This is a genomic window from Streptomyces sp. NBC_01077 (assembly GCF_045162855.1).
Classification (GTDB): Bacteria; Actinomycetota; Actinomycetes; order Streptomycetales; family Streptomycetaceae; genus Streptomyces.
The window spans coordinates 2,809,552-2,865,397 of record NZ_CP108669.1; the positions used below are offsets into that span (position 1 = coordinate 2,809,552).

Annotated in this window: 52 protein-coding genes (2 of these 52 running past the window's edge); 14 read left to right on the forward strand and 38 right to left on the reverse strand. The window is 71.0% G+C overall.

All coding sequences use genetic code 11. The features are described 5' to 3' along the window. The 4 genes from OG462_RS12525 to OG462_RS12540 form a co-directional block, all read right to left on the reverse strand. A protein-coding gene (locus tag OG462_RS12525; protein WP_406057345.1) for a 1-aminocyclopropane-1-carboxylate deaminase crosses the window boundary here: on the reverse strand, positions 1 to 411 show its start. It extends 609 nt beyond the left edge of the window; the window shows 411 of its 1,020 coding nt (coding positions 1-411); its start codon is at positions 409 to 411; its stop codon lies off the left edge, out of view. A gap of 95 nt (positions 412 to 506) precedes the next feature. Beyond that, entirely contained in the window at positions 507 to 1,214 is a 708-nt protein-coding gene (locus tag OG462_RS12530) for a GntR family transcriptional regulator (RefSeq protein ID WP_406057347.1), read from the reverse strand. A gap of 97 nt (positions 1,215 to 1,311) precedes the next feature. Further along, positions 1,312 to 2,766 carry an alkaline phosphatase PhoX gene (locus OG462_RS12535; protein ID WP_406057349.1) on the reverse strand — a complete coding sequence of 485 codons (1,455 nt, stop codon included), beginning with the start codon at positions 2,764 to 2,766 and terminating at the stop codon, positions 1,312 to 1,314. Positions 2,767 to 2,913: 147 nt separating this feature from the next. Continuing rightward, entirely contained in the window at positions 2,914 to 4,368 is a 1,455-nt protein-coding gene (locus OG462_RS12540) for a hypothetical protein (protein ID WP_406057351.1), read from the reverse strand. A 267-nt stretch (positions 4,369 to 4,635) separates the two neighbouring features. Between OG462_RS12540 and OG462_RS12545 the strand changes: the two genes are divergently transcribed. Then, a complete protein-coding gene (locus OG462_RS12545) occupies positions 4,636 to 6,498 on the forward strand; it encodes an endonuclease/exonuclease/phosphatase family protein (protein WP_406057353.1) in 1,863 nt (620 codons plus the stop codon). Between the two features lie 23 nt (positions 6,499 to 6,521). Here OG462_RS12545 and OG462_RS12550 read toward each other — a convergent pair whose 3' ends face one another. Beyond that, the gene (locus tag OG462_RS12550) at positions 6,522 to 7,235 is read right to left on the reverse strand and encodes an antibiotic biosynthesis monooxygenase (RefSeq protein WP_406057355.1); all 714 of its coding nucleotides are present in this window, start codon (positions 7,233 to 7,235) and stop codon (positions 6,522 to 6,524) included. A gap of 91 nt (positions 7,236 to 7,326) precedes the next feature. Between OG462_RS12550 and OG462_RS12555 the strand changes: the two genes are divergently transcribed. Further along, a complete protein-coding gene (locus OG462_RS12555) occupies positions 7,327 to 7,785 on the forward strand; it encodes a GNAT family N-acetyltransferase (protein WP_406057357.1) in 459 nt (152 codons plus the stop codon). Between the two features lie 46 nt (positions 7,786 to 7,831). Here the strand turns inward: OG462_RS12555 and OG462_RS12560 are convergent, their stop codons facing one another. Beyond that, positions 7,832 to 8,584 carry an SDR family NAD(P)-dependent oxidoreductase gene (locus tag OG462_RS12560; protein WP_406057359.1) on the reverse strand — a complete coding sequence of 251 codons (753 nt, stop codon included), beginning with the start codon at positions 8,582 to 8,584 and terminating at the stop codon, positions 7,832 to 7,834. A gap of 131 nt (positions 8,585 to 8,715) precedes the next feature. Here OG462_RS12560 and dapA point away from each other — a divergent pair, with 131 nt between their 5' ends. Further along, complete coding sequence (gene dapA, locus OG462_RS12565) at positions 8,716 to 9,609, forward strand: 4-hydroxy-tetrahydrodipicolinate synthase (RefSeq protein WP_406057361.1); 894 nt, start codon at positions 8,716 to 8,718, stop codon at positions 9,607 to 9,609. On the opposite strand, the gene OG462_RS12570 is transcribed toward dapA, so the two are convergent. The 4 genes from OG462_RS12570 to OG462_RS12585 form a co-directional block, all read right to left on the reverse strand. Then, positions 9,588 to 9,797: a hypothetical protein gene (locus tag OG462_RS12570; protein ID WP_406057363.1), complete on the reverse strand. Its 210-nt coding sequence runs from the start codon at positions 9,795 to 9,797 to the stop codon at positions 9,588 to 9,590. The genes dapA and OG462_RS12570 overlap by 22 nt on opposite strands. A 62-nt stretch (positions 9,798 to 9,859) precedes the next feature. Further along, on the reverse strand, positions 9,860 to 10,843 hold the full coding sequence (gene dapD, locus OG462_RS12575; RefSeq protein WP_406057365.1) for a 2,3,4,5-tetrahydropyridine-2,6-dicarboxylate N-succinyltransferase: 984 nt from the start codon (positions 10,841 to 10,843) through the stop codon (positions 9,860 to 9,862). A 153-nt stretch (positions 10,844 to 10,996) separates the two neighbouring features. Next, the gene (locus OG462_RS12580) at positions 10,997 to 11,545 is read right to left on the reverse strand and encodes a TetR/AcrR family transcriptional regulator (RefSeq protein WP_406057367.1); all 549 of its coding nucleotides are present in this window, start codon (positions 11,543 to 11,545) and stop codon (positions 10,997 to 10,999) included. Beyond that, a complete protein-coding gene (locus OG462_RS12585; protein WP_406057369.1) occupies positions 11,545 to 11,865 on the reverse strand; it encodes a DMT family transporter in 321 nt (106 codons plus the stop codon). Before OG462_RS12585 ends, OG462_RS12580 begins: the two co-directional genes overlap by 1 nt. Before the next feature lie 63 nt (positions 11,866 to 11,928). On the opposite strand from OG462_RS12585, the gene OG462_RS12590 reads away from it, so the two are divergent. Further along, entirely contained in the window at positions 11,929 to 13,041 is a 1,113-nt protein-coding gene (locus OG462_RS12590) for an oxidoreductase (protein ID WP_406057371.1), read from the forward strand. Positions 13,042 to 13,140: 99 nt separating this feature from the next. Here OG462_RS12590 and OG462_RS12595 read toward each other — a convergent pair whose 3' ends face one another. From OG462_RS12595 to OG462_RS12630, 8 genes are all read right to left on the reverse strand, one after another. After that, a complete protein-coding gene (locus OG462_RS12595) occupies positions 13,141 to 13,479 on the reverse strand; it encodes a metal-sulfur cluster assembly factor (RefSeq protein ID WP_055602247.1) in 339 nt (112 codons plus the stop codon). After that, on the reverse strand, positions 13,476 to 13,940 hold the full coding sequence (gene sufU / locus OG462_RS12600) for a Fe-S cluster assembly sulfur transfer protein SufU (RefSeq protein ID WP_030322530.1): 465 nt from the start codon (positions 13,938 to 13,940) through the stop codon (positions 13,476 to 13,478). Before sufU ends, OG462_RS12595 begins: the two co-directional genes overlap by 4 nt. Positions 13,941 to 13,950: 10 nt before the next feature. Then, positions 13,951 to 15,219, reverse strand: coding sequence for a cysteine desulfurase (locus OG462_RS12605; RefSeq protein WP_056646030.1), 1,269 nt, complete (start codon positions 15,217 to 15,219; stop codon positions 13,951 to 13,953). Further along, positions 15,216 to 15,983 (reverse strand): Fe-S cluster assembly ATPase SufC, encoded by a 768-nt coding sequence (gene sufC / locus OG462_RS12610; RefSeq protein WP_024757174.1) that lies wholly within the window; start codon positions 15,981 to 15,983, stop codon positions 15,216 to 15,218. The genes OG462_RS12605 and sufC overlap by 4 nt, the downstream gene beginning before the upstream one ends. Before the next feature lie 7 nt (positions 15,984 to 15,990). Beyond that, positions 15,991 to 16,308, reverse strand: coding sequence for a bifunctional 3-phenylpropionate/cinnamic acid dioxygenase ferredoxin subunit (locus OG462_RS12615; RefSeq protein WP_406057374.1), 318 nt, complete (start codon positions 16,306 to 16,308; stop codon positions 15,991 to 15,993). Next, positions 16,308 to 17,489 carry a Fe-S cluster assembly protein SufD gene (gene sufD / locus OG462_RS12620; RefSeq protein ID WP_406057376.1) on the reverse strand — a complete coding sequence of 394 codons (1,182 nt, stop codon included), beginning with the start codon at positions 17,487 to 17,489 and terminating at the stop codon, positions 16,308 to 16,310. The genes OG462_RS12615 and sufD overlap by 1 nt, the downstream gene beginning before the upstream one ends. Positions 17,490 to 17,561: 72 nt before the next feature. Then, positions 17,562 to 18,977 carry a Fe-S cluster assembly protein SufB gene (gene sufB, locus OG462_RS12625; protein WP_406057377.1) on the reverse strand — a complete coding sequence of 472 codons (1,416 nt, stop codon included), beginning with the start codon at positions 18,975 to 18,977 and terminating at the stop codon, positions 17,562 to 17,564. Further along, positions 18,974 to 19,699 carry a helix-turn-helix transcriptional regulator gene (locus tag OG462_RS12630; protein WP_406057379.1) on the reverse strand — a complete coding sequence of 242 codons (726 nt, stop codon included), beginning with the start codon at positions 19,697 to 19,699 and terminating at the stop codon, positions 18,974 to 18,976. Before OG462_RS12630 ends, sufB begins: the two co-directional genes overlap by 4 nt. A gap of 314 nt (positions 19,700 to 20,013) precedes the next feature. Between OG462_RS12630 and OG462_RS12635 the strand changes: the two genes are divergently transcribed. The 3 genes from OG462_RS12635 to OG462_RS12645 all read left to right on the forward strand — a co-directional run bounded on the left by OG462_RS12635 (position 20,014) and on the right by OG462_RS12645 (position 22,791). After that, a complete protein-coding gene (locus tag OG462_RS12635; protein WP_406057381.1) occupies positions 20,014 to 20,949 on the forward strand; it encodes an ABC transporter ATP-binding protein in 936 nt (311 codons plus the stop codon). A 26-nt stretch (positions 20,950 to 20,975) separates the two neighbouring features. Further along, positions 20,976 to 21,749, forward strand: a complete 774-nt coding sequence (locus tag OG462_RS12640; protein WP_406066503.1) for an ABC transporter permease — start codon at positions 20,976 to 20,978, stop codon at positions 21,747 to 21,749. Between the two features lie 73 nt (positions 21,750 to 21,822). Then, positions 21,823 to 22,791, forward strand: a complete 969-nt coding sequence (locus OG462_RS12645; protein WP_406066505.1) for a COX15/CtaA family protein — start codon at positions 21,823 to 21,825, stop codon at positions 22,789 to 22,791. A 29-nt stretch (positions 22,792 to 22,820) separates the two neighbouring features. Here the strand turns inward: OG462_RS12645 and OG462_RS12650 are convergent, their stop codons facing one another. The 3 genes from OG462_RS12650 to OG462_RS12660 form a co-directional block, all read right to left on the reverse strand. Further along, entirely contained in the window at positions 22,821 to 23,921 is a 1,101-nt protein-coding gene (locus tag OG462_RS12650) for an amidohydrolase (RefSeq protein WP_406057382.1), read from the reverse strand. 75 nt (positions 23,922 to 23,996) lie between these two features. Then, positions 23,997 to 24,317: a hypothetical protein gene (locus OG462_RS12655; protein WP_406057384.1), complete on the reverse strand. Its 321-nt coding sequence runs from the start codon at positions 24,315 to 24,317 to the stop codon at positions 23,997 to 23,999. A gap of 129 nt (positions 24,318 to 24,446) precedes the next feature. Then, a complete protein-coding gene (locus tag OG462_RS12660; protein WP_406057386.1) occupies positions 24,447 to 25,394 on the reverse strand; it encodes a heme o synthase in 948 nt (315 codons plus the stop codon). A 314-nt stretch (positions 25,395 to 25,708) separates the two neighbouring features. On the opposite strand from OG462_RS12660, the gene tkt reads away from it, so the two are divergent. From tkt to pgl, 5 genes are read left to right on the forward strand one after another with little or no spacing between them, the layout of a single operon-like run. Next, positions 25,709 to 27,811: a transketolase gene (tkt, locus tag OG462_RS12665; RefSeq protein WP_406057387.1), complete on the forward strand. Its 2,103-nt coding sequence runs from the start codon at positions 25,709 to 25,711 to the stop codon at positions 27,809 to 27,811. 36 nt (positions 27,812 to 27,847) lie between these two features. Further along, entirely contained in the window at positions 27,848 to 28,966 is a 1,119-nt protein-coding gene (tal, locus tag OG462_RS12670; protein WP_406057389.1) for a transaldolase, read from the forward strand. 5 nt (positions 28,967 to 28,971) lie between these two features. Then, positions 28,972 to 30,504 carry a glucose-6-phosphate dehydrogenase gene (zwf, locus tag OG462_RS12675; RefSeq protein WP_406057390.1) on the forward strand — a complete coding sequence of 511 codons (1,533 nt, stop codon included), beginning with the start codon at positions 28,972 to 28,974 and terminating at the stop codon, positions 30,502 to 30,504. Continuing rightward, positions 30,501 to 31,538 (forward strand): glucose-6-phosphate dehydrogenase assembly protein OpcA, encoded by a 1,038-nt coding sequence (gene opcA, locus OG462_RS12680; protein WP_406057392.1) that lies wholly within the window; start codon positions 30,501 to 30,503, stop codon positions 31,536 to 31,538. The genes zwf and opcA overlap by 4 nt, the downstream gene beginning before the upstream one ends. After that, positions 31,535 to 32,317, forward strand: coding sequence for a 6-phosphogluconolactonase (gene pgl, locus OG462_RS12685; RefSeq protein ID WP_406057394.1), 783 nt, complete (start codon positions 31,535 to 31,537; stop codon positions 32,315 to 32,317). Before opcA ends, pgl begins: the two co-directional genes overlap by 4 nt. A 22-nt stretch (positions 32,318 to 32,339) precedes the next feature. Here the strand turns inward: pgl and OG462_RS12690 are convergent, their stop codons facing one another. The 13 genes from OG462_RS12690 to uvrC form a co-directional block, all read right to left on the reverse strand. After that, a complete protein-coding gene (locus tag OG462_RS12690; RefSeq protein WP_406057396.1) occupies positions 32,340 to 33,971 on the reverse strand; it encodes a PH domain-containing protein in 1,632 nt (543 codons plus the stop codon). After that, positions 33,968 to 34,468, reverse strand: coding sequence for a PH domain-containing protein (locus tag OG462_RS12695; RefSeq protein ID WP_406057398.1), 501 nt, complete (start codon positions 34,466 to 34,468; stop codon positions 33,968 to 33,970). The genes OG462_RS12690 and OG462_RS12695 overlap by 4 nt, the downstream gene beginning before the upstream one ends. An 11-nt stretch (positions 34,469 to 34,479) precedes the next feature. Next, complete coding sequence (pgi, locus tag OG462_RS12700) at positions 34,480 to 36,132, reverse strand: glucose-6-phosphate isomerase (protein WP_406066507.1); 1,653 nt, start codon at positions 36,130 to 36,132, stop codon at positions 34,480 to 34,482. A 287-nt stretch (positions 36,133 to 36,419) separates the two neighbouring features. Next, on the reverse strand, positions 36,420 to 36,755 hold the full coding sequence (locus OG462_RS12705) for an RNA polymerase-binding protein RbpA (protein WP_079044832.1): 336 nt from the start codon (positions 36,753 to 36,755) through the stop codon (positions 36,420 to 36,422). 77 nt (positions 36,756 to 36,832) lie between these two features. Further along, positions 36,833 to 37,063 (reverse strand): preprotein translocase subunit SecG, encoded by a 231-nt coding sequence (gene secG / locus OG462_RS12710; protein ID WP_017238647.1) that lies wholly within the window; start codon positions 37,061 to 37,063, stop codon positions 36,833 to 36,835. Positions 37,064 to 37,160: 97 nt separating this feature from the next. Then, positions 37,161 to 37,937 (reverse strand): triose-phosphate isomerase, encoded by a 777-nt coding sequence (gene tpiA, locus OG462_RS12715; protein ID WP_406057400.1) that lies wholly within the window; start codon positions 37,935 to 37,937, stop codon positions 37,161 to 37,163. Positions 37,938 to 37,944: 7 nt separating this feature from the next. Continuing rightward, complete coding sequence (locus OG462_RS12720) at positions 37,945 to 39,156, reverse strand: phosphoglycerate kinase (protein ID WP_406057402.1); 1,212 nt, start codon at positions 39,154 to 39,156, stop codon at positions 37,945 to 37,947. Positions 39,157 to 39,260: 104 nt separating this feature from the next. Continuing rightward, positions 39,261 to 40,271 carry a type I glyceraldehyde-3-phosphate dehydrogenase gene (gene gap, locus OG462_RS12725; protein ID WP_406057404.1) on the reverse strand — a complete coding sequence of 337 codons (1,011 nt, stop codon included), beginning with the start codon at positions 40,269 to 40,271 and terminating at the stop codon, positions 39,261 to 39,263. Between the two features lie 217 nt (positions 40,272 to 40,488). After that, positions 40,489 to 43,440, reverse strand: coding sequence for a M14 family zinc carboxypeptidase (locus OG462_RS12730; protein ID WP_406057406.1), 2,952 nt, complete (start codon positions 43,438 to 43,440; stop codon positions 40,489 to 40,491). A 151-nt stretch (positions 43,441 to 43,591) separates the two neighbouring features. After that, a complete protein-coding gene (whiA, locus tag OG462_RS12735; RefSeq protein WP_406057408.1) occupies positions 43,592 to 44,581 on the reverse strand; it encodes a DNA-binding protein WhiA in 990 nt (329 codons plus the stop codon). Then, positions 44,572 to 45,597, reverse strand: a complete 1,026-nt coding sequence (yvcK, locus tag OG462_RS12740; RefSeq protein ID WP_406057410.1) for a uridine diphosphate-N-acetylglucosamine-binding protein YvcK — start codon at positions 45,595 to 45,597, stop codon at positions 44,572 to 44,574. The genes whiA and yvcK overlap by 10 nt, the downstream gene beginning before the upstream one ends. Further along, entirely contained in the window at positions 45,594 to 46,595 is a 1,002-nt protein-coding gene (gene rapZ, locus OG462_RS12745; RefSeq protein ID WP_406057412.1) for an RNase adapter RapZ, read from the reverse strand. Before rapZ ends, yvcK begins: the two co-directional genes overlap by 4 nt. Beyond that, a complete protein-coding gene (gene uvrC, locus OG462_RS12750) occupies positions 46,592 to 48,568 on the reverse strand; it encodes an excinuclease ABC subunit UvrC (RefSeq protein WP_406057414.1) in 1,977 nt (658 codons plus the stop codon). The genes rapZ and uvrC overlap by 4 nt, the downstream gene beginning before the upstream one ends. A 58-nt stretch (positions 48,569 to 48,626) precedes the next feature. Between uvrC and OG462_RS12755 the strand changes: the two genes are divergently transcribed. After that, positions 48,627 to 49,379, forward strand: coding sequence for an SDR family NAD(P)-dependent oxidoreductase (locus OG462_RS12755; RefSeq protein ID WP_406057416.1), 753 nt, complete (start codon positions 48,627 to 48,629; stop codon positions 49,377 to 49,379). Between the two features lie 360 nt (positions 49,380 to 49,739). Here OG462_RS12755 and OG462_RS12760 read toward each other — a convergent pair whose 3' ends face one another. Next, positions 49,740 to 50,555: a hypothetical protein gene (locus tag OG462_RS12760; protein WP_406057418.1), complete on the reverse strand. Its 816-nt coding sequence runs from the start codon at positions 50,553 to 50,555 to the stop codon at positions 49,740 to 49,742. A gap of 5 nt (positions 50,556 to 50,560) precedes the next feature. Next, the gene (locus OG462_RS12765) at positions 50,561 to 51,148 is read right to left on the reverse strand and encodes a papain-like cysteine protease family protein (RefSeq protein ID WP_406057419.1); all 588 of its coding nucleotides are present in this window, start codon (positions 51,146 to 51,148) and stop codon (positions 50,561 to 50,563) included. A gap of 249 nt (positions 51,149 to 51,397) precedes the next feature. On the opposite strand from OG462_RS12765, the gene OG462_RS12770 reads away from it, so the two are divergent. Then, positions 51,398 to 52,327 (forward strand): hypothetical protein, encoded by a 930-nt coding sequence (locus OG462_RS12770; RefSeq protein ID WP_406057421.1) that lies wholly within the window; start codon positions 51,398 to 51,400, stop codon positions 52,325 to 52,327. On the opposite strand, the gene OG462_RS12775 is transcribed toward OG462_RS12770, so the two are convergent. Beyond that, a complete protein-coding gene (locus tag OG462_RS12775) occupies positions 52,328 to 52,765 on the reverse strand; it encodes a Rieske (2Fe-2S) protein (protein ID WP_266890608.1) in 438 nt (145 codons plus the stop codon). A 180-nt stretch (positions 52,766 to 52,945) separates the two neighbouring features. Further along, positions 52,946 to 55,846, reverse strand: partial view of an excinuclease ABC subunit UvrA gene (gene uvrA, locus OG462_RS12780; RefSeq protein WP_406057423.1) — the 3' portion only. The gene runs 147 nt beyond the window's last position; the window shows 2,901 of its 3,048 coding nt (coding positions 148-3,048); its start codon lies off the right edge, out of view; the stop codon is at positions 52,946 to 52,948.

Here is a 55,846-nt window from a genome sequence, read left to right on the forward strand (position 1 = left end):
CTTGAAGCCGATGCCGAAGCCCGCCCGCACCAGGCGTACGTCGGCGCCCGCGAGGCGGCTGATCAGGATGTTGCCGACCTTGTCGTAGACGGAGTCCGGCCAGTCGACCCAGCTCTCCTGGACGAGGACGCAGCGCAGTCCGGCGCGGGCGGCGACGGCGGCCACCTGACGGGTGTGGTTGGACTGGACGCCGCCGATGGAGACGAGGGTGTCGCAGCCCTGGGCGAGGGCGTCGGCGACCAGGTACTCCAGCTTGCGGGTCTTGTTCCCGCCGTACGCCACACCGGAGTTGCAGTCCTCGCGCTTGGCCCAGAGGGTGGCGCCGCCGAGGTGATGGGTGAGCCGTTCGAGGGGGTGGACCGGCGAGGGCCCGAAGAGGAGCGGGTAGCGGTCGAAGTCGGTGATCGGCAAAGCGGCTCCCGGTGAGTGACGGCTGCTGGTCGACGTTCCTGGACGCGAAGACGGACGCGGGGACGAGCGCGAAGAAGGGCGCGGGGACGGGCGCGCTACGGCGCCGCGGATCCTGGCGATGTGGGCGCGGGAATGCCCGTCACCTCCGCCACCTCGATGGCGTCGTCCGCGAGTTGCTCCAGGGCCGCCCAGATCTCCGTGGTGACCCGTACCGCCTCCGCCGCGTCCCCCGCCTCGCACGCGTCGATGAGCCGGGCGTGCAGCTCGGCCGAGCCACAGCTCCCGGCGTCGCCGAAGAGCCGCCGCTCGACACGGCGGATCAGGGGGGTGTACCGCGCGATCGTGGCGGCGGCGGCGTGGTTGCCGCTGGCGACGACGAGGACCTGGTGCAGCTCGTCGTCGGCGTTGAGGGCGGCCTCCACGTCGGAGGCGCGGACGGCCGCCGAGAAGCGCTCGTTGGCCTCGCGCATGGCCCGGATGCCCTCGGGCCCGAGCAGGGGCACGCCGGTCCTGGCGGCGAGTTCGTGCATCACCCGCACCACCGAGGCGGCGTCGCGGACGACTCGGCTGACCGGCCGGGTGACCCGGGTGTAGCTCTGCGGCTTGGACTCGACGAGCCCCTCGTCGCCGAGCCGGACCAGGGCCTCGCGCACGGGTGCGCGCGAGAGCCCGAGCCGGTCGGCGAGGTCGGCGTCCTTGAGCGGGGCACCGGGGGCGAGGTCGCCTCGCACGATGGCCTCGCGCAGTGACTCGTACGCCCGGTCACGCAGCAGGGTCCGGCCCACGGGCCGCAATGCGTCCATGGACTGACATGTTAGATGTCAGCGAGATGTCAGTCCATGGAACCGACCAGGGGTCAATGACGGTTCGATGCCGGGTCGGTGGCGGGTCGGACGCGGGTCAGCGGCGCGGCTGGCGGCGCCAGGGACCGGTGATCGCCACCATGATGCCCGGGGTCTGGATGTTGGCGAACAGGGTGTCACCGTCGGGCGAGAAGGTCACGCCGGTGAACTCGCTGCCGTTGAGGTCGTTGCGGGCGATCGGGTAGGTGCGGCCCGAGTCGGTGGCGCCGAAGAGGTGCTGGACGCCCTCGCCGTCCTCGGCGATGACGAGCCCGCCGTACGGGGAGACGGTGATGTTGTCGGGGCCGTCGTAGGCGCCGTCCACGTCCGGGGCGGCGTTCACGCCGAGCAGCACCTTGAGGGTGAGGGTGCGGCGCTTGGGGTCGTAGAACCAGACCTGGCCGTCGTGCGCGGCGCCGGGGCTCTCCTCGCGCGCGTAGGAGGAGACGACGTACGCGCCGCCGTCGGCCCACCACATGCCCTCCAGCTTGCGGGCGCGGGTGATCTGGCCGTCCGTGAACTGCTTGCGGACGGAGACGGTACGGCCGTCACGGTCGGGGACGTCGACCCAGTCCACGCCGTAGACGGTGCCGATCCGGCTCGCCCGGGAGAGGTCGTCGACGAAGCGGCCCGCGGAGTCGATGCACTTGGCGGCCTGGAGCACACCGGCGTCGTCGGCGAGGGTACGGAGCTTCCCGCGGCCGTGCTCGAAGCCCTTCGGCGGCACCCAGCGGAAGAGCAGCCCGTTGGGGTTGGAGGCGTCCTCCGTGAGGTAGGCGTGGCCTCGCTTGGGGTCGATGACGACGGCCTCGTGGTCGTACCGGCCGAAGGCCTTGACCGGCTTCGGGGCGCGGTTGGCGCGGCGGTCGCGCGGGTCGACCTCGAAGATGTAGCCGTGGTCCTTGGTCATGCCGTTGACACCGGCGCGGTCGGAGTTCTCCTCGCCCGTCAGCCAGGTGCCCCAGGCGGTGCTGCCGCCGGCGCAGTTGGTGGAGGTGCCGGCGATGCCGACCCACTCGGCGACGGTGCCGTCGCGGTGCACCTCGACGACCGTGCAGCCGCCGGCCGCGGCCGGGTCGTAGACGAGCCCCTCGGTGAGCGGGACCGGGTGGTCCCACTTGTCGCGGGTGCCCTTGAGCTCGTGATTGTTGACCAGGTACGTGGTGCCGCGCGGCCCGGCGAAGGCGGCGGTGCCGTCGTGGTTGGAGGGCGTGAACTCGCCGGACTCCAGCCGGGTCACACCGCTGTGGGTGATGACGCGGTAGGAGAACCCGGCGGGCAGGGCGAGCATCCCCTCGGGGTCGGCGACGAGCTCTCCGTACCCGAGCCGGTGGCCGTGCTCATGACCGTGGTCGTGGTCGTGACCGTGGTCGTGGCCGCCTCCGTACGTCTCCGGGTCGTCGGAGGCGAGCGCCTCGGGCGCGGTGGCGAGAGCCCCGACGACACCGGTGAGGGCGAGCCCCGCACCGGCGACGGCGGACTGCTTCGTGAACTCTCTGCGGTTGAGGGGCATGTGTGGCGTTCTCCCTGTGCTGGCCCGGATGTCGCGGGCCACCCTCCCGCGCCGCCACGAACACCGTCTGAACGCCACGGGAACAGCGCCGGGCGCGACGCCCGGCACCGACCCCTCAGCGCCCCGCCACCCCCCGGGTCAGGCCGTTCAGGCCCCCGACCTCGACCGGGCCTTGAACGCGGCCTTGCGGGCCTCCTTCGCCGTGCTCTTGTCGCGGTGCAGGCGTCCCATCGCCTCCAGGACCTCCGCGGTCGCCGGGTGCTCCACCCGCCAGGCCGCCTCGAAGAAGCCGCTGTGGCGCCCCGTGAGCCCCTCGATCAGCTCCTGGAGTTCCTCCAGGTCGCCGTCCGCGTCGAGCTGCGCCGCGATCGTGTCGATCGCCAGCCAGAAGATCATCGACTCCGGCGGCGCGGGCACGTCCGCCGCGCCCCGCTCGGCGAGCCAGACCCGCGCGAGGCCGCCGAGTTCCGCGTCGTCCAGGACCTCCCGTACCGCGGGCTCCGCCTCCGCGCCGACCAGCGACAGCGTCTGCTGGCAGTGGAGGCGGCGGAGCGGTGAGCCGGCGTCCGCGCCACGCGCGGCGTGCAGCAGCTCGCGGGCCGCGCCGAGGGCGTCACGGCCGGTCAGCCAGGCGGCGGTCTCCTCCCGGGCGGCGGCCTCCGGGTAGCCGGAGATGCCGTCGAGCAGCGCGTCGGCGCCCTTGTCGGCGAGGTCGCCGACGGCGGGCGCGTCCACGCCGGCCTCCAGCATCCGGGCCCGGACGCCGTAGAGACCGAGCTCGGTGAGCCGGACCATGCCGTACCGGGTGACGTCCTCGTCGTCGATGGGCGGCGCGGGCTCCTCGCCCTCCTCGGCCATCAGCGCCTCGTCGACGGGCTGGTACTCGACGAGCCCGATCGGTTCGAGCAGCCGGAACTGCTCGTCGAGCCGCATCATCGCGTCGGAGACCTGCTCCAGGACGTCGTCGGTCGGTTCGCCCATGTCGTCGGGGACGACCATCGACGCGGCGAGCGCGGGCAGCGGCACCGGTCCTTCGCCGGGCCCGCCCTCGCTGACGGTGAGCAGGTAGAGGTTGCCGAGGACGCCCTCCAGGAACTCGGCCTCCGCCTCGGGGTCCCAGTCGAGCGCCTCGATGTCGATCTCGCCGTCCTCGCCGACGATCGCGTCCAGGTCGTCGAGGACGGGGGCGACGGCGTCGGCGAAGACCACGTCGAAGCCGTCCAGCCAGAGCCCGAGGACGTCCTGCGGCGAACCGGTCGTGACGATCGCGAGGTTCTCGCCGGGCGCGGCCCGTCCGGGGGTGTCACCCGTCTCGCCCTCGGCACCGTCCTCGACGTTCACGAGGCCGGTGTCGACCGCGAGGCGCCAGGCGTCGCCCGCCCAGATCTCGCCGTCCTCGTCGTCGGTGAGGCCCAGCACCTCGACGGCCTCGGGCAGTTGCTCGTCGACGAGCTCGCCGCCCGCGTCGACCCGGGTGTCGTGGCCGGCCCAGCGGGCGAGCCGTACCGCGTGCGCGAGGAGCGGGGCCGCCAGGGCGTCCCGCGCCAGCTCCGCGTCCGCACGCAGCCGAACGGGGGGAAGGGTGGGGTGCTCCGCTGACATCTGGGGGGTCTCCTCGACGCGTCCGTGGGTGAAGGGTGATGAGTGGGGGTGAGGGCTGGAGGGGGGGCAGGGGTGTAGGGCGAAGGGGGCTCAGAGAGGGCTCGGAGCGCGCCTCTCAGCGTAGACGCATCCGAGGTGCCGTCCGTCGGTTCATGGATCCGTCAGCCTTCGTACACCCGTCGACTCTTGACAAGTTGGGCGCCCTGCAAAGAGATTGACGCGCGTAGATACATCTGTCGTTCCTCCAAGCATCCTCGGAGTCCCCTGATGCCTTCCTCCATACCGAGATCTGCCGGCCGCACCGTCGCGCGCTCCGCCGCGGTCTCCGCCGTCGTCGCCGCCGCCCTCGCCGCGGGTCTGCTCGCCGGTTCGACGAGCGCCGCCGCCGAGGACTCCGCGACCGGTGTCCGCATCCACGACATCCAGGGGACGACGCGCGTCTCGCCGCTCGTCGGCACGCAGGTCACCGGCGTCACGGGCATCGTGACCGGCGTCCGCACCTACGGCTCGCGCGGATTCTGGATCCAGGACCCCGAGGGCGACGCGAACCCGGCCACCAGCGAGGGCCTCTTCGTCTTCACGAGCTCCGTCCCGACGGTCGCCGTCGGCGACGCGGTCAGCCTGAGCGGCACGGTCACCGAGTACGTCCCCGGCGGGCTGAACTCCGGCAACCAGTCGCTCACCCAGCTCTCCAAGCCGGTCGTCACCGTGGTCTCGAAGGGCAACGCCGTCCCCGCCCCCGTGACCGTCTCGTCCTGGTCCGTCCCCGACGAGTACGCCCCCGAGGGCGACGCGGCCGCCGCCGGCTCGATCAACGGCCTGACCCTGGACCCGGAGACGTACGCCCTGGACTACTACGAGTCCCTGGAGGGCACGAACGTCCGGATCGGCTCCTCGCGCGTCGTCGGCGCCACCGACCCGTACTCCGAGCTCTGGGTGACGGTGAAGCCCTGGGAGAACCGCAACTGGCGCGGCGGCACGGTCTACGGCTCGTACGGGTCGCAGAACACCGGCCGGCTCCAGATCCAGTCGCTGACCCCGATCGCCCAGCAGCCGTTCCCCAAGGCGAACGTCGGCGACCGGCTGACCGGCACGACCGAGGGCCCGCTCGACTTCAACCAGTTCGGCGGCTACACGATCACCGCCCGCACCCTCGGCACGGTCGTCGACCGGGGCCTGGAGCGCGAGTCCACGGACAAGCAGCACAAGAACGAGCTGGCGGTGGCCACGTACAACGTGGAGAACCTCGACCCGAGCGACCCGCAGGAGAAGTTCGACGCCCTCGCCAAGGCGGTCGTCGACAACCTCGCCTCGCCCGACGTCCTCGCCCTGGAGGAGATCCAGGACAACAACGGCGCCAAGAACGACGGCACGGTCGCCGCCGACCAGACGGTGAAGAAGTTCACGGACGCGATCGTGGCGGCCGGCGGCCCGGCGTACGAGTGGCGCTCGATCGACCCGGAGAACAACAAGGACGGCGGCGAGCCCGGCGGCAATATCCGTCAGGTCTTCCTCTTCAACCCCGAGCGGGTCTCCTTCACGGACCGCGCGGGCGCCGACGCGACCACCGCCACCGCCGTGACGGGCCGCAAGGGCCACGCCGCCCTGACCCTCTCCCCCGGCCGGATCGACCCGGCGAACACCGCCTGGGAGGCCAGCCGCAAGCCGCTCGCGGGCGAGTTCGTCTTCCGTGGCCGTACGGTCTTCGTGATCGCCAACCACTTCGGCTCGAAGGGCGGCGACGAGTCCATCGTCTCGCACCACCAGCCGCCGGTCCGCTCCTCCGAGGCGAAGCGACTCCTCCAGGCGCAGGCCGTCAACGGCTTCGTGAAGGAACTCCTCGCGGTCGAGAAGCAGGCCGACGTCCTCGTCGTCGGTGACATCAACGACTTCGAGTTCTCCGGCACCGCGGAGGCGCTGACCGACGGCGGCGCGCTGTACCCGGCCGTGAAGTCGCTGCCGCGCAGCGAGCGCTACTCGTACGTCTTCCAGGGCAACAGCCAGGTGCTCGACCAGATCCTGACGAGCCCCGGCGTGCGCCACTTCGAGTACGACAGCGTCCACATCAACGCGGAGTTCGCCGACCAGGACAGCGACCACGACCCTCAGGTCCTCCGCTTCCGCCCGTAGTCACCCGGGTCCGCGCACCCCGGTCACACGCCCGCGCTCAGACTGAGCGCGGGCGTGTACCGCCGCACCCGGCTGCCCACGAGCCCCGGGTAGTGGTGCACCCGCGACCAGGCCTCGCTCAGCCGGGCGTCCTCGGCGAGCCACTCCACATGGGCCTGCTCGCTCTCCCACTCGGCGTAGTTCAGGACCCGGCCGCCGTCGGTGGACAGATGGAAGTGGACGCTGGTCCCGCCGGACGCCGGACGCGTCGCCGCGTCCTCGTCCAGAGCGGTGAACACGGTGTCCACCCAGGCCCGGCGGCGCCCCGCGTCCGGCCCCTCGAAGTCGGCCTCGACGATCGCGACGACCCCGGGCAGCTCCCCCGTGCTCGTCATGCCGAGGACGCCGGAACGGTGGATCGGCGCGTAGCGGCGGAGTTCCACCCGCTCTATGCCGGGCACGGCGGCGTCGATCTCGGCGTTCCGGTCGTCGCGGTAGGTGCGGACGAAGTCCTCGTAGGCCTGCTCCTCGGTCCACTGCGAGTAGTGCAGCAGCGTGTCCCCGTCGGTCCCGATGTAGACGCTGTACGACAGCAGCCGGAGGTCGGGCCATTCCCTGCTCTCCCAGGCCCTGCGGATCGCCTCGACGGCCGCGCGCTGGCGCTCGGGGGTGCCGACCCGCCAGGTGCTGGCGAGGACGGCGCCCACTCCGGGGCGGTGGAGGTCGGGACGGGCATCGGGGTGGGCGACGGCGTTCATGGTGGAAGGTCTCCTGTTCCTCGGATGTCTCCACCGTCCTCCCTCAACCAAGGTTGAGGTCAAGTCCCGTCCCCGTGCCAGACTTCGCGCCATGATCCTTCGCGACCTGACGCTTCGCCCCGCCACCCGCGCCGAACTCCCCGCCGTCCTCGCCCTCCTCGCCGACGAGCAGACGACCGTGGACCCCGCCTGTGTCACCGTCACCGAGGCGTACGAGCGGGCCTTCGCGGCCATCGAGGCCGATCCGCGCAACGAGATGCTGGTCCTGACGGACGGCGAGCTGGTCCTCGGCTGCCTCCAGGCCACGTACATCCCGGGGCTCGGCAAGGGCGGCGCCGAGCGGGCCCTGATCGAGGCGGTCCGGATCAGGGCCGACCGGCGCGGCGGCGGTCTCGGCCGGGAGCTGATGGAGCGGGCCGTGGCGCGGGCGCGGGAGCGCGGCTGTGCGCTGGTCCAGCTGACGAGCAACAAGCAGCGGACGGACGCCCACCGCTTCTACGCCTCACTGGGCTTCGCGCGCAGCCACGACGGCTTCAAGCTCGGCCTCTGAGCTCTCGGACGAGCCTTTGGGGCAGCCCTGATCGACAAGACGCCCCCTAGCCGAGCAGGTGTCCGCCGCCGTCCACGAGGAGCACCTCGCCGGTGATGTACGAGGAGTGGGCCAGGTCGTGGACGGCCCCGGCGATGTCCTCGGCCCGGCCCACCCTGCGCAGCGGGACGACGTCCGCCACATGGGCCTTGGCCGCGTCGGCGCCCTCGACCCCGTCGAACCAGGGGGTGTCGATGAGGCCGGGCGCGACCGCGTTGACGCGTACGTCGGGGCCGAGGGCCTTGGCGAGGAGCTTCGTCATGTGGTTGACGGCCGCCTTGGAGACGGCGTACGGGATGGAGCTGCCGCCCGGCCGGACACCGGCCTGGGAGGAGACGTTCACGATGGCGCCGCGGGTCTTCCGCAGGTGCGGGACGGCGGCGGTGACGGTCTGCCAGACGCCGATGACGTTGACGTCGTAGAGGTGGCGCCAGACCTCGGGCGAGGCGGCTTCGAGGTCGTCGTGCGGGATGAACCGGGTGGTGCCCGCGCAGTTGACGAGGAGGTCGAGGCGGCCGAGGCTCTCCACGGCCCGCTCGACGAGGGCCTTGGCCTGGGTCTCGTCCGAGACGTCCGCCTGGAGGTAGACGGCGCCCGGCAGTTCGGCGGCGAGCCGCTCGCCCGCCTCGACGGAGCGGGCGGAGTTGACGACGACGCGGTAGCCGGCCTCGGCGAGGCGGCGGGCTACGGCGGCGCCGATGCCCGAGGACGAGCCGGTGACAAGTGCGACGCGCTGCCCGTCCGTGCTGTGTGAGCTCATGATGTGCTGTTCTCCAGTCCCCTGTCGCGCCCGTCGATCATGCCAGAGCCACCATGCTTAAGTAACGGTGATCCTTCGACCGAAGCAGATCTAAGTGGACCTTCACCGTCAGTTGCACTCAGACTTGGCGGATGACTTCTGCACGCCCCTTCGGCCGCGCGCTCTGCGCGATGGTCACCCCGTTCACCCCCGCCGGTGCGCTCGACCTCGACGAGGCGGGCAAGCTGGCCGCCCGGCTCGTCGGCGAGGGCTGCGACGGTCTGGTCCTGAACGGCACGACCGGTGAGTCGCCGACCACCACCGACGCCGAGAAGGCCGCGCTCGTCCGCGCCGTCCGGGAGGCCGTCGGGCCCGGCCCCTCGGTCCTCGCGGGCGTCGGGACCGCCGACACCCGGCACACCGCCGAGCTGGCCCGCCAGGCCGAGGCGGCGGGGGCGGACGGGCTGCTCGTCGTCACCCCGTACTACAGCCGCCCGCCGCAGCCGGCCGTCGAGGCCCACTTCCTGAAGGTCGCGGACGCGACCGGGCTCCCGGTGATGGTCTACGACATCCCCGGCCGCACGGGCACCCGCGTCGAGCCCGCGACGATGCTGCGGCTCGCCGAGCACCCGCGGATCGTGGCCGTGAAGGACTGCGCGTACGACCTGCTCGGCTCGGCCCGGGTGATCGCGGAGACCTCGCTCGCGTACTACTCGGGCTGCGAGGAGCTGAACCTGCCGCTGTACGCGGTCGGCGGCGCGGGCTACGTCAGCACGGTGGCGAACGTGGCGCCCCGTCAGCTGCGCGCCGTCCTCGACGCCTTCGACGCGGGTGACACCGCGGAGGCGGCCCGGCTCAACGCCCGGCTCCTGCCGCTCGCCGAACGGATGATGGCGGCGGGCCTGCCCGGCACGGTGACCGTGAAGGCCCTGCTCGGCGGACCGGTGCGCGAACCGCTGCAGCCCGCCGACCGGGAGACGGTCGACGGGCTGCGCGGGTTGTACGAGGCGCTGGTCCGGCCGGATCAGGCGGAGTCGGTCGTGTAGGTCCGACCGAGGATCGCGGCGTGCTCCAGGACGTCCTCCAACGGGTCGTCGATCTGCCCGGTGGAGATGAGGGAGACGTTCGGCCCGTTGTGCGAGTGACTGTGCGTCTCGTCCGCCGCGGCCGTCCCGGCCGGCAGCAGGACCGCCGCCATCGTGAGCACTCCTGCGACCGTGGGCTTCGTCCTCATGTCGACTCCTCGCCTTGTCTGCGTGCGGTGACTCTGCGTTCTGTTAACGCAGAGTCACCGAATCAGTTGTGGCTGTGGAGGATGCCGTTCAGGCCGCCCCAGACCGCGTTGTTCGGGCGGGCCTCGACGGTGCCGGTGACCGAGTTGCGGCGGAACAGGATGTTCGAGGCGCCGGAGAGCTCGCGGGCCTTCACGACCTGACCGTCGGGCATCGTGATCCGGGTGCCTGCGGTGACGTAGAGACCGGCCTCGACGACGCACTCGTCTCCGAGAGCGATTCCGACGCCCGCCTCGGCGCCGATCAGGCAGCGCTCGCCGATCGAGATGACGACATTGCCGCCGCCCGAGAGGGTGCCCATGGTGGAGGCGCCGCCGCCGATGTCGGAGCCGTTGCCGACGACGACACCGGCGGAGATCCGGCCCTCGACCATCGAGGTGCCGAGGGTGCCGGCGTTGAAGTTGACGAAGCCCTCGTGCATGACGGTGGTGCCGGCGGCGAGGTGGGCGCCGAGGCGGACGCGGTCGGCGTCGGCGACACGGACCCCGGCGGGGACGACGTAGTCCGTCATGCGCGGGAACTTGTCGATGCTCGTGACGGCCAGGTGCAGGCCCTCGGCGCGCGCGTTGAGGCGGACCTTCTCGATGTCGTCGACGGCGACCGGGCCGAGCGAGGTCCAGGCGACGTTGGCGAGGAGGCCGAAGACGCCGTCCAGGCTCTGGCCGTGCGGCTTGACCAGACGGTGGCTGAGCAGGTGCAGACGCAGGTACGCGTCGTGGGCGTCGAGCGGCTTCTCGTCGAGCGAGGCGATGACGGTTCGGACGGCGACCACCTCGACGCCCCGGCGGGCGTCCACGCCGAGGGCCTTGGCGGCGCCTTCGCCGAGGGCGTTCACGGCCTCGTCGGGGGTGAGCCGCTCGGTGCCGGCGGGGCCGGCCTCCTCGGTCAGCTCGGGGGCGGGGAACCAGGTGTCGAGAACGGTGCCGTCGCCGGCGATGGTGGCGAGGCCGGCGGCGACGGCGCCGGTGGTGCGAGGAGCAGTGGTCATGACGGAAAACCTAACCGGCGGGGCCCCGCGCGGGCCAACCGGTCTCAGGTGTCGGTCGAGTCGGTGGGCGGTTCCGACGAGGGCGGCGGCAGCCGTTTCGGTCCTTCCTTCAAGCCGGGTACGGCCCTTGCCCGGCTCTCGTTCGACTCCGCCTCAGGCCGGCCGCAGCACCCGCGACAGCATCTCGCGCGCGTACTCCTCGTCGTATGAGTAACCGGTGAGCAGGGACTGGAGGCAGATGCCGTCGATGAGGGCGACCAACGCGCGGGCGGTGACGGGGTCGGTGCGGCGGGAGAGGGCGGTGACGAAGGTCTCGGCCCACTCGGCGGCGACCGGACGGAGCGCGGGCCGGCGCAGGGCGGCGAGGTAGAGCTCGTACTCCAGCTCCACGCGCGCGCGTTCGCCGCCCATCCACTCCGCCATGAAGCGGGCGAGCGCGGCGGCGAGGTCGGTGTCCGGCGCGTTGAGGGCGGGGTTCTCGCGGAGCAGCCGCGCGAAGCCCTCGTTGGCCTTGCGGAGGGCGGCGACGAGGAGTTCGTCGAGGGAGGCGAAGTGGTACGTGGTGGAGCCGAGCGGCACATCGGCCTCGGCGGCCACCGTGCGGTGGCTCAGCCCGGCGATCCCGGAGCGGCCGACGACCCGGAGGGCCGCGTCGACGATCCGGTCCCGCCGTTCGGGGTCGTGGCGGCGTGCGCGGGCCATCAGTGCGCGCCGCCCAGGTTGAGGACGACGACCCCGGCGACGATGAGGAGGATGCCGGCGACCTTGGCGAGGCTGAGGGTCTCGCCGAGGAAGAGGATGCCGATCACGGCGACGGCGGCGGTGCCGACGCCGGCCCAGATGGCGTACGCGGTGCCGACCTGGAGCGTCTTGAGCGCCTGCGCAAGGAGGGCGAAGGCGATGACGTAGCCCGCGCCGGTGACGATCGAGGGCCAGAGCTTGGTGAAGCCCTCGCTGTACTTCATGGAGGTGGTGGCGAGTATCTCGGCCGTGATGGCGCCCGCGAGGAGTCCGTATCCCATGCGTACAAGCGTACACAACGATGCGTACGGCCGTACACATCGCTGCCCGATACGGTGTCCCGCATGACGATTCCCCCAGGGCCGCCGCCCTACGGCCCCCCAGGGCCACCGCCGCCCTACGGCTATGGCTATCCGCCGCCGCCCCCGCCGCCGAAGCCCGGCGTGATACCCCTGGCGCCGCTCACCTTCAGCACGATCCTGACCGCCGCCTTCTCGACGTTCGGCCGCTACTGGAAGCAGCTGCTCGGGGTGACCTCGGCGATCTACCTCGCCGCTCTGGTGGTCGTCGGAGCGGCGATCGGCATCGCGTACGCAGCCGTCGGCGACATCCTCCCCGCCGTGTTCGACCTGCCCGCGGGGCAGGAGCCGCAGTGGGACGACATCCGGCCGCTGATCGTGGCCTTCGGCTGCGTCTGGATCGCCGCCATGATCGCGATCGTCTGCGCGAACGCCCTGGTGGCGGCGGCCTGTCCTGCCGTCGTCCAGGAGGCGGTGCTCGGCAGGCCCACGTCCTTCGGCGTCATCTGGCGCAAGGCTTGGGCCCGGATGCCGGCCGTCCTCGGCACGGTCTTCCTGACGAGCCTGGCGCTGCTGATCCCGGTCGCGCTCTTCGTGGTCGGGTTCGCCGGGATGGCGATCACGCTCTTCGCCGGGCTCGCCGACGCGACCACGGGAGCCGGTCCGAACCCCTCGGACTCCGGGATCTCGCTCGCCGTCCCGTTCTTCTTCCTGCTGGGCGCGCTGGCGACCCTGCCGTTCGCCCTCTGGATCTGGGTGAAGTTCAGCCTGGCCCCGGCGGCGGCCGTGATGGAGGGGCAGGGCGCGGTCGCCTCGATGCGCCGCTCCTCGCACCTGGTCCGCGGTTCCTGGTGGCGTCTGTTCGGCTCCCTGTTCGCCGCCGGGATCATGGCCTCCGTCGTCGGCATGCTGATCCAGCAGGTGCTCTCCCTGGCGGTGTCGACCCCGCTGTCGGCCACCGACTTCTCCGACGTCGACTCCTCCACGATGGTGGCCTACCTGGCGGTCGTCCTCACGTTCTCCGCCCTCGGCCAGCTGATCAGCCAGATGGTCGTCTCCGTCTTCCCGCCCCTGGTCACGGCGCTGCTGTACGTCGACCAGCGCATCCGCAAGGAGAACCTGGCCGAGGACCTGGGCCGCGCGGCGGGGATCTTCTAGACGACGCACGACCGGACACGCGTCCCGGCACGCATCCGGACACGCGAAACGGCCGTGCCCCGAGGGGCACGGCCGTTCACCCGCGTACGCGTGGGTCGATCAGACGTTGAAGCCGAGCGCGCGCAGCTGCTCGCGACCGTCGTCCGTGATCTTGTCCGGGCCCCACGGGGGCATCCAGACCCAGTTGATCTTCAGTTCGCTGACGATGCCGTCCGTCGCGGACTTCGCCTGGTCCTCGATCACATCGGTCAGCGGACAGGCCGCCGACGTCAGGGTCATGTCCAGCGTCGCGATGTTCGACTCGTCGATGTGGATGCCGTAGATCAGGCCCAGGTTGACGACGTCGATGCCCAGCTCGGGGTCGACGACGTCGTACAGCGCCTCGCGGACTTCTTCCTCGGAGGCCGGCTTCATCGTGGCCTCGGCGTTCTCGGTCATGCCGACTTCCTCTCCGCCGCGTCGCCCAGAGCCTGGGCGGTCGCGTCCTTCCACGCCATCCAGCTGAGCAGCGCGCACTTCACACGGGCCGGGTACTTGGAGACTCCGGCGAACGCGACCGCGTCCTCCAGGATCTCCTCCATCGCGTCGTCGGGCTCGATCTGGCCCTTGGACTGCATCAGCTCCAGGAAGGTGCCCTGGATCTTCTGCGCGTCCGCCAGCTCCTTGCCGACGAGCAACTCGTTGAGGACGGACGCCGAGGCCTGGCTGATGGAGCAGCCCTGTCCCTCGTACGACACGTCCTCGATGCGCGAGCCGTCGTACTTGACGCGGAGCGTGATCTCGTCGCCGCACGTCGGGTTGACGTGGTGCACCTCGGCGTCGCCGTCCCGAAGACCGCGCCCGTGCGGGTGCTTGTAGTGGTCCAGGATGACGTCCTGGTACATCGAATCCAGCTTCACGAGCCGTCCCCTAGCCGAAGAAGTTCCGTACGTGCTCCAGACCCGCGACCAGGGCGTCGACCTCGGCCGGGGTGGAGTACAGATAGAACGACGCCCGCGTGGTCGCAGGAATTCCGTACCGCAGGCAGACCGGCCGCGCGCAGTGGTGGCCGACCCGGACCGCGATGCCCTCTTCGTCGAGGACCTGGCCCACGTCGTGCGGGTGGATGTCGCCGAGCGTGAAGGAGATCGCCGCGCCGCGGTCCTCGGCCGTGGTGGGGCCGATGATCCGCAGGTCCGGGACCTCCTGGAGGCGCCGGACGGCGTACTCGGTGATCGCGTGCTCGTGGCGCGCGATGTTCTCCATGCCGATCGCCGAGAGGTAGTCCACGGCCGCGCCGAGGCCGACGGCCTGGGCGATCGGGGGCGTACCCGCCTCGAACTTGTGCGGGGCCGGCGCGTACGTCGAGGAGTGCATCGAGACGGTTTCGATCATCTCGCCGCCGCCCAGGAAGGGCGGCAGGTCCTCGAGCAGCTCCTGGCGGCCCCAGAGGACGCCGATGCCCGTCGGGCCGCACATCTTGTGGCCGGTGAAGGCCACGAAGTCGGCCTGGAGCGCCTGGACGTCCAGGACCATGTGCGGGGCCGCCTGGGAGGCGTCGATGCAGACGAGCGCACCGACCTCCTGGGCGCGACGGATGATCGTCTCGACCGGGTTGATCGTGCCCAGCAGGTTCGAGACCAGCGTGAACGAGACGATCTTGGTCTTCTCGGTGATGACCTCTTCGATGTTCGAGAGGTCGAGACGGCCGTCGTCGGTGAGGCCGAACCACTTCAGCTTCGCGCCCGTGCGCTGCGAGAGCAGCTGCCACGGCACGATGTTGGAGTGGTGCTCCATCTCCGTGATGGCGATCTCGGTCTCGTGGTCCACCCGGTAGGGCTCGTCGGCCCAGCCCAGCATGTTGGCCACGAGGTTGAGCGACTCCGAGGCGTTCTTGGTGAAGATCACCTCGTCGCGGCTCGGCGCGTTGATGAAGGCCGCGACCTTGTCACGGGCGCCTTCGTACAGCGCCGTCGCCTCCTCGGCGACCGTGTACACACCACGGTGCACGTTGGCGTTGTGCCGCTCGTAGTACTCGTTCAGCGCGTCGAGGACCTGGCGCGGCTTCTGCGAGGTCGCCGCGGAGTCCAGGTACACGATCTTCTTGCCGTCGTGGACCACGCGATCCAGGAGCGGGAAGTCCTTGCGGATCGCCTCGGTGTCGAGGAGGCCGGAGAGCCCCTGATGGGCAGATGTCACGCGGATGCGCCACCCTTCGTGCTGTAGGCCTCGTAGCCCTCGTTCTCCAGCTTGTCGGCGAGCTCGGCGCCGCCGGACTCGACGATGCGGCCCTCGGAGAAGACGTGAACGAAGTCGGGCTTGATGTAGCGGAGGATCCGCGTGTAGTGCGTGATCAGCAGGGTGCCGACCTCGCCGGTCTCGCGGACGCGGTTGACGCCCTCGGAGACCTGGCGCAGCGCGTCGACGTCCAGGCCGGAGTCGGTCTCGTCGAGGATCGCGATCTTCGGCTTGAGGAGCTCCAGCTGGAGGATCTCGTGGCGCTTCTTCTCACCGCCGGAGAAGCCCTCGTTGACGTTGCGCTCGGCGAAGGCCGGGTCCATCTGGAGCTGCTCCATCGCGGACTTGACCTCCTTCACCCAGGTACGCAGCTTGGGGGCCTCGCCGCGGATGGCGGTGGCGGAGGTGCGCAGGAAGTTGGAGACCGAGACACCGGGGACCTCGACCGGGTACTGCATGGCCAGGAAGACGCCGGCGCGGGCGCGCTCGTCGACCGACATCTCCAGGACGTCCTCGCCGTCGAGGGTGACGGTGCCGCCGGTGACCGTGTACTTCGGGTGGCCGGCGAGCGAGTACGCCAGGGTCGACTTGCCGGAGCCGTTGGGGCCCATGACGGCGTGGGTCTCGCCCTGCTTGATGGTCAGGTCGACACCCTTGAGGATCTCGCGGGGGCCGTTCTCGGCCTCGACGGAGACGTGCAGGTTGCGGATTTCAAGCGTTGCCATGGGTGACTCAGGACTCCTGGGTGACGGAGACGAGCACATCGTCCCCTTCGATCTTGACGGGGTATACGGGCACGGGACGCGTGGCGGGAAGGCCGGAGGGCTTCCCGGTACGGAGGTCGAAGCTCGACCCGTGCAGCCAGCACTCGATGGCGCAGTCCTCGACCTCGCCCTCCGAGAGGGAGACGTTCGCGTGCGAGCAGATGTCGTTGATCGCGAACACCTCGCCCTCGGTGTGCACGAGCGACACCGGCGTGCCGTCGACCTCGACCCGCTTCGGGGTGTCGGCCTCCAGCTCGCTCAGCGCGCAGACTCGGACGAAGGCCATCAGACGGAGGCCTCCAGCTCGGCCTCGATCTTGGCGAGGAGGCGCTCCTGGACGTCCGGCAGACCGATCTGCTGGACTAGCTCCGCGAAGAAGCCGCGGACGACGAGGCGACGGGCCTCGGCCTGCGGGATGCCGCGGGACATCAGGTAGAAGAGCTGCTCGTCGTCGAAGCGGCCGGTGGCCGAGGCGTGACCGGCACCGGCGATCTCGCCGGTCTCGATCTCCAGGTTCGGTACGGAGTCGACCCGGGCGCCGTCCGTGAGGACCAGGTTCCGGTTGAGCTCGTACGTGTCCGTGCCCTCGGCGGCGGCCTGGATGAGCACGTCGCCGATCCAGACGGCGTGCGCGTCCTGGCCCTGCAACGCGCCCTTGTAGGCCACGTTGGACTTGCAGTGCGGGAGGTTGTGGGTGACCAGGAGGCGGTGCTCCTGGTGCTGGCCGGCGTCGGTGAAGTACAGGCCGAACAGCTCGGCCTCGCCGCCGGGGCCCGCGTACTCGACGCGCGGGTGGATGCGGACGACGTCGCCGCCGAAGGTGACGATGACGGACTTGAAGGAGGCGTCGCGGCCGACCAGCGCGTTGTGCTGGGCGACGTGGACGGCCTTCTCGTCCCAGTCCTGAACGGAGACGACGGTCAGCTTGGCGCCGTCGCCGAGGACGTAGTCGACGTTGGCGGCGAGCACCGCGTCACCGGTGTGGTCGAGGACCACGACGGCCTCGGCGAAGGCACCGAGCTCGATCACCTGGTGGCCGAAGGCGACGCCGCCCTGACCGTGCACGGTGATGCGGATCGGCTCGTCGAGGACGGCCTCCTTGGCGACGGTGACGACCGAGGCCTTCTCGAAGGAGGAGTACGCCTGGGCCGCGACGCGGTCGACGGGCGTGCCGGCCTTGCCGAGGCGCTCGTCCTCGCGGCCGACGGTCTCCACGGTGACGCCCTCGGGCGCCTCGATCTCGACCTTGACGCCCTCGCCCGAAGCGACGGCGGTGCCGTCGTGGAGGCCGCGGAGCCGCGCCAGCGGCGTGAACCGCCACTCCTCCTCACGACCGTGCGGGACGGGGAAGTCCGCGACGTCGAAGGACGGGGGCGCGCTCATGCGCGTGGCGACGGTGGACTCGGCGGCCACCGCGATCGAGCCGGCGGTGGTGGAGCCCGCCGGGATGTTCTGAGCCTCAGCCATGGCTGTCGTGTTGCTCTCTTCCTGCGTACGTGGGAATCGGTCGCTGCGTGGGGTGGGGCGGGCGGTGGGGGCTTAGCCCACCGAGCCCTCCATCTGCAGCTCGATCAGCCGGTTGAGCTCCAGGGCGTACTCCATCGGGAGTTCCTTGGCGATGGGCTCGACGAAGCCGCGGACGATCATCGCCATGGCCTCGAACTCGGTGAGGCCGCGGCTCATCAGGTAGAAGAGCTGGTCCTCGGAGACCTTGGAGACGGTGGCCTCGTGGCCCATGGAGACGTCGTCCTCGCGCACGTCCACGTAGGGGTACGTGTCCGAGCGGGAGATCGTGTCGACGAGCAGCGCGTCGCAGAGCACGTTGGACTTGGAGCCCGGGGCGCCCTCGCCGATCTCGATGAGACCGCGGTAGGAGGTGCGGCCGCCGCCTCGCGCCACCGACTTGGAGACGATGTTCGAGGAGGTGTTCGGGGCCATGTGCACCATCTTGGCGCCGGCGTCCTGGTGCTGGCCCTCGCCCGCGAAGGCGATGGAGAGGGTCTCGCCCTTGGCGTGCTCGCCCATCAGGTAGACGGCCGGGTACTTCATGGTGACCTTGGAGCCGATGTTGCCGTCGACCCACTCCATGGTGGCGCCCTCGTAGGCGACGGCGCGCTTGGTCACCAGGTTGTAGACGTTGTTCGACCAGTTCTGGATGGTCGTGTAGCGGCAGCGGCCGCCCTTCTTGACGATGATCTCGACGACGGCGCTGTGCAGCGAGTCCGAGGAGTAGATCGGGGCGGTGCAGCCCTCGACGTAGTGGACGTAGGCGTCCTCGTCGACGATGATCAGCGTCCGCTCGAACTGGCCCATGTTCTCCGTGTTGATACGGAAGTAGGCCTGGAGCGGGATCTCGACCTGCACGCCCTTCGGCACGTAGATGAACGAGCCGCCCGACCAGACGGCGGTGTTCAGGGAGGCGAACTTGTTGTCGCCGACCGGGATGATCGTGCCGAAGTACTCGCGGAAGAGTTCCTCGTGCTCCTTCAGCGCGGTGTCGGTGTCGACGAAGATGACGCCCTGCTCCTCCAGGTCCTCGCGGATCTGGTGGTAGACGACCTCGGACTCGTACTGGGCGGCGACACCGGCGACGAGGCGCTGCTTCTCCGCCTCGGGGATGCCGAGCTTGTCGTACGTGTTCTTGATGTCCTCCGGCAGGTCCTCCCAGGACTCCGCCTGCTTCTCGGTGGACCGCACGAAGTACTTGATGTTGTCGAAGTCGATGCCGGAGAGGTCGGAGCCCCAGGTGGGCATGGGCTTCTTGTCGAAGAGCCGCAGACCCTTGAGACGCAGCTTCAGCATCCACTCGGGCTCGTTCTTCTTCGAGGAGATGTCGCGGACGACGTCCTCGTTCAGACCGCGCTTGGCGGTGGCGCCGGCGGTGTCGGAGTCGGCCCAGCCGTACTCGTACCGACCCAGGCCCTCGAGCTCGGGGTGGCTGATCTCGGTGGTCATGCGGGGTTCCTCCCGGCCGTGCTTGCGGATGCTGATTCGGTGGTCTGTGGAGCGCTGTGCGGGATGAACGTGGTGCAGACGCCGTCACCATGCGCGATGGTGGCCAGGCGCTGGACGTGCGTTCCCAGGAGGCGGGAGAAGAATTCCGTCTCCGCCTCGCACAGCTGTGGATACTGCTCGGCTACGTGAGCGACCGGGCAGTGGTGCTGGCAGAGCTGCTCGCCGACCGGCGCGTTCCGCGCAGTGGCAGCGTACCCGTCGGCGGTCAGGGCCTTGGCAAGCGCCTCGGTGCGCTGCGCGGGCTCGGCCGCCTCGACGGCCTGGCGGTAGGTGTCCGCCTGGGCCTCGATCCGGTCGCGGGCGAAGGCGGTCACGGCCGCTTCCCCGCCGGCGTTGCGCTCGATCCACCGGAGCGCCTCGACCGCGAGCGAGTCGTACGACTGGTCGAAGGCGTCCCGGCCGCAGTCGGTGAGCGCGAAGACCTTCGCTGGGCGGCCGCGGGCGCGCGCCCCGTAGACGCGCTGCTCGCGGGCTTCGACGACGGCTTCGGCGACCAGCGAGTCGAGGTGGCGGCGGACGGCGGCCTGGGTGAGGCCGAGCCGTGCGGCCAGATCGGCGACGGTCGACGGCCCGTGGTCCAGGATCGACCGCGCGACCCGGTTGCGCGTCGAACGCTCTCGGGTCGCGAGTTCCTCCACCGGAGCCGCGCCAACGTTTTTCACAACGCCATTGTTGCGTAATTAATCTCGGACTGACAAGCCACGCCGGAAGAGGCGGCGGTGCCGTGCGTCACTCAGGTAAGGCTTACCTGACCTGCGGAAATGATCATTCGTAGGACGAATCAGCGTCCGCATCCGGCCGCCCCGTGAACCCGTACGCGCAGGCCACAGGGGCTCCGCGGCCCACCGTCCCGCCCCGACGCCGTGACGTGTCCACACCGCCGCGGCCGTCGGCGAAGGGCATGCGGAAAGTCCTGATTCCTGGGGCCCGGGCCCCGCGCCGGGAGGACCCTCGGCCCCTCTCTAGACTTCCTGTCATGCGAAACGAGTCCGTCGGGTCCGCCGTCCGGGTACGTGGCCTGGTCAAGCGGTACGGCAACAAGACCGCCGTCGACGGCCTCGACCTCGACGTGCGGCCGGGCACCGTGACCGCCGTCCTCGGCCCCAACGGAGCCGGCAAGACCACCACCATCGAGACCTGCGAGGGCTATCGCAGGCCCGACGGCGGCACCGTGCGCGTCCTCGGCCTCGACCCGGTCGCCGACGCGGCCGCCCTGCGGCCCCGGATCGGCGTGATGCTCCAGTCCGGCGGCGTGTACTCCGGCGCCCGCGCCGACGAGATGCTCCGCCACACGGCGAAGCTGCACGCCCACCCGCTGGACGTGGACGCGCTGATCGAACGGCTCGGCCTCGACTCCTGCGGCCGCACCACCTACCGGCGCCTCTCCGGCGGGCAGCAGCAGCGCCTCGCGCTCGCCATGGCCGTCGTGGGCCGCCCCGAGCTCGTCTTCCTCGACGAGCCGACCGCCGGACTCGACCCGCAGGCCCGCCGCGCCACCTGGGACCTCATGCGCGAGCTGCGCGCCGACGGGGTGACCGTGGTCCTCACCACCCACTTCATGCAGGAGGCGGAGGAACTCGCCGACGACGTCGCCATCGTCGACGCCGGCCGGGTCGCCGCCCAGGGCAGCCCCGAGCAGCTGTGCCGGGGCGGCGCCGAGAACACCCTGCGCTTCACCGGACGCCCCGGACTCGACCTGGGCTCCCTGCTCAAGGCGCTGCCGGACGGCACGGCCGCGGCGGAGACGCTCCCGGGCACGTACCGGATCACCGGCACCGTCGACCCGCAGCTGCTCGCCACGGTCACCAGCTGGTGCGCCCAGCACGGTGTCATGCCCGACGGCATCGCCGTCGAGCGCCACACTCTCGAGGACGTCTTCCTCGAACTGACGGGCAAGGAACTGCGGTCGTGAGCACTGGTTCGGTCGTGAGCACCGGTATGTACGCCCCGAAGCCGGGAGCGGCGCCCGTCGGGCGGATGATCGCGGCGCAGACGGCGCTGGAGACCCGGATGCTGCTCCGCAACGGCGAGCAGCTGCTCCTCACGGTGATCATCCCGTCGCTGCTCCTGGTGCTCTTCTCCACCGTCGACATCATCACCGTGCCCGTTGCGACGACGGGGGGCGCCGGCAAGGCCGTCGACTTCCTCGCCCCGGGCATCCTCGCGCTCGCCGTCCTGTCGACCGCGTTCACCGGCCAGGCCATCGCCACCGGTTTCGAGCGGCGGTACGGGGTGCTCAAGCGCCTCGGCGCCTCACCGCTCCCCCGCTGGGCGCTGATGACCGCCAAGACGCTCTCCGTCCTGGTCACCGAGGTCCTCCAGATCGCCCTCCTCACGGCGATCGCCGTGGGGCTCGGCTGGTCCCCGCACGGCAACCCCGTCTCGGTCGTCGTACTCCTGGCGCTCGGCACGGCCGCCTTCTCCGGCCTCGGCCTGCTGATGGCGGGCACGCTGAAGGCGGAGGCCACCCTGGCGGCCGCCAACCTGGTCTTCCTGCTGCTCCTGGTGGGCGGCGGCGTCATCGTCCCGCTGGAGAAGTTCCCCGACGCGGCCCGCTCGGTCCTGGAGCTGCTGCCGATCTCCGCCCTCTCGGACGGCCTGCGCGCGGTCCTCCAGGACGGCGCGGCCCTGCCCTGGGGCGACGCGCTGACGCTCGCGGTCTGGGCGGTGCTGGGCCTCGGCGCGGCGGCGAAGTTCTTCCGCTGGGAGTAGTGGCGGGGTCCCAGAGGGTGACGTTTCCCGACAAGGCACCCCTCGTGAAAGCGTGCACAAGCCCCGGCCTACGATAGGGCCCGTGCTGACCCCCCTCGCCTCCATCGCCAGGCGCTGGACCCCGTCCCCCAGGACGCTCCGGCGCGCCGCGCTCTCCGCCGTCGTGATGAGCGTGCTCATCATCGTCACGGGTGGCGCGGTCCGGCTGACCGGTTCCGGTCTCGGCTGCGACACCTGGCCCAAGTGCACCGACGACAGCCTCATCGTGACGCCCGAGCAGGGCTACCGCGGCGCGATCGAGTTCGGCAACCGGATGCTGACCTACGTCCTGTCGGCCGCGGTCGGCTGGGCGATCATCGCCGCCCGCTCCACCAAGCCGTGGCGGCGCGGGCTCACCCGGCTCGGCTGGGCCCAGTTCTGGATCGTGATGAGCAACGCCGTCATCGGCGGCATCACGGTGTGGATGGGCCTCAACCCGTGGACGGTCGCCGGCCACTTCCTGGCCGCGAACGCGCTGCTCACCGTCGCGGTCATCACCTGGCACCGGACCGGCGAGGGCGACACCGCCGCCCGCCCGCGCGTGCCCCGCCCGGTCCGCAAGCTGTCCTGGGCGATCACGATCACCTCGGGCCTGCTGATCGCGCTCGGTACGACGGTGACCGGCGCCGGCAAGCACGCCGGTGACAGCAGCGACGTGCCGCGCATGCCGTGGGACTGGACGAACGCCGCGCACGCCCATGCCATCGCCGCCTGGGTCGTCTGCGCCCTCGCGCTCGCGATGTGGCTGGTGCTGCGCGTGGTGGACGCCCCGGTCGACACCCGGGCGCGCGCCCGGGACCTGCTGATCGTGCTGCTCGCGCAAGGGGGCGTGGGCTACATCCAGTACTTCACCGGGGTCCCCGAGCTCCTCGTCGCCCTTCACATGCTCGGCTCGTCGCTCATGTGGATCGCGGTACTGCGACTGGCCCTGAGCCTGCGCGAGCGCCCGGTCCCCACCGCCGACATCCCGGCCCAGCCGGACCCGGAGCTCGCAAGGGCCTGACCTCTCGGCCTGACCGACACCCGCCGGGTCTATCGGCTCCCCGAGAGCCGGTAGACCCGGCGTGCGTTGTCCGCCGCGATCATCGTGGCGACGCGCTGGGCGTCCGTACGGGACCAGGCGCCGTCCATCACCCACTCGCCGAGCACGCGCGCGAGGGCCGTGCGGAAGACGCTCGCGGCGACCACGTGGAGTTCGGGCAGTCCGTGGGCGCCGCTGGAGAACAGCAGCTTCCCGAACGGCGCCCGCTCCAGGACCTCGGCGAGGACGGCCGCCGCCCGCGCCCCCGTGTGCGCGAGGACGGGGCCCAGGTCCGCGTACACATGCGCGTGCACCCCGGTCAGGTGCGCGGCGGCGCGGTGGTACGGGTAGGAGTGCAGCAGCACCAGGTCGGCGCCGAGCCCCGTGGTGGCGTCGGCGAAACCGGCGACCGAGGCCGGGTCCCGGTCCCCGGTGTGCAGCTGGAGGGGGCGCCCGGCCGTGACCGCGATCCAGAGCAGATGGCGCAGCAGGACGGGGTCGGTGAGCGGGCCGCCGGCCGGGCGTCCGGCGAGCCAGCGCCCCGCGGCCCCGCGCACCTCCCCGGGTCCCGGCGGTTCGGGCGCGTACGTGAGCCCTTGGCGTACCCCGGCCACGGAGGCGAAGGCCACGGCGTGGACGGCGGCCCCGTGGACGGCCTCGGCGAGGTTGGCGAGGAAGGCCGCGACGGTCCCCGAGGTGTCGGCGACCTGTTCGGCGAGGGGTTCGAGGCGGACGATCTCATGGGCCTCGGCGGCGCCCGCGGCCCCGAGCTCGGCGGGTCCGGTGAGGTCGTCCCGGACCCCGGTGTCGACGAGGTACGTGGCGATCCCTGAGGCGCGCAGCAGGCGCCGGCCCGCCTCGGCGACGCCCAGTTCGCGGCGGCGCGCGAGATACCGGGCGGGTGGGCAGTGCGGTTCGAGACCGAGGAGCGGCGGGCACCAGCGGCGCACGGCGAAGCCGGTCTGGGTGTCGAAGAAGGTGGTGCCCGCGGCGGGCAGCGCGCTGCTCCCGCCGAGCTGGGCGCCGAGGTGGGCCTCGAAGGTGCCGAGGCCGAGCTCCGTACGGAGTACCCCGTGGCAGTACTGGTCCACCAGGCTCGGCGTGTCGATCATCTCGGGGGGCTCCCTGCGTGGCCGTGTCGCGTCTCCACACGTCCTAACGGGTGAGCCCCGCGCGAGGTTGTTGCCTCAGCTGTTGGAGGGGCCGCCGATCTGGATACCGGCCATCCGGGTCCACTCGTACGGGCCGGTGGAGACCTTGGCGGCGAACTCGCCGTCGAACTCCTCGTGGAGGGTGAGGCCGGCCTGCTCGGCGGCCTGCTGCGCGATCTCGTGCGTCGGCGCGACGAGGTCGCCCCAGCCGCCGTCGGTGCCGACGAGGACGATCCGGGTGCCCGCCTGGCCGATGTGCGCGAGGTGCCCCTCGGAGCCGCCGTGCTCCTTGGAGAAGGCCTTGATCTCCTTGGCGAGCTTGGCCGCCTTGCGCTCTGCGTGCTTCGTTTCTGCCATGAAAAAGATGCTACCGAGGGGTAGATCTACTGGCGACGGCCGGGTCACGTGGCCTATCCCACGTGACCCGGCCGTCGGCCGAGCAGATCATCTGAGCGGAAACCCCGCTGGAATCGCCCCTGAAGGTCCCTAGCGGAGGAAGGGGTCCACGGCGACCGCCACGAAGAGCAGCGAGACGTAGGTGATGGACCAGTGGAAGAGGCGCATCTCCTTGAGCTTCGCGCCGGTGGCGCCCCCCTTGGCGCGGTTGAGCAGCCCGTGCGCCTCCCAGAGCCACCAGCCGCCGGTGAGCAGCGCCACCGTCATGTAGAACCAGCCGGTGTAGCCGAGCGGGGTGAGCAGCAGCGAGACGGCGACCATCACCCAGCTGTACGCGACGATCTGCCTGGCGACGACCTTGTTGGAGGCGAGGACCGGGAGCATCGGCACGCCGGCACGCGCGTAGTCGTCCTTCACCTTCATCGACAGCGGCCAGTAGTGCGGCGGCGTCCAGAAGAAGATGACGGCGAAGAGGATGATCGCCGCCCAGGACATCGAGTCGGTGACGGCCGACCAGCCGATGAGGACCGGGAGGCAGCCGGCGATCCCGCCCCAGACGATGTTCTGCGCGGTGCGGCGCTTCAGGATCATCGTGTACACCACGACGTAGAAGAGGAGCGCGCCGAGGGAGAGGGCGGCGGAGAGCCAGTTGACGAGCAGGCCGAACCAGAGCGTGGAGACCACGGCGAGCGTGAGGCCGAAGACCAGGCCCTCGCGCGGCGTCAGCACGCCGGTGACCAGCGGGCGCTGGGAGGTGCGGTCCATCAGCGCGTCGATGTCGCGGTCGATGTACATGTTCAGCGCGTTGGCGCCGCCCGCCGACAGGTAGCCGCCGAAGCAGGTGGCGAGCACCAGCCACAGGTCGGGCACGCCCTGCTCGGCGAGGAACATCACCGGAACGGTGGTGATGAGCAGCAGTTCGATGATCCGCGGCTTGGTCAACGCCACGTATGCCTTGACGCGGGCCCCGAACGGCCGATGGCCCCCCGGGCTGGGAGTCAAGACGACCCCTGCGGGTCGGGACTCGACGGCCGTCACGCACACCCCTGACAGAGAAATTCCCAGCAAGCTCCCCGGATGAAGGCGGGGTGAAGCTTGCGCGTACCACGCCACTGTAGACGTTGCCCAGACGCCGATCTTCGCGGGGGTGGGGTCGTGTTGAGGCGGTGTGTCCCAAGGCGTGGACACGCTTCGGGAGGCGAACTCACACGGGCGGCGGCAGTCTTGCTGTGTCCGCTCATTTGAGGGGCATGCACACGAAAAGAGGGGCGTTCCGGCGGGGGTAGGCTCGACAACGCCGGTACACCCTCAGTCACCGGCTTAAGACATGTGGAGAGGAGCCCTGACCCAGGGTGAGCACTAAGCCGACCACCACAGACCTCGAGTGGACCGAGTTGGACCAGCGGGCCGTCGACACCGCCCGCATCCTGGCCGCGGACGCCGTACAGAAGGTCGGCAACGGCCATCCCGGTACGGCGATGAGCCTGGCGCCCGCCGCGTACACCCTCTTCCAGAAGGTGATGCGGCACGACCCGGCCGACCCCGAGTGGGTCGGGCGCGACCGGTTCGTCCTCTCTGCCGGACACTCGTCGCTGACCCTCTACACCCAGCTGTACCTGGGTGGCTTCGGTCTTGAGCTGGACGACCTGAAGGCCTTCCGTACCTGGGGCTCGAAGACCCCCGGGCACCCGGAGTACGGTCACACCGCCGCCGTCGAGACCACCACGGGCCCGCTGGGCCAGGGTGTCGCCAACGCCGTGGGCATGGCGATGGCCGCCCGCTTCGAGCGCGGTCTCTTCGACCCGGAGGCCGCCACCGGCGCCTCCCCGTTCGACCACCGGATCTACGCGATCGCCGGTGACGGCTGCCTGCAGGAGGGCATCTCCGCGGAGGCGTCCTCGCTCGCCGGCCACCAGAAGCTCGGCAACCTGATCCTGCTGTGGGACGACAACCACATCTCGATCGAGGGCGACACCGAGACGGCCGTGTCCGAGGACACGATGAAGCGGTACGAGGCGTACGGCTGGCACGTCCAGCGCGTCGAGCCGCAGGCCAACGGCGACCTGGACCCGGCCGCGCTGTACACCGCGATCAAGGCCGCCGAGGCCGAGACCGAGCGTCCGTCGTTCATCGCGATGCGCTCGATCATCGCCTGGCCCGCCCCGAACGCGCAGAACACCGAGGCCGCGCACGGCTCGACGCTCGGCGACGCGGAGATCGCGGCCACCAAGCGCGTCCTCGGCTTCGACCCGGAGCAGACCTTCGAGGTCACCGACGAGGTCATCGCGCACACCCGCTCGCTCGGCGACCGCGGCCGTGAGGCCCGTGCCGCGTGGGAGAAGTCGCTCGCCGAGTGGCGTACGGCCAACCCGGAGCGCGCCGCCGAGTTCGACCGCATCCAGGCGAACGAGCTGCCGGCCGGCTGGGCCGAGAAGCTCCCGGTCTTCGAGCCGGGCAAGGGTGTCGCCACCCGTGCCGCCTCGGGCCAGGTCCTCAAGGCGCTCGGCGCGGTCATCCCGGAACTGTGGGGCGGCTCGGCCGACCTCGCCGGCTCCAACAACACGACGATCGACAAGGACTCGTCGTTCCTGCCCGAGGGCAACCCGCTGCCGGAGGCCGACAAGTACGGCCGCACGATCCACTTCGGCATCCGCGAGCACTCCATGGCCGCGGAGATGAACGGCATCGCGCTGCACGGCAACACGCGCATCTACGGCGGCACCTTCCTGGTGTTCTCCGACTACATGCGCAACGCCGTCCGCCTGTCGGCCCTGATGCACGTCCCGGTGACGTACGTCTGGACCCATGACTCGATCGGTCTGGGCGAGGACGGCCCGACGCACCAGCCGGTGGAGCACCTCGCCTCGCTGCGCGCGATCCCGGGTCTCAACGTGGTCCGTCCGGCCGACGCCAACGAGACGGCCATCGCCTGGCGCGAGATCATGCAGCGCCACACGAAGGTCTTCGGCAAGGGCGCCCCGCACGGCCTGGCGCTGACCCGCCAGGGTGTGCCGACGTACGCGCCGAACGAGGACACGGTCAAGGGCGGCTACGTGCTGTTCGAGGCCGAAGGGCCCTCCGGGCAGAACACAGACGCGCAGGTCGTGCTGATCGGCACGGGCTCCGAGGTGCACCTGGCCGTCGAGGCCCGTGAGCAGCTCCAGGCCGCCGGTGTCCCGACCCGTGTGGTCTCGATGCCGTCCGTGGAGTGGTTCGAGGAGCAGGACCAGGCGTACAAGGACTCCGTCCTGCCGCCGTCGGTCAAGGCCCGCGTCGCGGTCGAGGCCGGTATCGGTCTCACCTGGCACCGGTACGTCGGGGACGCCGGCCGGATCGTCTCCCTGGAGCACTTCGGTGCCTCGGCGGACGCGAAGGTCCTGTTCCGCGAGTTCGGGTTCACGCCGGAGGCGATCGTCGCCGCCGCGCGGGAATCGATCGCTGCCGCCGCGCGCTGACGCGCATACGTACGACTTAATGGAGATGGAATTCTCATGACAGACGCTCTCAAGCGCCTCTCCGACGAAGGCGTCGCGATCTGGCTGGACGACCTCTCGCGCAAGAGGATCACGTCCGGAAACCTGGCCGAGCTCATCGACCAGAGCCACGTGGTCGGTGTGACCACGAACCCGTCGATCTTCCAGAAGGCCATCTCGCACGGTGACGGTTACGAGCAGCAGCTCGCCGACCTCGCCGCCCGCAAGGTGACCGTCGACGAGGCCATCCGCATGATCACGACGGCGGACGTCCGTGACGCCGCCGACATCCTGCGGCCGGTCTTCGAGGCGACCGACGGCCAGGACGGCCGGGTCTCCATCGAGGTCGACCCCCGTCTCGCCCACGAGACGACCGCCACCATCGCCGAGGCCAAGCAGCTGGCCTGGCTGGTGGACCGTCCCAACACGCTGATCAAGATTCCGGCCACCAAGGCGGGTCTGCCGGCGATCACCGAGGTCATCGGCCTCGGCATCAGCGTCAACGTGACGCTGATCTTCTCCCTGGAGCGCTACCGCGCGGTCATGGACGCCTACCTGGCGGGTCTGGAGAAGGCCCGCGAGCGCGGCCTCGACCTCTCCAAGATCCACTCGGTGGCCTCCTTCTTCGTGTCCCGTGTGGACTCGGAGATCGACAAGCGCCTGGACGCCCTCGGCACCGACGAGGCCAAGGCCCTCAAGGGCAAGGCCGCCCTGGCCAACGCGCGTCTCGCCTACGAGGCGTACGAGGAGGTGTTCGCCGGCGAGCGCTGGGCGGCCCTCGACAAGGCGCAGGCCAACAAGCAGCGTCCGCTGTGGGCCTCGACCGGCGTCAAGGACCCGGCGTACAAGGACACCCTGTACGTCGTGGACCTGGTCGCCCCCGGCACGGTCAACACCATGCCGGAGGGCACCCTGGAGGCCACCGCCGACCACGGCGTGGTCGCCGGTGACACCGTGCGTGGCACCTACGACCAGTCGCGTGCCGAGATCGCGGCCGTCGAGAAGCTGGGCATCGGCTACGACGATGTCGTCCAGCTCCTCGAGGACGAGGGCGTCGAGAAGTTCGAGGCGTCCTGGAACGACCTTCTCAAGTCCACCGAGGCGGAGCTCTCGCGCCTCGCACCTTCGGAGGCGTAAGCACTTTGAGCGCAGTCGACGGAGCCAACCCGCTCCGTGACGCCGCAGACCGACGGCTCCCGCGTATCGCGGGGCCGTCGGGCCTGGTGATCTTCGGCGTCACGGGCGATTTGTCCCGTAAGAAGCTGATGCCTGCTGTCTACGACCTGGCCAACCGCGGCCTGCTGCCGCCGGGCTTCTCGCTCATCGGCTTCGCCCGCCGGGAGTGGCAGGACGAGGACTTCGCGCAGGAGGTCCACGACGCCGTCGAGCAGCACGCGCGCACCCCGTTCCGCGAGGAGGTGTGGCAGCAGCTGATCCAGGGGATGCGTTTCGTCCAGGGCGACTTCGACGACGACGAGGCCTTCGAGCAGCTCAAGTCCACCATCGAGGAGCTGGACAAGGCGCAGGGCACCGGCGGCAACTTCGCCTTCTACCTGTCGGTCCCGCCGAAGTTCTTCCCCAAGGTCGTCCAGCAGCTCAAGAAGCACGGACTGGCCGAGCAGAAGGACGGTTCCTGGCGCCGCGCGGTCATCGAGAAGCCCTTCGGGCACAACCTGGTCTCCGCCAAGGAGCTCAACGAGGTCGTCCACGAGGTCTTCCCGCCCAACGAGGTCTTCCGGATCGACCACTACCTCGGCAAGGAGACCGTCCAGAACATCCTGGCGCTCCGCTTCGCCAACACCCTCTTCGAGCCGATCTGGAACCGGTCGTACGTCGACCACGTGCAGATCACCATGGCCGAGGACATCGGTATCGGCGGCCGCGCCGGCTACTACGACGGCATCGGCGCCGCCCGTGACGTCATCCAGAACCACCTGCTCCAGCTGCTCGCGCTGACCGCGATGGAGGAGCCCGCCTCCTTCGACGCCGACGCGCTCGCCGCCGAGAAGACCAAGGTCCTCGGCGCGGTGAAGCTGCCCAAGGACCTGGGCAAGTCCACGGTCCGCGGCCAGTACGCGGCCGGGTGGCAGGGCGGCGCGAAGGCCGTCGGCTACCTCCAGGAAGACGGAATCGACCCCCAGTCGAAGACCGACACCTACGCGGCCATCAAGCTGGAGATCGACAACCGCCGCTGGGCGGGCGTCCCCTTCTACCTGCGCACCGGCAAGCGGCTCGGCCGCCGCGTCACCGAGATCGCGGTCGTCTTCCAGCGCGCCCCGCACTCCCCCTTCGACCACACCGCGACCGAGGAACTCGGCCGCAACGCCATCGTCATCCGGGTCCAGCCGGACGAGGGCGTGACGATGCGGTTCGGCTCCAAGGTGCCCGGCACCCAGATGGAGATCCGGGACGTGTCGATGGACTTCGCGTACGGCGAGTCCTTCACGGAGTCCAGCCCCGAGGCGTACGAGCGGCTCATCCTCGACGTCCTGCTCGGCGACTCGAACCTCTTCCCGCGCGTCGAGGAGGTCGAGCTCTCCTGGAAGATCCTCGACCCGATCGAGCAGTTCTGGGACAAGCACGGCAAGCCCGCGCAGTACCAGTCCGGGACCTGGGGTCCGGTCGAGGCGGACGAGATGCTCGCACGAGACGGACGGAGCTGGCGCCGGCCATGAAGACCGACCTGACGGACACCACGTCCTCCAAGATCAACAAGGCGCTGGTGCTCGGGCGGCGGGCGATCGGCACCCCGGCCGTCGGCATGGTGCTCACCCTCGTCATCGTCACCGACGAGGAGAACGCCTACGACGCGCTGAAGGCTGCGAACGACGCGTCCCGCGAGCACCCCTCGCGGACGCTCGTCGTCATCAAGCGGGTCTCGCGCTCCCCGCGGGACCGCTCCAAGGCACGGCTCGACGCCGAGGTCCGCCTCGGCGCCGACGCCAGCACCGGTGAGACGGTGGTCCTCCGGCTGTACGGCGAGGTCGGCGACCACGCCCAGTCGGTGGTCCTGCCGCTGCTCCTCCCGGACGCGCCCGTCGTCGTCTGGTGGCCGGTGAACGCGCCGACCGACCCGGCGAAGGACCCGCTGGGCGCGCTCGCCCAGCGCCGGGTGACCGACACGTACGCCTCCGAGCAGCCCATCCAGGAGCTGACCGCGCGCGCGGACGCGTACACCCCGGGCGACACGGACCTCTCGTGGACCCGGATCACCCCGTGGCGTTCGATGCTCGCCGCCGCGCTCGACCAGGTCGTGTGCGAGGTGACCTCCGCCGAGGTGGAGGGCGAGGAGTTCAACCCGAGCGTCGAGCTGCTCGCCATGTGGCTGGCGGAGCGGCTGAAGATTCCGGTGCGCCGCTCGACGTCGGCGGGTCCCGGTCTCACCTCCGTACGGATGGAGACCAGCTCCGGCCCGATCGTGCTCGACCGGCCGGACGGCTCGCTCGCGACGCTCTCCATCCAGGGGCAGCCGGACCGTGCCGTGGCGCTCAAGCGCCGCGAGACGGCCGAGCTGATCGCGGAGGAGCTGCGCCGGCTCGACCCGGACGACACCTACGCGACGGCGCTCAAGTTCGGCCTTGAGCGGCTGGACGAGGAGGCGGCCGTGACCGCCCCCGCGCCCGAGCCGGAGGCCGCTCAGGCGGCGGCCGAGCCTGCGGCGAAGCCCGCCCCGAAGAAGGCCCCGGCCAAGAAGGCGGCGGCCAAGTGAGCACGCCGCAGCTGGTCGTCCACCGGGACAAGGAGCTGATGGCCGAGGCCGCGGCGGCCCGGCTGATCACGAAGATCGTGGACGCCCAGGCCGCCCGTGGCTCCGCCTCGGTGGTGCTCACCGGCGGACGCAACGGCAACGGCCTGCTGGCGGCGCTCGGTTCGGCGCCGGCGCGGGACGCGATCGACTGGTCGCGGCTCGACCTGTGGTGGGGCGACGAGCGGTTCCTGCCCGAGGGCGACCCCGAGCGGAACGTCACCCAGGCCCGGGAGGCGCTGCTCGACCGGGTGCCGCTCGACCCGGCGCGGGTGCACGCCATGCCCGCCTCGGACGGTCCGTACGGCAGTGATGTCGACGCCGCCGCAGCCGCGTACGCGGAGGAGCTGGCCGCCGCCGCGGGTCCCGGTGACCACGGCGGGGTGCCGACCTTCGACGTGCTGATGCTGGGCGTCGGGCCCGACACCCATGTGGCCTCGCTCTTCCCGGAGTTGCCCGCGGTCCGCGAGACCGAGCGGACGGTGGTCGGCGTGCACGGCGCGCCCAAGCCGCCGCCGGTCCGGGTCTCGCTGACCCTTCCGGCGATCCGGGCGGCCAAGGAGGTCTGGCTGCTCACGGCCGGTGCGGACAAGGCGAAGGCGGCGGCGATCGCGCTGTCGGGTGCGGGCGAGGTGCAGGCCCCGGCAGCGGGCGCCTACGGCCGCTCGCGCACGTTGTGGCTGCTCGACGCGGCGGCGGCCTCGGAGCTGCCGCGGAGTCTGTACCCGCCGGCGTCTGCCTGACGCGACGCCGCGGAGGCCCGGTTCACCCCTCGGTGGACCGGGCCTCCGGCGTCGGTACGGGTTCGAGGAAGGGCGTCAGCAGGTCCGGTACGGCCCCGGCGGCGAAGGTCAGGCCCTGGCTCTGGCCCGCGTCGAGGATGTCGTACGCGCCCGCTCCGGCCGCCGTGGTGGCGGTGAGGGTCAGGACGCCGGCGCGCCGCTGGAAGTACGACTGCTTGACGGTCCAGCCGATGACTCCGGAGCGCTGGAGGGCGACCGTTGCCCGCCGGACCGTACCCGAACGGGTCACCAGGTAGGCGCCGCTGACGCCGTGTCCGAGACCTCGGTACGCGTCGAGCGCGCACAGCACGGCGAGCGGACCGAGGACGACCGCGCAGCCGGCCGCCACGTACAGCAGGACCGGGGTGAGGAGGAGTCCGAGGAGGGCGAGGACCGCCACGGGCAGCAGGACGCTCCACAGCGCCCAGCGCACCCTCCGGGTGCGGGCGGCCCGGGGGTGGGCGGCGAGGGGCGCCCCGGTGGGAGGCTCCGGCTCGCGCAGGACCTGGGCGGCGACCCGGTCGGCGACGGCCCGCTCCACGGCCGGCAGCAGGTTCTTGAGGTCGGCGTGCTTGTCGTCGTCGTCCTTGACGAGACCGGTGGCGACGGCGTCGACGCGGGCCGCCCCGAACACGCGGACGCCGAGCGGCTCGACCAGCTCGATCCCGCGCAACCTGCGCTCCTCCATGGAGACCGAACGGGCGGTGAAGAGACCGCGGGAGACCCGCAGGGTCCCGCCGGGCTCGCGCTCCAGGTGGTAGTTCCACCACATCTCGACCCAGAGGCCGAGGGCGCCGACGGCCCCGACGACGGTGGCGAGGAGGACCAGGGCGACGATCATCCAGGGGATGGAGACGTCCTGGAAGCGGTCCCCTATCCAGTCGATGACCTTCCCCTGGGCGCCGAACCACTCGCTGACCTGCATGACGGCGCCGGCCGCCGCGCCGCCGAGGGCGGGGGCGAGGAAGGAGACGGGGGCGTAGCGGATCCAGCGCGGGTCGAGGGTCGCGAGGGTGTTGTCGTGGTCCGGGCCCTCGGGGGTGGTGGCGGCGCGGGCGAGCAGCTCCCGGCGCAGCCGCTCCCCCTCGGCCCGGGTGACCAGGTCGAGTTCGAGCGTGGAGTCACTGCCGCCGGTGTGCTCGCCGGTGCCGATGCGGACCTTGACGAGGCCGAGGACGCGCTGGAGCGGGTTGGCGGTGAGGTCGGCGCTGCGGATGCGCTCGCGGGCGAGCGAGCGGCGCTGGACGACGAGGAGTCCGGTGTGGAGTTCGACCCTCTCGGTGCCGACGCGGTAGCGGGTACGGCGGAGGCGGACGGTCTCCGCGAAGACGTCGGCGAGCAGGGCGAGGGCGACGCCCCCGGCGACCCAGGCGACGGCCTGCCACAGGGGGCGCGGCCCGGCGAGGGCGAAGACGACGGGCAGTGCGGCGCCGACGAGGACGCCACCGAAGAGGACGACCCGGACGAGGACGGTACGGGGATCGAGGCGGAGCCAGTCCGGACCTTGGTTCCCGTCGGTGGCCGGGGCCGGACCCTGGTTCCCGTCGGTGGCCGGGGCCGGACCCTGGTCCTCCTCCGCCGCCGCCTTCTCCCCCGCGGCCCGGCCCTCGCTCATGTGGCGTCTCCGGGGGTGGCCTGCGTGATGACGGTCAGCCGCTCGGCGAGCTCGGCGGCCAGCTCGTGGTCGAGGCCCTCGATCCGGATCGCGCCCTTGGACGAGGCGGTGGTCACCGTGACCGTGGCGAGCCGGAAGGCCTGCTCCAGCGGGCCGCGTGAGGTGTCGACGGTCTGGATCCGGGACATCGGCGCGATCCGCCACTCCTGCCAGAAGGCCCCCGTGCGGACGTAGACGGCGTCCTCGGTGACCTCCCAGCGGTGCACCCGGAACCACCAGGCGGGGAAGAACACGGTGCAGGCGAGGCCCACGGCCGCCACGGCCCCGGCCGCGACCAGCAGCCAGAGCCGGGCGGGCCCGATGAAGGCGCCGAGGACGCCGAGGACCGCCACCGGTACGGCGGTGGTCGCCAGGAGCTGGCTCCGCCACCAGGTGACGGCCCGTTCGTCCACGGCGTTCCTTGGCGGCCGCAGCCGCACCGCGTTCTCCCCCCTCATGGCGCTACGCCCTACCGTCCGCGCAGCGAGCGGTAGGCGGAGACGAGTCCGGCGGTGGAGCTGTCGAGGTGCTCGCCGCCCTGGCCCTCCGTCAGGACCGGCTCGATCCGCTTGGCGAGGACCTTGCCGAGTTCGACACCCCACTGGTCGAAGGAGTCGATGTTCCAGATCGCGCCCTGGACGAAGACCTTGTGCTCGTACAGCGCGATGAGCTGGCCGAGGACGGACGGGGTCAGTGCGTCGGCGAGGATCGTGGTGGTGGGGTGGTCGCCCTGGAAGGTCTTGTGCGGGACGAGCTCCTCGGGGACGCCCTCGGCCCGTACCTCCTCGGGTGTCTTGCCGAAGGCCAGCGCCTGGGTCTGGGCGAAGAAGTTGGCCATGAGCAGGTCGTGCTGGGCGACGAGGCCGGGCAGCAGATCGTCGACCGGCCGCGCGAAGCCGATGAAGTCGGCCGGGATGACCTTGGTGCCCTGGTGGATCAACTGGTAATAGGCGTGCTGCCCGTTGGTGCCCGGGGTGCCCCAGACGACGGGTCCGGTCTGCCAGTCGACCCGGTTGCCCTCGCGGTCCACCGACTTGCCGTTGGACTCCATGTCGAGCTGCTGGAGGTAGGCGGTGAACTTGGACAGGTAGTGCGAGTACGGCAGGACGGCGTGCGCCTGGGCGTCGAAGAAGGCGCCGTACCAGACGCCGAGGAGGCCGAGCAGCAGCGGCGCGTTCTCCTCGGGCGGGGCCGTACGGAAGTGCTCGTCGACGAGGTGGAATCCGTCGAGCATCTCGCGGAAGCGCTCCGGGCCGATGGCGATCATCAAGGAGAGGCCGATGGCGGAGTCGTACGAGTAGCGGCCGCCGACCCAGTCCCAGAACTCGAACATGTTCGCGGTGTCGATGCCGAACTCCTCGACCTTCTCGGCGTTGGTCGAGAGGGCCACGAAGTGCTTGGCGACGGCGTCCTGGCCGGCGCCCAGGCCCGTGAGGAGCCAGTTCCGCGCGGAGGTGGCGTTGGTGATCGTCTCGATGGTGGTGAAGGTCTTCGAGGCGACGATGAAGAGCGTCTCGGCGGGGTCGAGGTCGCGGACGGCCTCGTGGAGGTCGGCCCCGTCGACGTTGGAGACGAAACGGAGCGTCAGATCCCGCTGGGTGAAGGAGCGCAGGACCTCGTAGGCCATGGCGGGGCCGAGGTCGGAGCCGCCGATACCGATGTTGACGATGTTCTTGATCGGCTTGCCGGTGTGGCCGGTCCACTCGCCCGCGCGGACCTTGTCGGCGAACACGCCCATCTTGTCGAGGACGGCGTGCACGCCGGGAACGACGTTCTCCCCGTCGACCTCGATCACGGCCCCGCGGGGGGCGCGGAGCGCGGTGTGGAGCACCGCGCGGTCCTCGGTGGTGTTGATCTTCTCGCCGCGGAACATGGCGTCGCGCAGCTCGGCGACGCCGGTGACGGCGGCCAGTTCGCGCAGCAGGGTCAGCGTCTCGTCGGTGACGAGGTGCTTGGAGTAGTCCAGGTAGAGGTCGCCGACGCGCAGGGCGTAGCCGGTGCCCCGCTCTGCGTCGGCGGCGAACAGGTCCCGCAGATGGGTCTCGCCCAGCTGCTCACGGTGCTTGCCGAGGGCCGCCCACTCGGGCAGCCGGTTGAGCCTGGTGCGGCCTTCGTTGTTCATCTCGGACATCGCCCACTTCTTCTCGTACTGCTTGTCTGCCCCGCTGCCTCTCCAACCTAATTGATCAGGGGGGCCAGTGACGCGACGGCGAGGGTGCGGCGGGTACGAGGGCGGAGGGCAGCGCGGTGGCCGCGTCGCCGAAGGGGGTCCGCAGGATGGTGAGGGCGAAGGCGAGGGCGGACAGCGGGGCGATGCCGGCGCGTCCGAGTGTGCGGAGATGGCGAACGGGCCTTGCCCGCGAACAGAGTTCGCGGGCAAGGCCCGTTCGTCACGTCGTCACGCCACGCTCAGATCTCGCCGCGCAGTTTGGCCAGCGCCTCGGCGAGGATCGCCTCGCCGTCCGCGTCGCTGCGCCGCTCCCGCACATACGCGAGATGGGTCTTGTACGGCTCCGTGCGCGGCGGGTCCGGCGGGTTGTCCCGGTCCTGCCCGGCCGGGAAGCCGCACCGGGGGCAGTCCCAGGTCTCCGGGACTGCCGCCTCGCTGGCGAAGCTCGGCTGCGTCTCGTGCCCGTTCGAGCACCAGAAGGAGATGCGGGCGCGCGGCGCCGATTCGCCCCGCTCGGCCTCGCCCATCGGCCCCGCTCCGACCCGGCTTCCCCGGATCGCGTTGCCACTTGCCACGGTCGTAACTCCCTGCGTGATGGTGCTCGAAGATGCCCCAGTCTACGTAAGGCCCAACGCGCGTCCAGTGTTCGGAGTTACCCGTCCAACTTCATCAGCAGACCAAGTACCACAATGCAGGCGAACCAGAGCAGACCGACCACGACGGTGATGCGGTCCAGGTTGCGCTCGGCGACCGAGGAGCCACCGACGGAGGACTGCATTCCGCCACCGAACATGTCGGAGAGGCCGCCACCCTTCCCCTTGTGCATCAGCACGAGCAGCATCAGCAGCCCGCTGAAGACGATGAGGGCGATCGAGAACCCCATAACCACGGCTGGACCAACTTCCTCGGACTTATACGGACGGGGGCCGGGCACCTGCCCGACCCCCGCAAGGGTACGACGTAACTCCGCTACCGCATACTCACTGGTCGCGGAAGCGGACGATCTTGACGAACTCGTCGGCGTCCAGGGCCGCGCCGCCCACCAGGGCGCCGTCGACGTCCGGCTGCGCCATGATCGCGGCCACGTTGCCGGACTTGACCGAGCCGCCGTACTGGATGCGGACCTTGTCGGCCAGCTCCTGCGAGTACAGCTCCGCGAGGCGGCCGCGGATCGCCCCGCAGACCTCCTGCGCGTCGTCGGGGGTGGCGACCTCGCCGGTGCCGATGGCCCACACCGGCTCGTACGCGATCACGATGGTCTCGGCCTGCTCGGCCGGGACGTCCTTCAGGCCGCCGTCGAGCTGGGCGAGCGTGTACTCGACCTGCTGGCCGGCCTTGCGGATGTCGAGGCCCTCGCCGACGCAGAGGATCGGGGTCACGCCGTGCTTGAAGGCGGCCTTCACCTTGGCGTTGCAGACCTCGTCGTTCTCGGCGTGGTACTGGCGGCGCTCGGAGTGGCCGACGGCCACGTAGGCGCACTTGAACTTGGCCAGCATCGAGCCCGAGATCTCACCGGTGTAGGCGCCGGAGTCGTGCGCCGAGAGGTCCTGGGCGCCGTACTTGATCTTGAGCTTGTCGCCGTCGACCAGGGTCTGGACGGACCGCAGATCGGTGAAGGGAACCAGGACCGCGACCTCACAGGCGTCGTAGTCCTTGTCGGTCAGGGCGAAGGCGAGCTTCTGGACGTGGGCGATGGCCTCGAGGTGGTTGAGGTTCATCTTCCAGTTGCCCGCCATCAGCGGGGTGCGAGTGCTCATTTAGGGGTCAGTCCTCCAGTGCGGCGAGGCCGGGAAGCGTCTTGCCCTCGAGGTACTCGAGGGAGGCGCCGCCGCCGGTCGAAATGTGGCCGAATGCCTTCTCGTCGAAGCCCAGGATGCGGACGGCGGCGGCGGAGTCGCCACCACCGACGACCGTGAAGGCCGGGGAGTCGACGAGCGCCTGGGCGACGGCCTTCGTGCCCTCGGCGTAGTCGGGGTGCTCGAAGACGCCCATCGGACCGTTCCAGAAAACGGTGCCCGCGTCGGCGAGCTTCGAGGCGTAGAGCTTACGGGTCTCCGGACCGATGTCCAGGCCCTCCTCGTCCGCCGGGATGGCGTCCGCGGCGACCGTGGTCGGGTTGGCCGGAGCCTTGGTCTTCAGGTCGGGGAACTCGCCCGAGACCAGGACGTCGACGGGGAGGACGAACTCCACGCCGCGCTCCTTGGCGCGCTTCAGGTAGTCGAGGACCGCCGGGATCTGGTCCGCCTGGAGCAGCGAGATACCGACCTCGTGGCCCTGGGCCTTGAGGAAGGTGTACGCCATGCCGCCGCCGATGAGGATGCGGTCGGCCTTCTCCAGGAGGTGGTCGATCACGCCGAGCTTGTCGGAGACCTTGGCGCCGCCGAGCGCGACCACGTACGGCCGCTGGACGTCGTCCGTGAGCTTCTTCAGGACGCCGACCTCGGTGGCGATGAGGTAGCCCGCGGCGTGCGGCAGGCGCGCCGGGAGGTCGAAGACCGAGGCGTGCTTGCGGTGCACGGCGCCGAAGCCGTCGCCGACGTAGACGTCGGCGAGGGCGGCGAGCTGGTCCGCGAACGCGCCGCGTTCGGCGTCGTCCTTGGAGGTCTCGCCGGCGTTGAACCGCAGGTTCTCGATGACGGCGACCTGGCCGTCGGCGAGGCCCGCGACGGTGGCGGTGGCGGACTCGCCGACCGTGTCGGTCGCGAAGGCCACCTCGGCGCCGAGGAGCTCGCCGAGCCGCGCGGCGGCCGGGGCGAGCGAGAACGCCGGGTCCGGGGCGCCCTTCGGGCGGCCCAGGTGCGAGGCGACCACGACGCGGGCACCCGCGTCGGCGAGTGCCTTGACCGTGGGCACGACGGCGCGGATGCGGCCGTCGTCGGTGATGGTGGTGCCGTCGAGCGGCACGTTGAGATCGGCGCGGACGAACACCCGCTTGCCGGAGACGCCTTCGGCGAGAAGCTCGTCGATCGTCTTCATCTGTCACAGACTCCTTGGTACGCGGTGGAGCACACAAACAGGGCTCGCACAGCGCGGCGTTGCGCTGCCCGAGCCCTGCTCACATCGAAAGCCTGCCCTGAAGTTTAGAGCTGGCCGCCGACGAAGACGGTGAGGTCGACGAGACGGTTGGAGTAGCCCCACTCGTTGTCGTACCAGCCCAGGATCTTCACCGTGTTGCCTTCCTGGACCATGGTCAGGGAGGCGTCGAAGGTGCAGGAAGCCGGGTCGCCCACGATGTCCGAGGACACGATCTGGTCCTCGGTGTAGTACAGGATGCCCTTGAGGTCGCCGTCGTCGGCGGCCTTCTTGAACGCGGCGTTGACCTCGTCCTTGGTGACCTCGCGGTCGAGGGTGACGACCAGGTCGGTGGCGGAACCGGTCGGGACCGGGACGCGCATGGCGATGCCGTCCAGCTTGCCCTTGAGCTGCGGGAGGACCAGGGCGGTGGCCTTGGCGGCGCCCGTCGTGGTCGGGATGATGTTCTCCGCGGCGGCGCGGGCGCGGCGCAGGTCCTTGTGCGGGAAGTCCAGGATGCGCTGGTCGTTCGTGTACGCGTGGACCGTGGTCATCAGGCCCTTGACGATGCCGAAGTTCTCGTCGAGAACCTTCGCCATCGGCGCGACACAGTTGGTGGTGCAGGACGCGTTCGAGATGACGTTGTGCTGCGCCGGGTCGTACTTGTCCTGGTTGACGCCCATGACGATGGTGATGTCCTCGTCGGTGGCCGGAGCCGAGATGAGGACCTTCTTGGCGCCACCGGCGATGTGCTTCTCGGCGTCGGCCTTCTTGGTGAAGATGCCGGTCGACTCGATGACGATGTCGACGCCCAGCTGACCCCAGGGGATGTCGGCCGGGTTGCGCTCGGAGAGCACCTTGATGGTGCGGCCGTCGACGGTGATGGTGTCGGCGGTGTGGGTGACCTCTGCCTTGAGGCGGCCCAGGATGGTGTCGTACTTCAGCAGGTGTGCCGTGGTCGCGGTGTCACCCAGGTCGTTGACAGCCACGATCTCGATGTCAGCACCCTGCTCAAGGAGCGCGCGGAAGTAGTTCCGGCCGATGCGGCCAAAGCCGTTGATGCCTACGCGGATCGTCACGAACCGATCTCCTCGTTAGGTACGCCGGTGTGCTCGACGCCGGCGAGATTTTTGTTTTTGGGATGTCCCCGACCGCTTACGACCCTACCCCCACAGGACCCCCCGAGTGACATCCAGCGCATCCGTACGAGCCCGGAAAGTGAGGGAAAACGGCCGACGGCCCGTACCTACCAACGGGTACGGGCCGTCGTGGGACCTTTGTCCCCACTACTCTCCGTCAGCGGCGGAGCACCCCGAGGGCGCGGCCGACGAGACGTGCCCGCTCGGTCGCACCGGGCACGTGCTCCAGGCCGTAGCCGAGGAGGACGGTGTCACGCGTGGTGACCGCGGCCTGGGAGTGGAAGAGCGCCCCGGAACGCGTCCAGTCCGCGCCGTTGCCGGGGCTGCCGGCGGGCGCGCCCGGTACGGTCCACGCGCCGAGGGCGGTCTCGAAGCCCTCCGCCTCGGTGGTGGTCCCGGTGACGAGGCGGGTGTCGTCGACGAAGGCGCCCATCTCTCCCGTACCGGGGTCGGAGACGTACGAGATCGACAGCTCGACCTTCTTGCCGGCCCAGGCGCTCAGGTCGACGGAGGCCTGCCGCCAGCCGTTGGAGGGGCCGGTGAAGGCGTTCCAGGAGCCGGTGGTGCCGGTGGCGGCGCAGCCGTCCTCGCCGACGGTGAGGTAGTGGGCGAGGAAGGGGTGGCCGCGGACGTAGTAGCCCTCGCCGCAGTCGGCGGGGGGCTCGGTGGAGGTGCCGCCGTTGGCGTCGGGCAGGGTCGTCCAGTCGTCCTGGCCGACGGTGTGGGCCTCGACGACGAGGTTGTCGTAGCCGGGCTCGGTGTCGTAACTGACCTGGAAGTCCAGGCGCGGTGCCGATCCGGCGCCGACACCGGTGAGGTCGACGGTCCTGCTGAGCCGGGCCCAGGTGTTGTCGGCGTGCTTGACGGCCGCGAAGGTCGCGCCCTCGGCGGGCTCGAAGGGCATGCGGATGCCCGGGTAGTCGCCGGCGGAGGCGCTGCTGGCGAACTGCGGGAAGTCCTTGGCCTTCAGGGTGTCCGAGGTGACGGTGTACGCGCCCGCGTTGTCCAGCGGGTTGTCGGCGGCGGCGCCGAGGCCCGCGCCGATGCCCGCGAAGGCGCCGGTGCCGGCGAAGGCGGGCGGGTTCTTGAGGCCCGCGCGGTGGTAGGCGCCGAGGTAGTACTGGGCGAAGTCGTTGGTCTCCGCCAGGCCGACCTGGGTGAGGCCGCCGGACTTCTCGCCGGCGTTGATCAGCTTGCCGCCCTCGTTGAGGTAGGAGCGGACGGCGAGCTGGGTGGCTCCGGAGGGCCGCTCGGCGCCGGTGTACCAGACGACGGTGCGGAAGTGGGAGAGCACGCCGAGTGCGTCCGGGGTCCCCTGGGTGGCGACGTCCCAGACGGCGGCTTTGCGGCCGTTGTCTGCGAGCGCCTTCACATAGGCGGCGGTGTGCTTCGCGGCGGTGGTGCCGCCCTCGTCGGCGAGGACGAGCACGTCGCCGCGGGGCCGTTCGGCCACCTTGTAGGTGAAGGGGGCGGAGGCGGTGCTCCGGCCCTCGCGGGTGCGGGCGGTGAACCAGACCTCGACGGAGTCGCCGGGCCGGGCGTCCTCGACCTCGGCGCGGTACTCGTCGAAGTAGAGGTTGTCCTCGCCGCCGTAGGTCTCGCCGCCCTTCCAGGCGTCGAGCTCCTCGCTGTGGGTGCGGCCGCCGTTGATCCGGTACTTCAGGGTCTTGCCGCGCAGGGACTTGCGCGCGGTGACCGCGATCTCCTGCTCCTCGCCGCGGGCGTAGGAGGTGGTGAAGGTCTTCGGGGTGAAGGCGGGGGCGTCGATGCCGACCGGGGAGACGGGCCGGTCCGGGTGGGCGGCGGTCTCGGCGACGGCGAGCGCGAAGGGGATGTTCTTGGCGAACTCGGCCTGGATCAGCTTCTCGTCGTCCGGGAAGGTGAAGACGGAGGCGCAGTCGGCCGGGTTCCAGGCGTCGTTGGGGTCGACCCGGGAGGCGGTGGCGCAGGTCGACATCTCCGGGGTGAACATCTGCATGTCGTTGACGTTGGCGGCGTGACCGTCCGCCTCGCCGTTGGTGATGTACAGCTCCGAGGAGACCTGCGGCCGGTAGCCGGGCACGGCGGAGTTCTGCGGGGTGCCGGCGAGAGCCTTGAGGGCCACGTCGTCGGGGGTGTCGGTGGCGACCTGCCAGCCCACGCCGTACAGCAGGAGCTGGGCGGCCGAGTGGTAGTTGATGCCGTACGCGAAGCCGATGCGCTTCTGGAAGGCGTCGAGTGCCTTGGTCTCGGGCTCCGACATGGGGCCCTTGCCGCGGAAGGTCTCGTCGGCCGGGTCGGGCGAGGAGCCCTCGTTGTCGTAGCCCCACTTGTAGGCGAAGTTACGGTTCAGGTCGACGCCGTCGCCGGGGCCGATCCGCCCGTCGCGGTCGTTGTCGCGGAGGTTCTTCCGCCACTGCCGGTTCTCGGGGTCGGCGTGGGTGAAGTCGTAGCCGTCCGGGTTGGCGGAGAGCACGAACCACAGCTCGGTGGAGTCGACGATCCGGGTGATCCGCTCGTCCTTGCCGTACCCGTCGAGGTAGTGGTGGAGCAGCCGCCGGGTCATCTCCGGGGTGATCCACTCGCGCGCGTGCTGGTTGGACATGTACAGCGTGGCCGGCTTCGAGCCGTCCTTGACCCGCGGGGCGCCCTTGCTGACCTTGAGGGCGAGGATGTCCTGGCCCTTGAGGGTCTTGCCTATGGAGACGACCTTGGTGATCCCGGGGTTGGCCCGGGCGGTGTCCAGGATCTCCTGCTTGAGGCCGTTCGGGCCTCCGTACGGGCGGAACACGCCGTCCCCCGCGGCGGCCACCCGCTTCTCGGCCTGGGCGGTCAGGCTGTGCTCGGCGAGCTCGACACCCTGGCCGCGCAGCTGCCCGGCCTGCCGGCCGGTCAGGAAGAGCTCGACCGTCGCGGAGCCCTTCGCGGGCACCTGCTCGGTCAGTTCATGGGCGTCGGCACCGGCTTCGAGGAGCAGCGGAACCTGCTCCTTGGTGACCTCGGCGCGCCATACGGAGAGGGCGTCGCCGCCGTCCCGGTCGTTCGGCTGCGCTCCGGCGACGGGTGCCGCCGCCACTCCGGCGATCAGCAGTGAAGCCGCGGCGAGGATCGATCTCGCTCTGCGTCTCATGAGCCCCCCTTGCTGTTGTCTGTCACGAGGTGAACAGACGCCAGGCTCATGGGCGCCCATGGGCCTGTCAAGAGTGCCGCGCGGGTGTACGAAAAAGCTGCCGGCGCCTCAGAAAGGCACCGGCAGCACGGAGTTCGGGATTCCGTACGGATCAGCCGACCAGGCTGTCGTCCAGTTCCTCCGTCAGGTTGGACTCGGTCCCGGGAATGCCCAGGTCCTGCGCCCGCTTGTCCGCCATCGCGAGCAGCCGGCGGATCCGGCCGGCCACCGCGTCCTTCGTCAGCGGCGGCTCGGCGAGCGCGCCCAGCTCCTCGAGAGAGGCCTGCTTGTGCTCCATGCGGAGCCGGCCGGCCGCCGCGAGGTGCTCGGGCACTTCCTCGCCGAGGATCTCCAGGGCGCGCTGCACCCGGGCCCCGGCGGCGACCGCCGCGCGGGCCGAGCGGCGCAGGTTGGCGTCGTCGAAGTTGGCCAGGCGGTTGGCGGTGGCGCGGACCTCGCGCCGCATCCGCCGCTCCTCCCAGGCGAGCACCGACTCGTGCGCGCCGAGCCGGGTGAGCAGGGCGCCGATCGCGTCGCCGTCGCGGACGACGACCCGGTCCACCCCCCGTACCTCACGGGCCTTCGCCCCGATGGAGAGCCGGCGCGCCGCGCCGACCAGGGCGAGCGCGGCCTCCGGACCCGGGCAGGTCACCTCCAGGGAGGAGGACCGGCCGGGCTCGGTCAGCGAACCGTGCGCGAGGAACGCGCCCCGCCAAGCCGCCTCCGCGTCACAGGTCGCCCCGGAGACCACCTGCGGGGGCAGGCCCCGGATGGGGCGGCCCCGGCCGTCCACGAGACCCGTCTGCCGGGCCAGCTGGTCGCCTCCGGCCACCACCCGCACCACGAAACGCGAGCCGCGCCGCAGCCCGCCCGGGGCCATCACGATCAGCTCCGAGCTGTGCCCGAAGATCTCCAGGATGTCCCGCTTCAGCCGGCGCGCCGCCATCGCGGTGTCCAGCTCCGCCTCGATCACGATGCGGCCGCTCACCAGGTGCAGCCCGCCCGCGAACCGCAGGATCGACGAGACCTCTGCCTTCCTGCAGCAGGTCCGGGTGACGGGAAGCCGGGAGATCTCGTCCTTCACCGCTGCCGTCATCGCCATGGGCCGATCCTTCCATGCATCCGAAAAATACGGTCGTACGCGGCGGCCAACAGCTCCGGGTCGTGCTTCGCGGAGCCGTCGGACCTGGCCACCGGCGCCAGCTCGACCGCGGCACCGAGCCGTTTGGCGGCATCGGCGAGGGACTCGCGGTCGGGCACGGCGGCCTCGTCGGCCAGCACCACGTCCAGGGCGAGTTTAGGGGCGTGTCGTCCCAAAACCTCCAAATGACGCTGCGGGGAGAAGCCCTCGGTTTCTCCGGGCTGCGGCGCGAGGTTCAGCGAGAGCACCTTCCGGGCCTTCGTCTCGACCAGCGCGTCGAGCAGATCGGGCACGAGAAGGTGCGGGATCACGGAGGAGAACCAGGAGCCGGGACCGAGGACCACCCAGTCCGCGTCCAGGACCGCCTCGACCGCCTCGGGCACCGCCGGCGGGTCGTTCGGCACGAGGTGCACGGACTGCACGTCGCCCGGGGTGAGCGCCACGGTCGCCTGACCGCACACGGTGTCCACGTCGTCCGGACGCTCCGGATCATGGCCTCTGACCAGGGCCTGGAGCTCCAGCGGTACGGCGGACATGGGCAGCACCCGGCCCTGGGCGCCGAGCAGCCGGCCCACCAGGTCCAGGGCCTGCACGGGGTCGCCGAGCTGCTCCCAGAGGGCGACGATCAGCAGATTGCCGACGGCGTGGCCGTTGATCTCGCCCTTGGACTGGAAGCGGTGCTGGATCACCCGGGCCCAGGTCTGGCCCCAGTCGTCGTCGCCGCAGAGCGCCGCGAGCGCCTTGCGCAGATCGCCCGGGGGCAGCACGCCCAGCTCCTCCCGGAGCCGGCCGCTGGAACCCCCGTCGTCGGCGACGGTGACGACGGCCGTGAGGTCGCCGGTGATCCGGCGGAGGGCGGCGAGGGAGGCCGAGAGGCCCATCCCGCCGCCCAGCGCGACCACCTTCGGCTGGGCGCCGCGCCTGCGGAGCGTACGCCGCACCGTGAGGGTGGAGGCACGGCGGCGGTACGGCTTCACTCGCGCCCCATGTCCCGGTGCACGACGACGGTCTCGACCCCTTCGGCGGCGATGCGGGCGGCGAGCCGCTCGGCGGTGGCCACGGAGCGGTGCTTGCCGCCGGTGCAGCCCACGGCGATGGTCACGTACCGCTTGCCCTCGCGGCGGTAGCCCGCGGCGATCAGCTGGAGCAGTTCGGTGTAGCGGTCGAGGAACTCCTTGGCGCCGGGCTGGTTGTAGACGTAGTTCGACACCTCCTCGTTGAGGCCGGTGAAGGGGCGCAGCTCGGGGACCCAGTGCGGGTTCGGCAGGAAGCGCATGTCGACGACGAGGTCGGCGTCGACCGGCAGGCCGTACTTGAACCCGAAGGACATGACGGTGGCCCGCAGCTCGGGCTCCTCGTCACCGGCGAACTGGGCGTCCATCTTGGCGCGCAGCTCGTGGACGTTGAGGCTGGAGGTGTCGATCACCAGGTCGGCGTCGCCGCGCAGCTCGCGCAGCAGGTCACGCTCGGCGGCGATGCCGTCGGTGATCCGGCCGTCGCCCTGCAGCGGGTGCGGCCTGCGGACCGACTCGAAGCGCCGGACCAGGGCGTCGTCGGACGACTCCAGGAAGACGATCCGGCGGGTGACCTGCTTGGCGTCCAGGTCGGCGAGGGACTCCCTGAGGTTGTCGAAGAACTGCCGGCCGCGGACGTCCACGACGACGGCGATCCGGGCGACATTGCCCTGGGAGCGTGCGCCGAGCTCCACCATGGTGGGGATCAGCGCGGGCGGCAGATTGTCCACGACGAACCAGCCGAGGTCCTCCAGGCACTTCGCCGCGGTGGACCGGCCGGCTCCGGACATGCCGGAGATGATCACCAGCTCGGGAATGGCCGCCTCGGCGCCGTTGTCGCCGGGGGTCTCCTTCGTGCCCGTACTCACGTGTCCTGCTCCGTCTTCTCGGTCGTGCTCTTCGTGCTCTTCGTGCGTGTGCTGCTCGTCGTGCGTGTCGTGCTGCTGCTCGTGCGCGGTCATGCCGTGCCGCCCCCGTCGTCTTCCATGATCTCTCCTGTCGCCGTGTTCACGGCGGGTGCGGCCGGGGCCGCCTGTGCGAGGGCCACGACGACCGCCTCCGCGGTCTTCCGGCCCATGCCGGGGACCTCGCAGATCTGCTCGATTGTCGCCTGCCGGAGCCGCTTCACCGAGCCGAAATGCTTGATCAACGCCTGTTTCCGGGTGTCACCGAGGCCGGGCACGGCGTCGAGAGGGCTGGTCCGGATACGTTTCGCGCGCTTGGACCGCTGGTAGCGGATGGCGAAGTCGTGAGCCGTGTCACGTACCCGCTGGAGGAGGTACAGGCCCTCGCTGGAGCGGGGCAGCACCACCGGGTCGTCGTCGCCGGGCAGCCACACCTCCTCCAGACGCTTGGCGAGCCCGCAGACCGCGATGTCGGAGATCCCGAGCTCGTCGAGGGCCCGCCGGGCCGCGGCGACCTGCGGCTGCCCGCCGTCGACGACGACGAGCTGCGGCGGGTACGCGAAGCGCTTGGGCCGCCCGCTCTCCTCGGGGTCCTCGACGACACCCTCGGGGTCCCACTCCCCCGTCTTCTCCTTCTCGGCGAGATAGCGCCGGAAGCGGCGGCCGATCACCTCGTGCATGGACCGGACGTCGTCCTGGCCCTCGAAGCCCTTGATCTGGAAGCGGCGGTACTCGCTCTTGCGGGGCAGCCCGTCCTCGAAGACCACCATCGAGGCCACCACGTCCTCGCCCTGCAGGTGCGAGATGTCGAAGCACTCGATCCGCAGCGGCGCCGAGTCCAGGTCCAGGGCCTCGGCGATCTCCTCCAGGGCCCGGGAGCGGGTGGTCAGATCGCTGGCGCGCTTCGTCTTGTGCAGCACCAGCGACTGCTGGGCGTTGCGCGCGACGGTCTCCATCAGGTCCTTCTTGTCGCCGCGCTGCGGGACGCGCAGCGAGACGTTGGACCCGCGGCGGCCGGAGAGCCAGGCGGTGACGGCCCCGGCGTCCTCGGGCAGCGCCGGGACCAGGACCTCCTTGGGCACCGTGTCCCCGCTCTCCTCGCCGTACAGCTGCTGGATCGCGTGCTCGACCAGCCCGGCCGTGTCGACGGCCTCGACCTTGTCGGTGACCCAGCCGCGCTGACCGCGGACGCGTCCGCCGCGTACGTGGAAGATCTGCACGGCGGCCTCCAGCTCGTCCTCGGCGAGGGCGATCAGGTCGGCGTCGGTGGCGTCGGCGAGCACGACCGCGCTCTTCTCCATGGCCCGGCGCAGCGCCTCTATGTCGTCGCGGAGCCGCGCGGCCCTCTCGTACTCCATGTCCTCGGCCGCGAGCATCATCTGCTTCTCCAACCGGCGGATGTACGTACCGGTGCGGCCGGCCATGAAGTCGCTGAACTCCTCGGCCAGTTCGCGGTGCTCCTCCGGGGTGACCCGGCCGACGCAGGGCGCCGAGCACTTGCCGATGTAGCCGAGGAGGCAGGGGCGGCCGGCCGAGGCCGCGTTCCGGAACACCCCCGCGGAGCAGGTCCGCACCGGAAAGACCCGCAGCATCAGGTCGACGGTCTCGCGGATCGCCCACGCGTGCGCGTACGGCCCGAAGTAGCGCACGCCCTTCTTCTTGTGGCCGCGCAGGACCTGGACGCGCGGGAACTCCTCGTTCATCGTCACGGCGAGGTACGGGTAGCTCTTGTCGTCCCGGTACTTCACGTTGAACCGGGGGTCGTACTCCTTGATCCAGGAGTACTCCAGCTGGAGCGCCTCGACCTCGGTCGACACGACGGTCCACTCCACGGACGCCGCGGTGGTCACCATGGTGGCCGTGCGCGGGTGCAGGCTCGTGAGCGGCTGGAAGTAGTTGGCCAGCCGCTGACGGAGGGACTTCGCCTTCCCCACGTAGATCACCCGGCGGTGGTCGTCGCGGAACTTGTAGACCCCCGGGGAGTCGGGGATCTGCCCCGGCTTGGGGCGGTAGCTGGAGGGGTCTGCCATGCTCCCCACCCTACTGGCGGGCACCGACACTCCTGCCGCGCGCGCTCGTTGGCGAGGCATGGCGAATCAGGTGGCGGGACGGCTGACGGACCGGGTGTGCGTGATCACGGGCGCGGCGAGCGGAATCGGGCGGGCGACGGCGGAACGGTTCCTCCGCGAGGGGGCGCACGTGGTCGCCGCCGACCTCGACGAGAAGCGGCTCGCGACGCTCCAGGGAGTGGTCCCGGTGGTCGGCGACGTGTCACGCGAGGAGGACGCCCGGCGCATGATCACCACGGCGGTGGACCGCTTCGGATGGTTGGACGTCCTGGTGGCCAACGCGGGGGTGATCCCGCTGCTCGACATCACGGAGGCGGAGGGATCGGACTTCGATCACGTGATGGCGGTGGACGGCCGGGGAATGTTCCTGACCTGCAAGTACGCGATCGAGGCGATGCTCGTCTCGGGCGGCGGGGCCATCGTGTGCACGTCATCGATCTCGGGCGTGGCCGGCCAGGCCCGGCAGGCCGTCTACGGTCCGGCGAAGTTCGTGGCCACCGGCCTGACCAAGCACCTGGCGGTCGAGTGGGCGGAACACGGGATCCGGGTGAACGCGGTGGCCCCCGGCACGATCGAGACGGAACGCGTGGCCGCCGCGCGCGTGGAGCCGGGCGGCCCCGAGTACCTCTCCGAGGTCGTCCGCGCCCACCCGATGGGCCGCTTCGGCACACCGGAGGAGGTGGCGTCGGCCATCCTCTTCCTGGCCTCGGACGAGGCGTCATTCGTGACGGGAGCGATCCTGCCGGTGGACGGGGGGTACTTGGCGCGGTGAGCGGACGCTCCTGTCGGGGCGCCCGTTGCGGGCCCCGACCTGCCCGTGAGGGCCCACGCCCCGGCCCGACGTTGCCCACCCCCCGTGTGGGCCACGCCTTCAGTGGGCGATGCCCCCGTTGTGGGCAACTGTTCCGCTGGGGCGGAACGGGTGGGCACAACGGACGGCGCCCCTTGCCGGGCCCAGACTTCCGCGCCTGAACCCGCACCCCATGCGCGCCGAGCCGCTGGTGCGGGTCCAGGCACAAGGAGCGGAGGCGCCGCCAAGCGCGCCGTCCCGTGTGCCCACCCGTCCCGCCCCAGCGGGACGATTGCCCACACGGGGGGGCCGGGCCGCGGCAGCGGCTGAAGGGGAGAGGGCTCAGGCCTCCCGGCTGCCGCGCCTTCGGCGTATCGCCGTCGTCGCCGTCAGGGCGAGGGCCACGACGGCGCCCACACCGGCCGCGGTGGAGGCCACGGTGACGGCGGGCTCCTCGTGGGCGGCCGCCGTACGGGACCCGGACACGGACCCCGGTGCGGGCACCGACGCCTGGGCCTGGGGTGCATACCCTCCCGCCGCACCCTTCTTCGCGTAGGCCGAGCCGGGGAGCTTGTCCCCGTACGCCCGGACGACCCGCTCCCGGTACGCCGCGAGGCTCGTCCCGTTCCGGCCGACCGCCCGCACCGCGTCCTCGTCCAGGGGAAGCACCTTCGCCCCCTTCTGGACGTACCACGCGTCGATCTGCGGCTCGCGGAAGACCAGGCCGCCGGGCAGCACGCGCCCGCCCTGTTGCGCGTACCGGATCTCGTCGTCGCCGGTGGCGATGTTGACCACCTGCCAGCCGCCCGCCTGTTTCACGGTCCACAGCGAGGCCTTCTGGCCGTCCGAGGACACGGCGCGGCTGGCCCGGAACTCGACCCGGGCGACCGGCGCCCCGGCCTTCCCGGCGACGAAGTCCGGGGAGAGGATCCGTACCGGCACGGACCCGCCCTCGACGCGCGGCGCGGCGGCCGAGCGGGCGACGGCCCCGTCCCGGGCGAAGAACCGGGACAGGGTGTCCAGGGTCCCCGGCGCGGAGGCGGCCTGCTCGGGGGTCGGCGCGGGCGGCAGGGCCTCGGCGGCGTCCGCCGGGAGCGCCCCGAGGAGGACGAGGGCCGCGGTGGTGAGGAGCCCGGCACCCATGGCACGTGCGTTCATGGTCGTCACGCCCCGATCCGGTAGAGCGAGTGGGTCCAGGAGAAGGAGTTGTTGTCGACGTACCAGGCGTGCGAGGCCCAGTTGTAGCGGTCACTGGAGGGCCAGGGGTCGCCCCAGTAGACCCAGCTGTCGGCGTCGTCGTACCCGTAGATCACATGCATGTGGCCGCCGCCGCTCGACCACTGGATGCGGGTCTCGATTGGCCGGTCGGCGTTGATCTCGGTCTGGACGGTCGGGTAGCGCAGCCAGCCGGTCACGTACGAGCCGGGGTTGATGCCGGCCCAGCTCAGTCCGGTCTGGACGTTGCCGAGGGTGGCCTGGTTGTTGGGGCAGTCGTAGCCCTGCTGGCGGTTGAAGGCGGCGTTGCAGAACTGGTTCTGGCTGTAGTTCCGGCCGAACCAGGTGGCGATGGTGTTGCCACCGGCCGCCCAGCACCAGTTGGTCTTCTGCTGGGCCTGCATGGTGATGTTCAGCCGCTTGGAGCCGAGGGCGGCGGCGTCCTCGGCGGCGGGTGCGGCGGACGCCGAGGTGGTGGGGACGAGGAAGAGGGCGGCTGCGGCGAGTGCCGCGAGGTTCAGCTTTCTTCTGCGCATCGCGTTCCTCCCTGGAGCGGGGGGTGTGGGGATGTGGGGGTGTGCGGGGGGGTGGAGGATCGCGTCCGGACGCTGGTCAGGAGCATCTGCCGTTGTCCGGATCCGGTCAACACGCTTCAATGCGGGGTGACATCGGACTGTGAACGGTGTGACCCGGGTGTGAACGGACGCCCTCGGCCCACCTGCCCGCCCACCCCACGCGGCGCGACGGTCCGCTCCCCCGTCGTGAACGTTCACTGAGGAGTCCTCGTGAGCCACACCGAGGCCGATCTCGTGCAGCTGCTGCACACCGGCCCCTTCCATCTGGCACTGCGCACCGCGCTGGCCGTACGCGGGCTGCCGCTCCAGCGGGTCCAGCACCATCTCGCGCACCGGGGCATCAAGGTCGGGGTCACGAGTCTGAGCTACTGGCAGCAGGGCGCCCGCCGCCCGCAACGGCCGGAGTCGCTGAAGGCGGTCCGCGCGCTGGAGGAGGTACTGCAGCTGCCGGGGAACTCGCTGCTGCGGCTGCTCACGGAGGACGCGGCCGCGCGGTCCGAGGTGGAGCGTCCGGCGGCCCGTTCGTACCGCTCGCTCGTCGAGGCGTCGGGTGCGGTCGAGGAGCTCCTCGCGGGCCTCGAGTCGCCGACGGACGGCGGGCTGCACACGGTGGGGCACCACGAGCGGGTACGGATCGGGGCGGGGCGGGAGCTGGTGGGGCGCGAGTCGCAGCAGGTCGTCCGGGCACACAGGGACGGCGTGGACCGCTACCTGGCCATCCACCACGGGGACCCCGGCTGCGAGCCGTCACGGGTCGCGGTGCGGGCGGTGGAGAACTGCCGGACGGGGCGGGTGCGGTGGGACGCCGGGACGGGGGTGCTGGTCGCGGAGCTGCTCTTCGACACGCGGCTGCGCGCCGGGGACACGTACCTCTTCTCGTACGGCTTCGAGGACGGTACGGCGGGACCGAGCGGGGAGTACGTGCGCGGGTTCAGCTTCGCGGGCGGGCAGTACGCGCTGCAGGTGCGCTTCGACGAGGCGGCGCTGCCGGTGCGGTGCCGGAGGTTCGCGCAGGCCTCGACGGGTGCGCCGCGCGGCGGCCGCGCGGAGCTGACCCTGAGCGGCCGGCACCGCACGGTGCACGTCGTGGAGCAGGGCGTACGCCCGGGGATCCTGGGGATCGACTGGGACTGGACGTGACTAGGCCTTGGGCGCGGCCTCGGGGCCCGCGATCAGCTTGCCGTTCTCGACGCGGACCGGGACCTCGGGGAGCGGGACGGTGGCCGGGCCCTTGAGCGCCTTGCCGGTGGTCACGTCGAAGCGGCTGCCGTGGCAGGGGCAGTTGCCCTCGTTGTTCTCGATCTTGTCGAGGACGCAGCCTGCGTGGGTGCACTGGGCGCTGAACGCCTTGTACTGGCCCTTGGCCGGGCAGCTCACCACGACCTTCTGCTCGCGGTAGAGCTTGGCACCGCCGACCGGGACCTCGTCCGGGGCGCCGAGCGCGACCGGGGCGGTCGGGGTCGGGACGCCGGCGTGGCCGAGCTTGGACTCGGTGGAGCAGGCGGCGACTCCCAGCCCGGCGGCACCGGCGAGAGCGGCGCCCTTCAGTACGGTGCGGCGGCTGGACTGGCCGGACATGGGCGCTCCACGGTGGATCGGGGCAAGGCGTGACCGAACCGACGATACCGGCGGGGTTTCCGGCGCCCACGGCCGGGCCCGGGGGTCAAGACGCGGGGTTCCGGGCCAGGGGTCCGGGCCCGGGTACGCCTCGGGACGCGGGACGAGGCAGGGCCCCGAGGAGGGGCCCTGCCCGGAACGTCAGGCCTTGCGGGCCCGCGTCGTCGTCTTCTTCGCGGCGGCCTTGGTCGTGGTCGCCTTCGTGGCCGTCTTCTTCGCGGCGGCCGTCTTCTTCGCCGGGGTGGCGGCCGTGGTCGCCACCGCCTTCTTGGCCGGGGCCTTCTTCGCCGCCGTCTTCTTCGCCCCCCGGGCCGCCGGGACGGTCACCCCGGCGTCGCTGACCCGGTCCGCGCCGAGGATCTCGCGGAGGAACTTGCCGGTGTGACTCGTCGCGACCGAGGCGACCTCCTCGGGCGTGCCCTCGGCGACGACCAGGCCACCGCCGTTGCCGCCCTCGGGGCCCATGTCGATGAGCCAGTCGGCGGTCTTGACGACATCGAGGTTGTGCTCGATGACGATCACCGAGTTGCCCTTGTCGACCAGGCCGGACAGGACCTTGATCAGCTTCGAGATGTCATCGAAGTGCAGACCGGTGGTCGGCTCGTCCAGGACGTAGACCGTGCGGCCCGTGGAGCGCTTCTGGAGCTCGGAGGCGAGCTTCACGCGCTGCGCCTCGCCGCCCGAGAGCGTCGGCGCGGACTGGCCGAGCCGGACGTACCCGAGGCCGACCTCGTTGAGCGTGCGCAGATGGCGCGCGATGGTCGGGACGGCCTCGAAGAAGTCCAGGGCCTCCTCGATCGGCATGTTCAGGACTTCGGCGATGGACTTGCCCTTGTAGTGGACCTCCAGGGTCTCCCGGTTGTACCGGTCGCCGTGGCAGACCTCGCACGGGACGTAGACGTCCGGGAGGAAGTTCATCTCGATCTTGATCGTGCCGTCGCCGGAGCAGTTCTCGCAGCGACCGCCCTTGACGTTGAAGGAGAACCGGCCGGGCAGGTAGCCCCGGACCTTGGCCTCCATCGTCTCGGCGAAGAGCTTGCGGACGTGGTCGAAGACGCCGGTGTAGGTCGCCGGGTTCGACCGCGGGGTGCGGCCGATCGGGGACTGGTCGACGTGCACGACCTTGTCGACGAGGTCGTCGCCGTCCACGCGCGTGTGCCGGCCGGGCACCGACTTGGCACCGTTCAGCTCGCGCGCGAGGTGGGTGTAGAGGATGTCGTTGACCAGGGTCGACTTGCCGGAGCCGGAGACGCCGGTGACGGCGGTGAGGACGCCCAGCGGGAAGGAGACGTCGATGTCCTGCAGGTTGTTCTCGCGGGCTCCGTGCACCGTCAGCCGGCGGCCGGGGTCGACCGGGCGGCGGATGTCCGGGGTGGGGATCGCCCGGCGGCCGGACAGGTACTGCCCGGTGATCGACTCCTCGTTGGCGAGGAGCTCCTTCATGGTGCCGGAGTGGACGACCCTGCCGCCGTGCTCACCGGCGCCGGGGCCGATGTCGACGACCCAGTCGGCGACCTTGATGGTGTCCTCGTCGTGCTCGACGACGATGAGCGTGTTGCCCATGTCCCGGAGCCGTACGAGGGTCTCGATGAGCCGGTGGTTGTCGCGCTGGTGAAGGCCGATGGACGGCTCGTCGAGCACGTACAGCACGCCGACCAGGCCGGAGCCGATCTGGGTGGCGAGCCGGATGCGCTGGGCCTCGCCGCCGGAGAGGGTGCCCGCGGCGCGGTTGAGCGAGAGGTAGTCGAGGCCGACGTCGACGAGGAAGCGCAGCCGCTCGTTGACCTCCTTGAGGACCCGCTCGGCGATCTTCTTGTCGCGGGCGTTCAGCGTGAGGCGGGCGAGGAACTCGGCGCAGTCGCTGATCGACATCGCGGAGACCTCGGCGATGGACTTCTCCATGACCGTGACCGCGAGGACGATCGGCTTGAGGCGGGTGCCCTCGCAGGTGGGGCAGGGCACCTCGCGCATGTAGCCCTCGAAGCGCTCGCGGCTGGAGTCGCTCTCGGCCTCGGTGTGGCGCCGCTTCACGAAGGAGACGGCGCCTTCGAAGGCCGGGGTCGTGTACGCCCGCTCCCGGCCGTACCGGTTGCGGTAGCGCACCTCGACCTGGGTCTTGTGCCCGTACATCAGGGCCTTCTTGGCGCGCTGCGGCAGTCCCGCGTACGGCATGTCCGTGCTGAAGCCGAGGGCCTGCGAGAGACCGCCGATGAGCCGGCCGAAGTACTCCTTGGTGTGGCCGTGCGACCAGGGGTGGATGGCGCCCTCGTCGAGGGACTTGTCCTCGTCGGGGACGATCAGCTCCGGGTCGACCTCCATGCGGGTGCCGATGCCGGTGCAGTCGGGGCAGGCGCCGAACGGCGAGTTGAAGGAGAAGGAGCGCGGCTCCAGCTCCTCGAAGGACAGGTCGTCGTACGGGCAGTAGAGGTGCTCCGAGTACATCCGCTCGCGCTCGGGGTCGTCCTCGGCGAGGTCGACGAAGTCGAGGACGACCATGCCGCCGGAGAGTCCGAGCGCGGTCTCGACGGAGTCGGTGAGACGGCGCTTGGCGCCGTCCTTCACGGTGAGGCGGTCGACGACCACCTCGATCGTGTGCTTCTCCTGCTTCTTCAGCGTCGGCGGTTCGCTCAGCTGTACGGTCACGCCGTCGACGCGGGCTCGGCTGTAGCCCTTGGTCTGGAGGTCCGCGAAGAGGTCGACGAACTCGCCCTTGCGCTCGCGCACGAGCGGCGAGAGCACCTGGAAGCGGCTGCCCTCGGGGAGCTCCAGGACCTTGTCCACGATGGCCTGCGGCGACTGGCGGGAGATCGGCCGGTGGCACTCGGGACAGTGCGGCTTGCCGATGCGCGCGAAGAGCAGACGGAGGTAGTCGTAGACCTCCGTGATGGTGCCGACCGTCGAGCGCGGGTTGCGCGAGGTCGACTTCTGGTCGATGGAGACCGCGGGCGACAGACCTTCGATGAAGTCGACGTCCGGCTTGTCCATCTGGCCGAGGAACTGCCGGGCGTAAGAGGAGAGCGACTCGACGTAGCGGCGCTGCCC

Bases quoted from the DNA above. Each gene is read 5' to 3' on its own strand.
- OG462_RS12585 (WP_406057369.1), bottom strand. From the start codon at position 11,865: ATGGGATACGGACTCCTCGCGGGCGCCATCACGGCCGAGATACTCGCC.
- rapZ (WP_406057412.1), bottom strand. From the start codon at position 46,595: ATGACCGCGCACGAGCAGCAGCACGACACGCACGACGAGCAGCACACG.
- tpiA (WP_406057400.1), bottom strand. From the start codon at position 37,937: ATGAGCACTCGCACCCCGCTGATGGCGGGCAACTGGAAGATGAACCTC.
- secG (WP_017238647.1), bottom strand. From the start codon at position 37,063: ATGGGGTTCTCGATCGCCCTCATCGTCTTCAGCGGGCTGCTGATGCTG.
- dapD (WP_406057365.1), bottom strand. From the start codon at position 10,843: ATGACCACTGCTCCTCGCACCACCGGCGCCGTCGCCGCCGGCCTCGCC.
- OG462_RS12550 (WP_406057355.1), bottom strand. From the start codon at position 7,235: ATGAACGCCGTCGCCCACCCCGATGCCCGTCCCGACCTCCACCGCCCC.
- tal (WP_406057389.1), top strand. From the start codon at position 27,848: ATGACAGACGCTCTCAAGCGCCTCTCCGACGAAGGCGTCGCGATCTGG.
- opcA (WP_406057392.1), top strand. From the start codon at position 30,501: ATGAAGACCGACCTGACGGACACCACGTCCTCCAAGATCAACAAGGCG.
- OG462_RS12590 (WP_406057371.1), top strand. From the start codon at position 11,929: ATGACGATTCCCCCAGGGCCGCCGCCCTACGGCCCCCCAGGGCCACCG.
- sufD (WP_406057376.1), bottom strand. From the start codon at position 17,489: ATGGCTGAGGCTCAGAACATCCCGGCGGGCTCCACCACCGCCGGCTCG.
- OG462_RS12570 (WP_406057363.1), bottom strand. From the start codon at position 9,797: ATGAGGACGAAGCCCACGGTCGCAGGAGTGCTCACGATGGCGGCGGTC.
- OG462_RS12535 (WP_406057349.1), bottom strand. From the start codon at position 2,766: ATGCCCCTCAACCGCAGAGAGTTCACGAAGCAGTCCGCCGTCGCCGGT.
- OG462_RS12540 (WP_406057351.1), bottom strand. From the start codon at position 4,368: ATGTCAGCGGAGCACCCCACCCTTCCCCCCGTTCGGCTGCGTGCGGAC.
- OG462_RS12560 (WP_406057359.1), bottom strand. From the start codon at position 8,584: ATGAGCTCACACAGCACGGACGGGCAGCGCGTCGCACTTGTCACCGGC.
- OG462_RS12595 (WP_055602247.1), bottom strand. From the start codon at position 13,479: ATGACCGAGAACGCCGAGGCCACGATGAAGCCGGCCTCCGAGGAAGAA.
- OG462_RS12530 (WP_406057347.1), bottom strand. From the start codon at position 1,214: ATGGACGCATTGCGGCCCGTGGGCCGGACCCTGCTGCGTGACCGGGCG.
- OG462_RS12640 (WP_406066503.1), top strand. From the start codon at position 20,976: ATGTACGCCCCGAAGCCGGGAGCGGCGCCCGTCGGGCGGATGATCGCG.
- sufC (WP_024757174.1), bottom strand. From the start codon at position 15,983: ATGGCAACGCTTGAAATCCGCAACCTGCACGTCTCCGTCGAGGCCGAG.
- dapA (WP_406057361.1), top strand. From the start codon at position 8,716: ATGACTTCTGCACGCCCCTTCGGCCGCGCGCTCTGCGCGATGGTCACC.
- OG462_RS12690 (WP_406057396.1), bottom strand. From the start codon at position 33,971: ATGAGCGAGGGCCGGGCCGCGGGGGAGAAGGCGGCGGCGGAGGAGGAC.
- sufB (WP_406057377.1), bottom strand. From the start codon at position 18,977: ATGACCACCGAGATCAGCCACCCCGAGCTCGAGGGCCTGGGTCGGTAC.
- OG462_RS12720 (WP_406057402.1), bottom strand. From the start codon at position 39,156: ATGAAGACGATCGACGAGCTTCTCGCCGAAGGCGTCTCCGGCAAGCGG.
- OG462_RS12760 (WP_406057418.1), bottom strand. From the start codon at position 50,555: ATGAACGCACGTGCCATGGGTGCCGGGCTCCTCACCACCGCGGCCCTC.
- OG462_RS12635 (WP_406057381.1), top strand. From the start codon at position 20,014: ATGCGAAACGAGTCCGTCGGGTCCGCCGTCCGGGTACGTGGCCTGGTC.
- uvrC (WP_406057414.1), bottom strand. From the start codon at position 48,568: ATGGCAGACCCCTCCAGCTACCGCCCCAAGCCGGGGCAGATCCCCGAC.
- OG462_RS12765 (WP_406057419.1), bottom strand. From the start codon at position 51,148: ATGCGCAGAAGAAAGCTGAACCTCGCGGCACTCGCCGCAGCCGCCCTC.
- OG462_RS12615 (WP_406057374.1), bottom strand. From the start codon at position 16,308: ATGGCCTTCGTCCGAGTCTGCGCGCTGAGCGAGCTGGAGGCCGACACC.
- OG462_RS12755 (WP_406057416.1), top strand. From the start codon at position 48,627: ATGGCGAATCAGGTGGCGGGACGGCTGACGGACCGGGTGTGCGTGATC.
- whiA (WP_406057408.1), bottom strand. From the start codon at position 44,581: ATGGCGATGACGGCAGCGGTGAAGGACGAGATCTCCCGGCTTCCCGTC.
- OG462_RS12730 (WP_406057406.1), bottom strand. From the start codon at position 43,440: ATGAGACGCAGAGCGAGATCGATCCTCGCCGCGGCTTCACTGCTGATC.
- OG462_RS12775 (WP_266890608.1), bottom strand. From the start codon at position 52,765: ATGTCCGGCCAGTCCAGCCGCCGCACCGTACTGAAGGGCGCCGCTCTC.
- OG462_RS12555 (WP_406057357.1), top strand. From the start codon at position 7,327: ATGATCCTTCGCGACCTGACGCTTCGCCCCGCCACCCGCGCCGAACTC.
- OG462_RS12695 (WP_406057398.1), bottom strand. From the start codon at position 34,468: ATGAGGGGGGAGAACGCGGTGCGGCTGCGGCCGCCAAGGAACGCCGTG.
- OG462_RS12580 (WP_406057367.1), bottom strand. From the start codon at position 11,545: ATGGCCCGCGCACGCCGCCACGACCCCGAACGGCGGGACCGGATCGTC.
- OG462_RS12650 (WP_406057382.1), bottom strand. From the start codon at position 23,921: ATGATCGACACGCCGAGCCTGGTGGACCAGTACTGCCACGGGGTACTC.
- pgi (WP_406066507.1), bottom strand. From the start codon at position 36,132: ATGAACAACGAAGGCCGCACCAGGCTCAACCGGCTGCCCGAGTGGGCG.
- OG462_RS12545 (WP_406057353.1), top strand. From the start codon at position 4,636: ATGCCTTCCTCCATACCGAGATCTGCCGGCCGCACCGTCGCGCGCTCC.
- OG462_RS12655 (WP_406057384.1), bottom strand. From the start codon at position 24,317: ATGGCAGAAACGAAGCACGCAGAGCGCAAGGCGGCCAAGCTCGCCAAG.